The 57,671-nt window shown below is 38.6% G+C and carries 49 protein-coding genes and 3 pseudogenes (1 of these 52 running past the window's edge); 28 read left to right on the forward strand and 24 right to left on the reverse strand.

Features of this window, described 5'->3' with window-relative positions:
* Positions 1–93: 93 nt before the first annotated feature.
* Positions 94–408: pseudogene (locus tag ABIB39_RS21620) on the reverse strand (IS982 family transposase); the annotation flags it as partial.
* 142 nt (positions 409–550) lie between these two features.
* Here ABIB39_RS21620 and ABIB39_RS21625 point away from each other — a divergent pair.
* Positions 551–1,996 carry a S41 family peptidase gene (locus tag ABIB39_RS21625; RefSeq protein ID WP_354432269.1) on the forward strand — a complete coding sequence of 482 codons (1,446 nt, stop codon included), beginning with the start codon at positions 551–553 and terminating at the stop codon, positions 1,994–1,996.
* Positions 1,997–2,247: 251 nt separating this feature from the next.
* On the opposite strand, the gene ABIB39_RS21630 is transcribed toward ABIB39_RS21625, so the two are convergent.
* Entirely contained in the window at positions 2,248–2,769 is a 522-nt protein-coding gene (locus tag ABIB39_RS21630) for an IS3 family transposase (RefSeq protein ID WP_354432329.1), read from the reverse strand.
* A 46-nt stretch (positions 2,770–2,815) separates the two neighbouring features.
* Here ABIB39_RS21630 and ABIB39_RS21635 point away from each other — a divergent pair, with 46 nt between their 5' ends.
* A complete protein-coding gene (locus ABIB39_RS21635; RefSeq protein ID WP_354432270.1) occupies positions 2,816–3,598 on the forward strand; it encodes an IS982 family transposase in 783 nt (260 codons plus the stop codon).
* A gap of 407 nt (positions 3,599–4,005) precedes the next feature.
* Here ABIB39_RS21635 and ABIB39_RS21640 read toward each other — a convergent pair whose 3' ends face one another.
* Positions 4,006–4,521, reverse strand: coding sequence for a sensor histidine kinase (locus tag ABIB39_RS21640; RefSeq protein ID WP_354432271.1), 516 nt, complete (start codon positions 4,519–4,521; stop codon positions 4,006–4,008).
* A 30-nt stretch (positions 4,522–4,551) separates the two neighbouring features.
* Between ABIB39_RS21640 and ABIB39_RS21645 the strand changes: the two genes are divergently transcribed.
* Positions 4,552–4,965 (forward strand): response regulator, encoded by a 414-nt coding sequence (locus tag ABIB39_RS21645; protein WP_354432272.1) that lies wholly within the window; start codon positions 4,552–4,554, stop codon positions 4,963–4,965.
* Positions 4,962–5,876, forward strand: a complete 915-nt coding sequence (locus ABIB39_RS21650) for a sigma-54 interaction domain-containing protein (RefSeq protein WP_354432273.1) — start codon at positions 4,962–4,964, stop codon at positions 5,874–5,876. Before ABIB39_RS21645 ends, ABIB39_RS21650 begins: the two co-directional genes overlap by 4 nt.
* 92 nt (positions 5,877–5,968) lie before the next feature.
* Here the strand turns inward: ABIB39_RS21650 and ABIB39_RS21655 are convergent, their stop codons facing one another.
* On the reverse strand, positions 5,969–6,445 hold the full coding sequence (locus ABIB39_RS21655; RefSeq protein ID WP_354432274.1) for a cytochrome P460 family protein: 477 nt from the start codon (positions 6,443–6,445) through the stop codon (positions 5,969–5,971).
* 4 nt (positions 6,446–6,449) lie between these two features.
* The gene (locus tag ABIB39_RS21660; protein WP_354432275.1) at positions 6,450–7,409 is read right to left on the reverse strand and encodes a heme-binding domain-containing protein; all 960 of its coding nucleotides are present in this window, start codon (positions 7,407–7,409) and stop codon (positions 6,450–6,452) included.
* A gap of 1,149 nt (positions 7,410–8,558) precedes the next feature.
* Here ABIB39_RS21660 and ABIB39_RS21665 point away from each other — a divergent pair.
* From ABIB39_RS21665 to ABIB39_RS21685, 5 genes are all read left to right on the forward strand, one after another.
* Positions 8,559–8,879 (forward strand): hypothetical protein, encoded by a 321-nt coding sequence (locus ABIB39_RS21665; protein WP_354432276.1) that lies wholly within the window; start codon positions 8,559–8,561, stop codon positions 8,877–8,879.
* A gap of 224 nt (positions 8,880–9,103) precedes the next feature.
* Positions 9,104–9,517, forward strand: coding sequence for a nuclear transport factor 2 family protein (locus tag ABIB39_RS21670; RefSeq protein ID WP_354432277.1), 414 nt, complete (start codon positions 9,104–9,106; stop codon positions 9,515–9,517).
* A gap of 287 nt (positions 9,518–9,804) precedes the next feature.
* Positions 9,805–10,662 carry an SDR family oxidoreductase gene (locus ABIB39_RS21675; RefSeq protein WP_354432279.1) on the forward strand — a complete coding sequence of 286 codons (858 nt, stop codon included), beginning with the start codon at positions 9,805–9,807 and terminating at the stop codon, positions 10,660–10,662.
* Positions 10,663–10,728: 66 nt separating this feature from the next.
* Positions 10,729–10,869: a hypothetical protein gene (locus ABIB39_RS21680; RefSeq protein WP_354432280.1), complete on the forward strand. Its 141-nt coding sequence runs from the start codon at positions 10,729–10,731 to the stop codon at positions 10,867–10,869.
* Positions 10,870–10,881: 12 nt separating this feature from the next.
* The gene (locus ABIB39_RS21685; protein WP_354432331.1) at positions 10,882–11,310 is read left to right on the forward strand and encodes a Crp/Fnr family transcriptional regulator; all 429 of its coding nucleotides are present in this window, start codon (positions 10,882–10,884) and stop codon (positions 11,308–11,310) included.
* A gap of 438 nt (positions 11,311–11,748) precedes the next feature.
* Here ABIB39_RS21685 and ABIB39_RS21690 read toward each other — a convergent pair whose 3' ends face one another.
* Both ABIB39_RS21690 and ABIB39_RS21695 read right to left on the reverse strand, forming a co-directional pair.
* Entirely contained in the window at positions 11,749–12,750 is a 1,002-nt protein-coding gene (locus ABIB39_RS21690) for a zinc-binding alcohol dehydrogenase family protein (protein ID WP_354432282.1), read from the reverse strand.
* A gap of 313 nt (positions 12,751–13,063) precedes the next feature.
* Positions 13,064–14,020 (reverse strand): MBL fold metallo-hydrolase, encoded by a 957-nt coding sequence (locus ABIB39_RS21695; protein ID WP_354432283.1) that lies wholly within the window; start codon positions 14,018–14,020, stop codon positions 13,064–13,066.
* Positions 14,021–14,606: 586 nt separating this feature from the next.
* Between ABIB39_RS21695 and ABIB39_RS21700 the strand changes: the two genes are divergently transcribed.
* Positions 14,607–16,130, forward strand: coding sequence for an alginate export family protein (locus tag ABIB39_RS21700; protein WP_354432284.1), 1,524 nt, complete (start codon positions 14,607–14,609; stop codon positions 16,128–16,130).
* A 722-nt stretch (positions 16,131–16,852) separates the two neighbouring features.
* Here the strand turns inward: ABIB39_RS21700 and ABIB39_RS21705 are convergent.
* Positions 16,853–17,860, reverse strand: coding sequence for a SphA family protein (locus ABIB39_RS21705; protein ID WP_354432285.1), 1,008 nt, complete (start codon positions 17,858–17,860; stop codon positions 16,853–16,855).
* Between the two features lie 883 nt (positions 17,861–18,743).
* Between ABIB39_RS21705 and ABIB39_RS21710 the strand changes: the two genes are divergently transcribed.
* Positions 18,744–19,046: a cytochrome P460 family protein gene (locus ABIB39_RS21710; protein ID WP_354432286.1), complete on the forward strand. Its 303-nt coding sequence runs from the start codon at positions 18,744–18,746 to the stop codon at positions 19,044–19,046.
* A gap of 132 nt (positions 19,047–19,178) precedes the next feature.
* Here the strand turns inward: ABIB39_RS21710 and ABIB39_RS21715 are convergent, their stop codons facing one another.
* The 11 genes from ABIB39_RS21715 to ABIB39_RS21765 all read right to left on the reverse strand — a co-directional run bounded on the left by ABIB39_RS21715 (position 19,179) and on the right by ABIB39_RS21765 (position 34,417).
* Positions 19,179–20,555: a sigma-54-dependent transcriptional regulator gene (locus ABIB39_RS21715; protein WP_354432287.1), complete on the reverse strand. Its 1,377-nt coding sequence runs from the start codon at positions 20,553–20,555 to the stop codon at positions 19,179–19,181.
* Between the two features lie 93 nt (positions 20,556–20,648).
* On the reverse strand, positions 20,649–23,051 hold the full coding sequence (locus tag ABIB39_RS21720) for a tetratricopeptide repeat-containing sensor histidine kinase (RefSeq protein WP_354432288.1): 2,403 nt from the start codon (positions 23,049–23,051) through the stop codon (positions 20,649–20,651).
* Between the two features lie 20 nt (positions 23,052–23,071).
* Entirely contained in the window at positions 23,072–25,396 is a 2,325-nt protein-coding gene (locus ABIB39_RS21725; RefSeq protein WP_354432289.1) for a sensor histidine kinase, read from the reverse strand.
* Between the two features lie 32 nt (positions 25,397–25,428).
* A complete protein-coding gene (locus ABIB39_RS21730; protein ID WP_354432290.1) occupies positions 25,429–27,573 on the reverse strand; it encodes a histidine kinase dimerization/phosphoacceptor domain -containing protein in 2,145 nt (714 codons plus the stop codon).
* Between the two features lie 206 nt (positions 27,574–27,779).
* Positions 27,780–30,566, reverse strand: a complete 2,787-nt coding sequence (locus tag ABIB39_RS21735) for a sigma-54-dependent Fis family transcriptional regulator (RefSeq protein ID WP_354432291.1) — start codon at positions 30,564–30,566, stop codon at positions 27,780–27,782.
* Between the two features lie 326 nt (positions 30,567–30,892).
* Complete coding sequence (locus tag ABIB39_RS21740) at positions 30,893–31,069, reverse strand: DUF302 domain-containing protein (protein WP_354432332.1); 177 nt, start codon at positions 31,067–31,069, stop codon at positions 30,893–30,895.
* 542 nt (positions 31,070–31,611) lie between these two features.
* The gene (locus tag ABIB39_RS21745) at positions 31,612–31,806 is read right to left on the reverse strand and encodes a DUF417 family protein (protein ID WP_354432333.1); all 195 of its coding nucleotides are present in this window, start codon (positions 31,804–31,806) and stop codon (positions 31,612–31,614) included.
* Positions 31,803–32,228 (reverse strand): DUF983 domain-containing protein, encoded by a 426-nt coding sequence (locus ABIB39_RS21750; RefSeq protein ID WP_354432292.1) that lies wholly within the window; start codon positions 32,226–32,228, stop codon positions 31,803–31,805. Before ABIB39_RS21750 ends, ABIB39_RS21745 begins: the two co-directional genes overlap by 4 nt.
* A gap of 103 nt (positions 32,229–32,331) precedes the next feature.
* The gene (locus tag ABIB39_RS21755) at positions 32,332–33,291 is read right to left on the reverse strand and encodes an MBL fold metallo-hydrolase (protein WP_354432293.1); all 960 of its coding nucleotides are present in this window, start codon (positions 33,289–33,291) and stop codon (positions 32,332–32,334) included.
* A 47-nt stretch (positions 33,292–33,338) separates the two neighbouring features.
* Positions 33,339–33,767: a nuclear transport factor 2 family protein gene (locus tag ABIB39_RS21760; RefSeq protein ID WP_354432294.1), complete on the reverse strand. Its 429-nt coding sequence runs from the start codon at positions 33,765–33,767 to the stop codon at positions 33,339–33,341.
* 104 nt (positions 33,768–33,871) lie between these two features.
* Complete coding sequence (locus ABIB39_RS21765; protein ID WP_354432295.1) at positions 33,872–34,417, reverse strand: carboxymuconolactone decarboxylase family protein; 546 nt, start codon at positions 34,415–34,417, stop codon at positions 33,872–33,874.
* A 445-nt stretch (positions 34,418–34,862) separates the two neighbouring features.
* Here ABIB39_RS21765 and ABIB39_RS21770 point away from each other — a divergent pair, with 445 nt between their 5' ends.
* The 5 genes and pseudogenes from ABIB39_RS21770 to ABIB39_RS21790 all read left to right on the forward strand — a co-directional run bounded on the left by ABIB39_RS21770 (position 34,863) and on the right by ABIB39_RS21790 (position 39,928).
* A complete protein-coding gene (locus ABIB39_RS21770; RefSeq protein ID WP_354432296.1) occupies positions 34,863–35,888 on the forward strand; it encodes a class I fructose-bisphosphate aldolase in 1,026 nt (341 codons plus the stop codon).
* A gap of 53 nt (positions 35,889–35,941) precedes the next feature.
* Positions 35,942–37,117 carry a sensor histidine kinase gene (locus ABIB39_RS21775; RefSeq protein WP_354432297.1) on the forward strand — a complete coding sequence of 392 codons (1,176 nt, stop codon included), beginning with the start codon at positions 35,942–35,944 and terminating at the stop codon, positions 37,115–37,117.
* Between the two features lie 186 nt (positions 37,118–37,303).
* On the forward strand, positions 37,304–38,398 hold the full coding sequence (locus tag ABIB39_RS21780; protein ID WP_354432299.1) for an ISAs1 family transposase: 1,095 nt from the start codon (positions 37,304–37,306) through the stop codon (positions 38,396–38,398).
* The gene (locus ABIB39_RS21785) at positions 38,367–39,044 is read left to right on the forward strand and encodes an IS66 family transposase (protein ID WP_354432300.1); all 678 of its coding nucleotides are present in this window, start codon (positions 38,367–38,369) and stop codon (positions 39,042–39,044) included. The genes ABIB39_RS21780 and ABIB39_RS21785 overlap by 32 nt, the downstream gene beginning before the upstream one ends.
* A 15-nt stretch (positions 39,045–39,059) precedes the next feature.
* Positions 39,060–39,928: pseudogene (locus tag ABIB39_RS21790) on the forward strand (IS1595 family transposase).
* 97 nt (positions 39,929–40,025) lie between these two features.
* Here ABIB39_RS21790 and ABIB39_RS21795 read toward each other — a convergent pair.
* Complete coding sequence (locus ABIB39_RS21795) at positions 40,026–40,727, reverse strand: metal-dependent hydrolase (protein ID WP_354432301.1); 702 nt, start codon at positions 40,725–40,727, stop codon at positions 40,026–40,028.
* Positions 40,728–41,261: 534 nt separating this feature from the next.
* On the opposite strand from ABIB39_RS21795, the gene ABIB39_RS21800 reads away from it, so the two are divergent.
* On the forward strand, positions 41,262–41,420 hold the full coding sequence (locus ABIB39_RS21800) for an oxidoreductase (protein WP_354432334.1): 159 nt from the start codon (positions 41,262–41,264) through the stop codon (positions 41,418–41,420).
* Between the two features lie 953 nt (positions 41,421–42,373).
* On the opposite strand, the gene ABIB39_RS21805 is transcribed toward ABIB39_RS21800, so the two are convergent.
* The gene (locus tag ABIB39_RS21805; RefSeq protein WP_354432302.1) at positions 42,374–43,435 is read right to left on the reverse strand and encodes an alpha/beta hydrolase; all 1,062 of its coding nucleotides are present in this window, start codon (positions 43,433–43,435) and stop codon (positions 42,374–42,376) included.
* A 716-nt stretch (positions 43,436–44,151) separates the two neighbouring features.
* Between ABIB39_RS21805 and ABIB39_RS21810 the strand changes: the two genes are divergently transcribed.
* The gene (locus ABIB39_RS21810) at positions 44,152–44,484 is read left to right on the forward strand and encodes a putative quinol monooxygenase (protein WP_354432304.1); all 333 of its coding nucleotides are present in this window, start codon (positions 44,152–44,154) and stop codon (positions 44,482–44,484) included.
* Between the two features lie 75 nt (positions 44,485–44,559).
* Here ABIB39_RS21810 and ABIB39_RS21815 read toward each other — a convergent pair whose 3' ends face one another.
* A complete protein-coding gene (locus ABIB39_RS21815; RefSeq protein WP_354432305.1) occupies positions 44,560–44,775 on the reverse strand; it encodes a hypothetical protein in 216 nt (71 codons plus the stop codon).
* A 583-nt stretch (positions 44,776–45,358) separates the two neighbouring features.
* On the opposite strand from ABIB39_RS21815, the gene ABIB39_RS21820 reads away from it, so the two are divergent.
* The 10 genes and pseudogenes from ABIB39_RS21820 to ABIB39_RS21865 all read left to right on the forward strand — a co-directional run bounded on the left by ABIB39_RS21820 (position 45,359) and on the right by ABIB39_RS21865 (position 56,159).
* Positions 45,359–45,682, forward strand: a complete 324-nt coding sequence (locus tag ABIB39_RS21820) for an NAD(P)-binding protein (RefSeq protein ID WP_354432306.1) — start codon at positions 45,359–45,361, stop codon at positions 45,680–45,682.
* Positions 45,679–45,759, forward strand: coding sequence for a hypothetical protein (locus ABIB39_RS21825; protein ID WP_354432335.1), 81 nt, complete (start codon positions 45,679–45,681; stop codon positions 45,757–45,759). The genes ABIB39_RS21820 and ABIB39_RS21825 overlap by 4 nt, the downstream gene beginning before the upstream one ends.
* Positions 45,741–46,007 (forward strand): annotated as a pseudogene (locus ABIB39_RS21830) (GMC oxidoreductase); the annotation flags it as partial. The gene ABIB39_RS21825 and the pseudogene ABIB39_RS21830, both read left to right, overlap by 19 nt.
* Before the next feature lie 149 nt (positions 46,008–46,156).
* Complete coding sequence (locus ABIB39_RS21835; protein ID WP_354432307.1) at positions 46,157–46,543, forward strand: hypothetical protein; 387 nt, start codon at positions 46,157–46,159, stop codon at positions 46,541–46,543.
* Positions 46,544–46,673: 130 nt separating this feature from the next.
* Positions 46,674–48,047, forward strand: a complete 1,374-nt coding sequence (locus ABIB39_RS21840) for an MFS transporter (RefSeq protein ID WP_354432308.1) — start codon at positions 46,674–46,676, stop codon at positions 48,045–48,047.
* Between the two features lie 149 nt (positions 48,048–48,196).
* A complete protein-coding gene (locus ABIB39_RS21845) occupies positions 48,197–50,632 on the forward strand; it encodes a tetratricopeptide repeat-containing sensor histidine kinase (protein WP_354432309.1) in 2,436 nt (811 codons plus the stop codon).
* Between the two features lie 197 nt (positions 50,633–50,829).
* Positions 50,830–51,558 (forward strand): pirin family protein, encoded by a 729-nt coding sequence (locus tag ABIB39_RS21850; protein WP_354432310.1) that lies wholly within the window; start codon positions 50,830–50,832, stop codon positions 51,556–51,558.
* A gap of 956 nt (positions 51,559–52,514) precedes the next feature.
* Positions 52,515–55,106 (forward strand): DUF5686 and carboxypeptidase-like regulatory domain-containing protein, encoded by a 2,592-nt coding sequence (locus tag ABIB39_RS21855; protein WP_354432311.1) that lies wholly within the window; start codon positions 52,515–52,517, stop codon positions 55,104–55,106.
* A 128-nt stretch (positions 55,107–55,234) separates the two neighbouring features.
* The gene (locus ABIB39_RS21860) at positions 55,235–55,558 is read left to right on the forward strand and encodes a hypothetical protein (RefSeq protein ID WP_354432312.1); all 324 of its coding nucleotides are present in this window, start codon (positions 55,235–55,237) and stop codon (positions 55,556–55,558) included.
* A gap of 370 nt (positions 55,559–55,928) precedes the next feature.
* Entirely contained in the window at positions 55,929–56,159 is a 231-nt protein-coding gene (locus ABIB39_RS21865; protein WP_354432313.1) for a hypothetical protein, read from the forward strand.
* A 407-nt stretch (positions 56,160–56,566) separates the two neighbouring features.
* On the opposite strand, the gene ABIB39_RS21870 is transcribed toward ABIB39_RS21865, so the two are convergent.
* Both ABIB39_RS21870 and ABIB39_RS21875 read right to left on the reverse strand, forming a co-directional pair.
* Positions 56,567–57,145: a DUF417 family protein gene (locus ABIB39_RS21870; protein ID WP_354432314.1), complete on the reverse strand. Its 579-nt coding sequence runs from the start codon at positions 57,143–57,145 to the stop codon at positions 56,567–56,569.
* A gap of 58 nt (positions 57,146–57,203) precedes the next feature.
* On the reverse strand, positions 57,204–57,671 hold the 3' portion of the coding sequence (locus tag ABIB39_RS21875; RefSeq protein WP_354432315.1) for a helix-turn-helix domain-containing protein. It continues 405 nt past the right edge of the window; the window shows 468 of its 873 coding nt (coding positions 406–873); the start codon falls outside the window, past its right edge — the gene reads right to left on this strand; the stop codon is at positions 57,204–57,206.

Genomic DNA, 57,671 nt, shown 5'->3' on the forward strand with positions numbered 1-57,671 from the left:
AGTATTGCTGCTCTCCAATATCTAAATTTCTTAAATAATAAACCCCTTAACCTGATCAAACATGCTCTTGCAGTTTAAACCGCACAACGGGTTAATAAAATAGTCTTCAAATTCCAAAAATGAAGATGCTAAAGTGGTTCTAATTTTTTCTGAAAATGGAAACAATTTTCTACGCCTTTTATTAAATTGGCTTCTCTCAACTAGATTAGAAATGGTAGTGTTACCTAACTGTTTAAATAGATCATTTTCACTATCAATAGACATATACTCAGCAGTTAAACTTAATGCAACCACTTCAATGTCAGACATTTTAGGCTTTCGACCGACTTTAGATACATCATTAAAAACAATATTCAAAGAACTTAAAACTTCTAAAACTCTAAAATAATTTTTTGCTATATTTGACATGGATATTGTTTGTTTTGCGACTTCAAGATACTGAATTTCAGTATCTTGAGCAATATCTAAATCATTTTTTTTTACCTTAATCAATTTCACCCAACGGGTTATATTTATCTGATTTTTTTAAATTTGCAATAGCAAACCGAATATGAAAAAAACCACTCTTCTCCTTACCTTCTGCGCTTTCTGTCTACTATTTTGTTCGAAAACTGTCATTGCGCAGCAAACCTGCGACTGCATCGCAAATCTGGATACCACGATCAAAAAAACAGAATTGAACTATGTTGGCTATCCTGACTTGATCAAAAAGAAGTTAATACCAAAATATCAGAAGCTGGTCAAAAAATTGAGAACAGAGGCTGCAAAGCAAACTGATCCGCAAAGGTGCTTTCCCTTATTGAATGCCTATGTTGGTTTCTTCAATGACAAGCATTTTGACATAGAATACAGCATCACCGACACCAATAGGTTTGTGTACACCCCTATCCGGGAAGATGCTTTTAAAAATGATTTTTCCGCCAAAAAGAGAGACTCGATCGAGGGCATCTGGGTCAATCCAGACACTACACTGAGATTGGCTATCCAGAAGATTAGCCCTATGCGGTACCAGGCTGTGATTTTGGAGAGTAAGGACACCAAACTTAAGCCTGGTTTGGTATATTATACTTTTACTAAAAATAAAAACGGTTTTATATTTGACCGGTATGATTGGATGACTCCGGATTTCCCGGTCAGGCAGCACGGAGGTCTTTTATTTGTCTGGAATTTTGAAGTCTGGGGAAGAGTCTATCCATTGGCTATGACTACTCATGAAAGGTCTGAATTTTTGACCTGGCGCAACTACAATTATGGGCTGGATTTCAAAAAGCTGGATGAAGATAATGTCATTCTTTCTATCGGGTCATTTAACCGCGATGATAAAATCAAGCAAATCATACAGAAAAATGACTCCCTGATCAGGTCAGCAAAACACCTGATTGTGGATCTGAGAGGTAATGGCGGCGGAAATTCCGGCTGGACGCATCTACTTCCATATTTTTATACCCAGCCAATAGTGCAGGGTGATACCTACTTAAGATTGACTCCGCAAAACATCAATGCCAACCTGCCGGGTATCAAATCGATGTATGAGAAGCCCAATCCAGATCCAAGATGGTCCCGCTCGAATACTCCTGAGGTACTTGCCAGGTTTAAAAAGGCTTATGAAGAAATACCCCTGTCGAAAGCGCAGTTCTATGCTATGCCATCTACCCGTATATATACCGACTCCATCCTCAAAAAACCTGAAAAGGTCGCCCTAATTTTTGATGACCTGGGCGGAAGCTCGACCGAATATTTCTTTTACATCTCCATGCAGAGCAGTAAAACCAGAAGGTATGGCGAGCGCACGCTGGGCATGATGGACTACATGGGAGTATCTCAACAAACAAAATTGCCCTTTGCAGACTATTATCTTTTGATTCCTGATCGCAAGGCTACCTGGACGGATAAGGATCCTAAAAATGTCTCGGGTTTCGTACCGGAGCATGACCTAAGGCACCTGCCGAGACACCAATGGATCGAATACATAAAGACTGATTTAGGCAAAAACTGATGCGCTATTTAAAAAACTATCGCAGGCAGAGCTTCTGAAAAGCCTCCCGAACCATTGGCTACGTGTCCCGTCCTGAAATTACTTGTCGTTTTTGGGTGATAATACTGGAATTAATTTACATCTTCTTTCTGGTAATCCTATTTTTTCTTTACACCCCGTTTCTGTTAATCCTGTTTTTACTTTACCTACGTCCCATTTGCATTGTTGGATTACCTAGCAACAGTACACGGGGTTGTCAGAAAGACTTTATTTCAAATGTGTACGGGTTCTTCCTCCTTTCTTTTTTTTCGATAAGGGTAATGCTTCCAACGTTTGCTAATTTCGCCTGACATGTCATGGGCCTGATCTGGCGTGAAATAATCTAGACTTGCATGAGGTCGTTTTTCATTGTAATGCCGAACGGTCACAGCGATGCTTTTCTTTGCCTCTTTGTGATTTTGGTAAATCCTTTTTGGAAAGAACTCATTTTTGATGATCCCATTTATACGTTCAGCCAGTGCATTTTCATATGGACTTCCGCTTTGAGTCATACTGATCGCAATTCCGTCGTCGTTTAACATTGCCGTATAATTCTGGGAGCAATATTGTATTCCACGGTCCGAATGATGGATAAGAATAAATGGTGACTTTCTCTTTCTACTCTCAATGGCCATCTCCAAAGCTGCTATACATCCGATAGCCTCCAGACTCGGATGAAGGGCGTAACCGACGATCTTTCTGGAGTAGGCATCGGTAATTAAGCTTAGATAACTGAAGCCTTCCAATGTTCTTATATAAGTAACCCTTTGTGCGGTTTAAAAAAGATCAAATAAGTTGTGCATGATACTGAAATTCAGTATCTTAAGAGAGTATCTGACGCTTTCTTATATGCACAACTTAAAGACTAATTTCGACAAGTTTTTGTTTATTACCAAATCGGTACTTGCAGATCATCTGCGCCCGGATGGCAATTTCGGACCTTACAGACATCCACCAAAGTTCTCTGATATTGAGATTGTTAGCTTATCTTTAACCGCCGAAGCCTTAGGCATAGACTCCGAAAACCTGCTGTTTTATAAGTTAAAAAAAGAATACATGGCTGAGTTTCCCGCACTCACACACCGGTGCAATTATAACCGCAGAAGAAAGCGGCTCAACGGATATATCAGTCTGGTTTCTGATAAAATAGCAAAGAAAATAAACCCTCAGGAACAACAGTATATCATCGATTCCATACCATTGCCTGTTTGTCAAAATGCTCGCACCTATAGAACGACGATTTGCAGGGATGACCCGAAAGTGCTGCCGGCCAAAGGTTACCACGCTTCACATAAACTGCATTATTTTGGATTTAAGATGCAGCTCATCATCACCAGACAAGGCATTCCTATTTCAGCCGGTTTAACCGCTGCCAATGTGCACGATGTTCATTATCTGGGTATGTTAGGTGATGTACAACTGCATGGTTGCGAGCTAATTGCCGATAAAGGATACTTGTCCCTACCTTATCAGACCTCTTTATTTGAAACTGATAAAATCAGATTGATCACACCGTTACGGGTCAATATGAAAAACAGGGTCAACCAATGGACACCGGGGTACCGCCATATGAGAAAACGGTAGAGACCATCTTCTCACAATTATGTGACCAGTTTATGTTCAAGAGGAATTATGCTAAATCTCTGAATGGCCTGCTTACAAGAGCCTGTTCTAAAATTAGCAGCATTGCCGTGCTTCAATATCTTAACTTTACAAACAACAAACCGCTTAATCTGATCAAACATGCCCTTGCTTTTTAAACCGCACAACGGGTTTTTTTAATTCCATTGTTTATATATTAACGATTGTTGAAAGATGTTAGCTAATTGTACGTGGTCGAAAGATTTCGATTTTATTTCTGCCCGATCAATTAATAGTTTAGTGTCAATTACGTATGATGGTAAAAAAATAATCTATTCATATTAGTCTTATAAATAATCACCAACAGTATGGTCAAGTTACCATTCCATCTTATCTTTTCACAAGCGGCTTCAATGATTAAAAACTAATGGCAGCGTGAAGTAAAAAGTGGAACCGCTATTTCCCCCACTTTCCACCCAAATACGGCCATTATGTTCGTCGATGATTTGTTTACATAGATATAAACCAATGCCGTACCCAGGTATAGCGTTCTCCAGCACATTTTCAATTCGATAATATTTGTCAAAAACTTTAGTGAGTTCGCCATCTCGTAATCCTATGCCATTATCTTTCACAGAAATCTGTACTTGATCTTCTATGTTTTTGCAGGTTATTATGATTCGATCTTTTTTTGCCGAGTATTTGATCGCGTTGGTTAGCAAATTTTCTATTACCTGTCCGATCCGGTCCCTATCTGCATATAAAAGAATTTCTGAAGCATGTCGAAACACCAGTTGATAATCTGGATGGATGAACTGAACTTCCTGGATTACCTCGGATAACAGATCAATGAAGTTAAATTTACAAACAGTTATTTTTAACCTGCCTGTATCTAAAATTACACCTTTAATAAAATAATCCAACATTTTAATAGCCAGTTTATCGAAGCTAATAACATGCAGGGCATTCTGGAGAGTGCCGGTTACAAGGTGACAGGCATCGCCAGGTCTGTCCCTATTGCTTTAAAAGCGATAGAAAAGGAAAAACCTGACATGGTAATGCTGGATATCCAATTATATGGGAATTTAACAGGTATTGATTTAGCAGGAAAGCTAAGCGAAATGAATATAGCTTTTGTATACCTGTCGGCTAACTCAAACAAACCGATATTGGAGGCTGCAAAGGCCACAAAGCCCTATGGCTTCCTGGTAAAGCCTTTTCGGGCGAAAGATGTGCTTGTAATGCTGGATGTAGCTTGGTACCTGCATCAGCATTCTCAGGACGAAGCCAAGATCAAAAGTAGAGCTATTAAAAACGGTGCTCTTCCTTCGGGAGAATTAAATAAGATCGTAGTGCGAACAAAGCTATGATCGATATTTTAAATAACGTGAGGAACGTTAGTCAGTTTGACACATCGGTATTGATTTTAGGTGAAAGCGGGACAGGAAAGGAATTGATAGCACAGGCAATACATCAGTTGTCTGATAGGAAATCCAAACCTTTAGTGGTTGTTAATTGCGGTGCCCTGCCGGCTAACCTAATAGAATCTGAACTTTTTGGGCACGAAAAAGGTGCCTTTACCGGCGCACTTAACAGCAGGATCGGAAAGTTTGAACAAGCCGACGGAGGAACAATCTTTTTGGATGAAATTGGCGAATTACCGCTTGATCTTCAGGTTAAATTTTTGCGTGTTCTTCAGGAAAAAGAAATTGAACGTATTGGCGGAAAATCTAAAAAGGTTGATGTCAGGGTGATTGCAGCTACTAACCGCAACCTGGAGGACGAAATAGCGGGTGGCCGCTTCCGGCTCGATCTGTATTACAGACTTAATATCTTTCCTATTCTTTTACCTCCGTTGCGCGAACGACGTTCAGACATTGTATTGCTCGCCGAATACTTCCTCAAGAAATACGCGGACAAACAGGGGAAAACCATTACCGGATTTTCAGATGAGGTCATTCAAATTATGCTCCGGTATAGCTGGCTCGGAAACGTAAGAGAGTTGGAAAATATGATGGAAAGAAGCGTGCTTTTGTCGATGGGAGGGCTGATTATTTCCTTAATGCTTCCGAAGGATAAAGGTAAACCGATCATAGATGATGAAGAGACTAAAGTTAAAACCATGGAAGAAAATGAACGTGATCATATTTTGTGCATTCTGGAGAAGTGCGAATGGAAAGTTTATGGCGAAGGCGGAGCCGCAAGCCTTTTGAATATTAATGTATCCACACTAAATTCCAGGATGAAAAAACTGGGTATAGATAAAAAGCACTATTTATAACCGAAAATTAACTGCAAATGCCAATGGTGAGTGTCCACTCACTTCAATTATGAGTTCTGTGTTTACCAGCCAGTAAAAAATTAAGGCCCTTCCTAAGGCAAAACAGAGGGTTTTTGACTTAAAATATAGCTCGTGCGGATGTCTGATTCTTGTGTGGTCTCGTTTACAACAAGATCTTTTCCTTCATAGAGTGCATAAGAGATCTTACCGTTTTTTTTATCGCCAGTTACCATTTCAACCGTTTGAAGTTCGCCGGGGATATTATTGCCAAACCAATAAGGGTTACCCTGTTCTTTCCAGATTACCAGTGCTAATACCTGGCCATCGGGAAACTGTTGCTTTCCGGCTTTAGCTAATATTACAGCCTGATCGTTCCCGTAAAGGATTGACATGGTATGTTTTCGCTTATTGATACTGAAATTTATAACTTTCAAGCCCTGGCTGGAAAAATGGAAATCCGGGGGAAGAGAAGCCTTAGAATTTGTAGCGGCCACACTAATAGGCGATTCCGAGCAGCCAACTGAAAATAACGCTGCAGCAGCGACAATCCAATATGTTCTAATTTTCATAGGTTTAATATTTTACGGGTATGGTAAAGACAAAATCGTTTTCTTTCATAGGGCGGTGACAGTTGATGCATTCAGATGCGAACAGCGAAGTTTTACCATAAGGAATCAATTTTAATGTTTTAAACCTGGCAAAGCCCCACCCTTCAGTCGACTTATATTGTCTGCTGTTTTTTATCATCATATCGAGCTGAACGAAGGCGCCAGTACGCGTATTCCCATTATCGTCGGAGATCTGCGTCCATAAAGCCTTTGCGATCCGGGTTCCGTCCGGCCACGGCCGCATATGGTTTTCTTTCATAGCCTGCACAGCCACTGCATTTCCAAAGATTACACGCATAGTCCCGTTTTCAAAACGCTCACTGCTACTCAGTGGCTGCCAGTTTTTATAATCAGGGTCATAACGTATGCCATTAAGCGATACGGGTACAATTAGTTCTTTTTGGTCACTTGACAACCATGCTTTATATTGCACATCTTCCGCGTTGATTTTAGCAGTATCTGCCGGTTTGTAATCTATAATGGTACTTAAGTAATTTTTTAGGGTTAGCAGATCGGCATCTGAAATTTTTGCCGATGGGTGTATAAATTTATAGTCCGGTCGGGGCATAGCACCGAGTGCAACATGGTTAACTGATTCCCATAATTTGGTCTTTTGCTCAGCCGGCGTTAATTTATTCCATTCTGAAAAGTTAAGACGGGCGCGGCCCTCATTTATATGTCGCGCTACCTGCCAATAAACAGGCACTATCTGATCTGCCCATCCCAATTTCGATTCATTCGAGTGGCAGTCGTAGCAGGCCCTTCTTAATATAGCCTTTACATTATCAGGCGCCTTAATGTCCCCAGTCACCGCTTGCTTTCTTATTTCAGGACGTAAAAACTGAAGAGCTACGAAAAGAATTAATAAGATGAATCCGACTTTTTTTAGCCCTTGCCGGTTGATGATATTGAAAAATTTGCTCATGGAATTATTTATTATTGCTCACTAATTTTAAGTTAAACGGCTTAACGCCTTTTTTTCCGGCTAAAGCTTCTGTTGTATAATGATCCTCGCCACCGGATTGGAATTTCCCTCATACCTGTAAATACACGTGAATTAGCTTATTACCTGGGCAATTCCTCAACTGAATCGAATATGGTTTCCCACTTTTTAGTTTGTTTTGCTGATTAGGGTATCTACAGGCTATTTAGCAGCAAGATTCTTTTCATTCTCTAACATTAAATACAATGCCATAAGTTAAGTGATTGTAAATCAGGAATTAAAATTAAGGTAGTTGAATTGTTAAAGGCGGTAATACGTTAATATTTTTAAGGTAGTGAAATATCAATAATGTCGGCCATTCAAAGCATAATTGTAAAGCTTAGTGAGACCACTCAAAAAGTTCAGGATGATTACATAATCTCGTCGATTTTAAGATCATGTTTTACGATGTTTATAGATGGTCATTGATTATCTATACAAGGTATAGAGCAATTCAAGAAAATACAGATAAATGGAGAATAACCTGGGTATACCGCTGAAATTGACCTATCGTTAATGTATTTGATCAAGTTTTTAAACCAAAAATTAGAACTCGCGGAAAGGTGTTGCGTCCTGGCAACAGCCTAACTTTTTTTATCACAGTTATTTACCTGGTCTTCGCAGGATAGTCCAATTACTTTTGTTTCACGTGTGCCTTCTATAATTAATACGTTTTACCTGTAACCTTATTCGGGTTTTACCATTCATATCGCGTGCCTATTGTATAGGAGCCTGTAAAAAAAATACTTATAAACATTTCTTCTATTTGAACCTCATGGTATTCCATTGATTAACGAGGTTACAATGAACTTGTTTTTTTGAGCAGTAAGTCGTATTTCGATTGTTCATCATGAACTTTAATGGGAACAGGTGTATAAGTTGTTAAAATGCCGCATCGACAACAGGCATTTGTTATTGACATTTCGATAGTGTGATTTACTATTAGCGATGCAAAGCCAGATAAATCATTTAAGAAAAACATAAATATCTCATTAACAATTAAATATATATTGGCATGTTTTTTTATTAGTACTCAAGGTTAGCGCTGCTGTGGTTTCCGAATCACTAATTATGACAAATAAAGCTTATAAGATGAAAAACTCAAAAACCAGGGCAGACGTGATTATCGGTTTGCAGAAAAGGGGGTATGATTTTGATTTTGCCCTTAACAGCGAATTTCTCCGCTGCGTTCAGGATGACGAACTAATCAGTCCTGACGATTTTGAAGTTGCCGAGACGTATTTATTTGAAAGTAAAGAAAAACCAGGGATGCCTTTTGTAACTTATGCAATTGATTCAATGCAAAACGGGATCAAGGGCATATTGATGACCTCATATAGTGCTTTCACGCGGGGGCTTTCTATCCATCTGTGGTCAAAACTGGCGAAAAAAACTAAGGTATGCATAATCTGATTCCAATACAATGAAGAAATAAAGCATATTAGTCGGCTCTATTTAAGATAGCTGTGCAGGGACCTGAAACTTATAGGATTTATAATACTAAGCAAAATATCAAAAAGCATTTAGGCCAGCAACGGTTTGCCTCGCAGGGAAACAATATGAAGTCACAGATAAAGCTGGTAAAGCCAATATTTTCCTTTACCCCGAACAATAATTATTAACTTATAATCACTATTATGGAAATTAGAAAACCAGTACCGCCGTTTACACTGGAAACGGCAATTGAAAAGGTTCAGCTTGCAGAAAATGCCTGGAACAGCAAAGATCCGGAGAAGGTGTCATTGGGTTACACCATAGATACTGAATGGAGGAATCGCTCAGAATTCATAAACGGGCGTGAAAATGTGATAAAATTTTTAGCCGGAAAATGGCAGCGAGAACTTGATTACAAGTTAAAAAAAGAGCTTTGGGCTTTTACAGGTAACAAGATAGCAGTGCGTTTTGAGTATGAGTTCCACGATGTTCAAGGAAATTGGTTTCGTGCATATGGAAATGAGAACTGGGAATTTAATGATGTAGGTTTGATGCAAAGAAGGTTTGCTTGTATCAATGACCTAGCAATAAAAGAAGAAGACCGCCATATATTTTAAATAAAAAGTGAGAAACACTGCTTGACGCTCTTTAAGGGTTTCGTCCGTAAGTTTTAAGATGTGCGGTTTAAAGATTCAGTTGATAGCAAAAGCAAACCGATGAATATGATCTAGTTAATGCAGCATTATCATGTCTTGAAATTCTAATAATCTACTGTTGATTTCGATATCTTAATAATGTCGAGCACCCATGGGAACAATTGACAAATATCAAGGATTTTCATATCATTTATCAACGTAAAGTTTGTGCCCATGATCTAATTTTGAATAATTAAAAAATAACAACAATGTCAAAAACAATTTTTATTACAGGAACAAGCACGGGGTTTGGCAAATTAACTGCTATCACCCTAGCAAATGCAGGCCATACTGTTATTGCAGGAATGCGAGGAACAAATGGCAAAAATCAAGCTATAGCTCAGGAATTGTCTGCCCTGCCTAACATAGAAGTGGTGGAGGTGGATATTACAGATGACGAATCAGTACAAACGGCATTTAAATATGCTTTTACCAAATATAGTCATATCGACGTACTGGTAAATAATGCCGCTGTTGCGGGATATGGTGTCTTAGAAGCTTATTCGATCAATCAGATTAAGCAAATGTTTGAAGTCAATTTTTTCGGAACTCTGCGTACCATTTTTGCAGTATTACCAGGAATGCGTACCGCTAAGAACGGATTGATCATTAATATAACATCAGGAGCCAGTGGTCATACCTTGCCCTTTATGATTCCGTACCTGGCTTCAAAATTTGGGGTAGAAAGTATTACCGAAGGCTTACAAGATGAACTTGCACAATACAATATTGAAAATGTAAGTATCCAGCCAGGTGTGTATCCTACTGAAATGAACACCGGCGCTAAAACAGGTGTAAATGCAGATAGAACAGATGTTATAGCTGAGTATGGCGAAATCGCGGTTCAAAAGTTCGAAGCTATGGGTTCATCACTATTCAGCAAAATGGCGGAATTTAAAATGGATCCGCAAACTATTGCGGATGGTATTTTGAAACTTATCGAAATGGAGAAAGGAAGCCGCCCGCTTCGTTACCCGCTTGACGCTGTTGCACAAGGCACCGATCAGGAATTTATAGATGCCCGTGCAGCTATCAAAACAAAATGGCTGAATAAATATAGCGCCTAATTCAGAGGTGAAATATGACTTGTATGAAGCAAATATTCCTTTAAAAAAAGGGATATTTTCTTCGTTATGTTTGAGGAATTTCAACGATATATTAGCGAAAAGGCAAACCTTACTGCTGCCGATTACGAAAAAATCAAGTCGGTTGCCATCATTAAAAAGGTTCGTAAAAGACAGTACCTGCTGCAAGAGGGGGATGTCTGGAAATAGAACGCTTTTGTAATTAAAGGGCTCGTGCGTTTTTATAGTCTTGACGAAAACGGCCGGGAAAGTATTATAAGTTTTGCAAAAGAGAACTGGTGGACCGGTGATCGCGCCAGCCTGCTGACAGGCGAACCATCCAAAAATAACATTGATGCTATTGAAGACTCTGAATTACTGCTGATCAGCAAAACTAATTTCGACAGGCTATGCCGAGAAATCCCAGTATTCAACGATATGGTAAATGCCATTCTCAACAAAAGTTTCATTACCAGCCAAAACAGGATCCACACAGCAATCGCGTTCACTGCCGAACAAAAATACCTGGATTTTGTAAATCTATACCCTGATTTGTCTGTACGGATACCCCAAAGTATGATAGCTTCTTATTTGGGTATTACGCCCGAAACGCTTAGTCGTGTGCGAAAAGAAACCGTAAAGAAATACTAAAGTATGAGAGAGTATGTAATATTGAAAAGTACCAATTTATAACCTGCCTTTTGTAGCTAAATTGGTAGTTGATGAGGAGCCTTTTAAAATTTCCTAAATAATTTTTATTTTTTGGCTATAGTAATTAATCACTTGATCCTTTAGTTCATATCTGCCGATTTTTATGCTAAATGCCTGTTCAATAGCCGGATACCTCTCTACTTTAACTCCTTTCGGTAATGCCTGTCGGATTAGCTTTGCTCAGCTTAATTTACGCGTGTAATGGCCAAATGGCCTCCCGTATTATTCCTAATTAGACATCAGGTGACTACCTAAATACAAAGCATTACAATCCTACTTATCTTAATAACATAACCATCAACCAGTGCTAATTGTGCTAAGCACGGTTCCAATTTGCTACTGGTTTTACAAAGTGCCAATTTGCCTGCATTTTATTTTTCACCCGATATTTTCTATAACTATCTTTCCAATATTTTGGCCGGTTTCTATGAGTGTATGTGCTCGTTTAATTGTTTCAACAGAAAGACCAGAGAGCCTTGTCTTTACTATCGTTTTTATCCTCCCCAAATCTATTAATTTACTTAATTGTGATAGAAATTTAGATTGCATTTCTGGGTAATATTCTTCTAAGATTCTGGTAAATATCATTTGCCAATGAATTGAGATCGCCTTCGTTGACGGATTTATTTGGCACAATGCCTCAGGGCTTTCAATCATTGACAAGTGGCCATGTGGTCTTAAAACATTTAGTATCCAAGTCATATGACCTGTAGTATGACTAGTGGAAAAAATTTGGTCGATACTGGTGAGACCGATTTCACTCAATTGGTGCTGTACATCTCCAAAGTGATCAACTACATAATCTGCTCCCAATTCTTTCACCCAAGCGATAGATTTTTCATCAGACGCAGTTGCGATTATAGTGAAGTCGGTCATAGCTTTTAGATATTGAATGGCCATTGAACCGGTTCCTCCAGCTCCCCCTATGATAAGGATATTCTTAACATTACTATATGGTTCAAAATTTGTATCTAAAATCGCCCCTAATGCGGTTAGCGCTGTAAGCGGAATAGCAGCAGCCTCATAAAATGTCAAGGATATGGGCTTATGGGCTACAACTCTATAGTCAACTGCAACGAATTCCGCGTAATTTCCATCTCTTAACACATCTCCAACGCCGTAAACTTCGTCTCCTATTTCAAAGCCTTCCGTTTGACTACCTACTTTTGAAACTACACCCGAGAATTCCCAGCCTAAAATAATATGTCCTCCTTCGAAAGTGCTTTTTGAACTCCTTATCTTTGTATCACCGGGATTCACGGAAAATGCCATTACTTTGACTAAAAGATCTTTATTTCTCATCGTAGGATTGGGAACTTCTGTAAGTTTTATTGCGAACTCGGCTAATGAATTAGCTTGTTGATATGTCAGGGCTTTCATTTGATTTTTTTTAATGTTATTAACACACGTTATTCAATTTAAATTAAACAGTTGGCTGCCCGCTTGCAATTTGGGAAACTTGCTTAATTATCTCCGGACAATTGGGGCACTATTATTCGCTTTCCTTAAATCAGTTAGTTAGATATTATGGGAGCCTGTCGGAGTTAATATTAAAAAGTGCTAAGAATTCGATTTTTATAGTCAAAATTTTTTAAATTTCAACCATTGAATTGCAGACGGCTGTAAGTTATCTATATATCCCATTCTGCCGTATTTTCTCTTTTTTTAATTTAGGTCCTACAGGCTCTAACAATTACACACCTTTATAAACCAGTCGGGTAAAGAAATTACCATCGATAACAAATCCGCCGAATTTGGCATCGTAAGCGGCCGTTGGTTTTGCAGCTATAACTTCGGCAAGGGATTTACCTTGTTTCTTTAATGCACCAATCTTCGAATGTATGGTATATAGCATTTCATGGAATTCGATCAATTGCTGCTTATTCCCGATTGGTCCATGCCCAGGGATCACTATAGTTTCATTAGTTACTCTGTCTATGTTCATCTGTGCTGCCTTTATCATACCCGTGATGTTGCCTCCCGTGGAGTAATCAATAAACGGGTAATATCCATTCCAAAAGGTATCTGCTACATGCAAAATATTGGCATTTGGAAAAAAGATGCTACTATCGCCATCAGTATGTGCATGAGGATAAGTCTTGATATGGATCTTTTCCCCATTAAAATGGTGGGTATGTTCCGTTTTGAAAAGCACTGTTGGAAGCCCTTCTTTTGGCATCGGCTCGAAGGTATAACCCCAATCTTCCACCCTGGTAGTCACAGACATATGTTTACGCGTAACATCCTGCGCTATAATGGTAGCCCCTGCCCCCTGAAGCCACGTATTACCACTTACATGGTCAAAATGCCAGTGGCTATTGATAAGATATTTTATTGGATCGGCACTAATTGAATTTAATGCTGCCAGTACATTTGGTTTAGAAACACCTATTCCCGCATCAACTAATAGTTTTCCCTCCTTACCGTGAAGAACTGCTATATTTCCGCCTGAACCATCTAGAACGCTTATATTCCCCCGAAGTTTAGTGATATTGATTTTTGCCGTTTTCGCGGCATTGACAATTGTAATAACCGGACTTTGTGCCTGTGCAAATATCAATTTTGGAAACACGAATAGCCCGGCTGTCAATAGCCCAGCCGAACCGATAAAACTACGGCGGCTGATTTCATTTAATTGTTGATTGTTCATGATGTTCTTTTTTATGTTGTGACAAATTATCGTTTGATGATTTCTTATAGGAGAAGAACATGCCAAGCGTTAATATGCTGTATATCAACAAGTAAAAATTTATAATTGAATTTGAGCCTAGCGGGATTTAGTTGAATGATGAACCGGCAATGAAATACCGATAAAAATGAGTTATGGCTGGAAAGTAACGAAATACTGCAATAAACTGTCGGAATTATAGAACGCCAGTCCAGACAAAAAACTACCTAACTAACTTTAACGATATTTAATTAATGCCTGTGCTATTACCGATATAACGCTAATTACAAATATATGAAATTTTAATAAATGCTTAATTATCAGTAAAATAACTAATTGGCATTAGCATTGAATAAACAGGGAGACCGCAACAAGGATGGGGTTGAATGGGGCGATTCTACAATAATCAAAATACAGATATTGCAATCCAATTTGAACTTCAAACTTTGCAGGTGAAATATTTTAAATAATACTGCCTGCTCCGGCTTGATCCCTTACTACTTCAGTTGCCCGGGCAGCAGTTTGCAAACGCTCATTATTGATTAAGTTTCAGATTAAAAATATAGCGATGTCAAAATTTCAGTTTATTACAAGATACGTGCTATCCACGCTTTTAGGATTGCTTTGTTTGACGTGTTCAGCGCAGCTTACCCTAAGTGGTCAAATCAGGACACGAGGAGAGTTGAGAGATGGCTATGGAACACTTGCCAAAAAGGGTAGCGACGGTGCAGCCTTAATTTCACAAAGAACCCGGTTGATCTTCGACTTTAAAAGTAATCAATTGGTTTTCCATACCAGCGTACAGGATGTAAGGATATGGGGCCAGGATGCGTCAACGATAAGCAGCTCCGACGGGAGCAAGTTGGCTGTGCACGAGGCATGGGCGGAAATCATCTTAGCAAACACGCGGGACACCTCATTTAAAAAGTCTTTATTTGATTATTTTGCGATCAAGGTCGGAAGACAAGAATTGGTTTACGACGATGAACGCCTTTTGGGTAGCTTGGATTGGACGCAATTAGCCCGCAGACATGATGCTATTGTATTAAAGGCCGTTGAAAAAGGGTGGCAATTCGATATCGGCGCTGCATTCAACCAAAATACCGACGCCATTAACTACAATGGAACCTATTACACACCGGCAAATGTTCCCGCGACTGTAAAGGACAGCAAAGGATATTTGACCAATACGCCATCCGGATTTATCCCATTGATAAATAAATCAGGTAATAGTGATAAAAACGGAAGCCCAGCCTTTACAAATCCACCGGGAACTAACGCATTGAACCAGGAGTATAAAGCGCTGCAATATTTACACATATCCGGAAAAATTGGTCAAACAAAAATATCCGGGCTCGTTCTAATAGATCAGTTTGGTAAGTATGTATTGGACTCTATTAGGGATATTTCCGGAAAAGATACAGGCTTTGTGTATGGCAAACACTTTAACCAACCCGGCATAAATGTCCGTTACACTACCGGATTTCAGGTTACCCAAGTATTCGGGCAAAATAATGATTGGTCGGCAAACGGCTCATATTATTACCAGGGAGGCCGTGATCGCGACGGGAATAGTTTGATCGGCTACATGTTAAGTGTAAAGCTGACTTACAATCCAAACGAATTAAGTTACTTAATCGGGTGGGATTACAGCTCTGGTAACAATGCTTTTTCCAATTCAAAAACTGATCACAGGTTTGATCCGCTTTACGGCACTCCTCATAAATTCCACGGCTATATGGATTATTTTTATTCCGTTAGCGGTTCTCCTGCCGGGGGTCTTAGTAATCCCTATTTAAATATCAAATACACCTCGCCTAATCACAAGTTCACCACCGAATTTGCTAACCATTACTTTTTCCTGGCCAATGATCAAAAGAATATTAATAACCGACCCATATCAAAATATTTAGGCACCGAATTTGACCTCTCAACGGGATACAAGCTTAATAAAGTTACCAACGTTGACATCGGATTTTCCTATATGGCAGCTACAGGGAGTATGGAATATGCCAAAAATATAAACCCGGGAACATCGCGGCTAAATTCAATCTGGGCGTATCTCCAACTCAATATCAGGCCTACTTTTTGATAGTGGCCAAGTTTGTAAAACTATTACACTTATTGGACGATGACAAGATAACAGGTAAAGAACCGGCCATCAACAACGAGGGCCCCTATGTCGCCGTTTTGATTGAAGACGGCAAACATTAAGGATATGTGCGCTAATAAATTTCCAAATAGTGAACTAACGCTGCCTGAATTCTTAACTTCTTAACGCAATTAACTGGCTAAAAGTTATTTACAACGTGGCACTTTAATTGAATCGTCGTTCATCAAAGTGCAAGCAGCAGCAATAGGTGATGAGATTTCTTGAAAAATTGTGCGAAAGCGCTAAAAAACCTTATCCTTGGAAAGTAAGAGTTTGGAGTATTCAGGCGCTATGGAATAGTGATTTTGTTTTGCAAACTGCTGATCTGATATTGCTCTCAAAGCTGCCTATACTTCTTTTGCGTAAGCCTTTACAGGCAGGTTAATACCGTCAAATTTATTTCAGCTTCTCCAATTTCCTGTTTGAAAGCATACCCGGATGTCGCGATGGTCCTGCGTTCTTATTTTTCTTCCGTTTCAGTTATTAATTGGAACAAAACCGCAATCCGGGTTCGGATATTTAGATAAAGGTGAATTGCCGAAGTTTAAGAGCAAACTCATCTTCGTTTCTGATAAAAAATCCTTTAAGATTACACTCCATCGATAGTATTGTTTAATCGTCGAGCTGATATTGCTTTTATTAATTATGCACAAACCCCACAATCAATGCAAGGGGATCGCTAAAATAATGGTAGGTCGGTATCCCTGTGCTCGATTAGTAGCCTCAGTCTCGAAAAAGACCTTTCCTTCAATCGACAATCCCGAACTATTCGAAAAATTAATTCCCGGTCCAAGCGCAGCTAATTTTTCTTTGGTATTGGTAACATTATATTTTTCCAAATAATAGCGCCTGTTTCCATTAAAAGCATCCTGATTCAACTGGGTTAGATAATATCCGGTAATTTCGGCGCGTAGGAGTTTTGAAATCGGATACGATATCGCATAGTTGCCGTTATAAAAAGCACCGGGCTTGATCTCACTTCCTAAAATACAGGAATTATAATTAAATTGGTTATGTACACTTACTGTCAGCCATCTACTTACACTGTAAGTAAAGGTGTGATACAATGAATATACGTATAAATGAGAAGATGAATTAATGTTGTACTGTTTACCAAACGAACCTGTAGGTAAAGTCAAATCGAATTCGAGGCGATGCGAAAATGGCTTGCCGAGGAACAGCTTGTTTTTCCATAATAAAGCGGGGCCAACTGTTAAATCCCCAAATGGACCAGAGTTAATCGATGGTGAAGGGCCATCCCTGTTAATCGCGGATATTTTGACTATTGGAAGAATCAAGGTGAAAGCTAAATTCCCGCCGATAATTCTGGTATTTGACTGGAGTATTATCTGGTGCAACGACAGCAGAACATTTATTTTCATATTAGTACGTTGGGCGTTGCCAAATTCATTATTTACTTGCCACAATTGGTATATTTGAGTGTAGTTTACATAAACTAAGCCAGGCGGTCCCGCAACGCCGTCCAAAACACCGGTAAACCCTAAATTTGTAGCAGGCAACGCCGGATCCTGACCAAGACACTTAGTAATTGTTAAAACATTCAAAATTATCACTAACATCAATATCTTTTCCAATAAAGTCGTAGCGCAGCAATAGTTTTCGCTTGACGAAACAGAATTCAAGGGAGAAGGTGATTTTTTAAAAGTCATTAGGATGGTTGTATGTAACTTGTTAGTATATGCAAATAGAAAGGCTAAACTTATATTTTACGGCAGCATAAAAAGCTTGATAGTCATATTATAATACCATGGGAAACGTTTTTCATTTGGCCCTTTTTTGGCACTAATCAGTTCAAACTAGAGATTAAAACCCAGGCATTTGATGCATTTTAGAGGCGATTAGCGCAATATCTTTTTTATCTACTGTTATTTTCCTGCGTTATAATGAACCTTTACAAATAACTTCCATTGTTTGAGAAGAAGCTGTGATAACCCATAAAATAAAATCAGGTTTTCGCGATCGCGTTTAGATAATACACATCATATGCTTCACCTCATTTTTTATCGCGTTATACGTCATGACATCTAGCTGGTCCGTAAGTTGCAGCTTTGCCTGTGGTTTTTAATTTAATTTGATTTTAAGCTAAGAAATGAAAATAGAGAAAATGTAATTAAACTGATTCCAAGTATTTTTTTGACGATTTAATTTACTTGTGTTTAGAATATTAAAATGCTATTTGATAGGGCGCCATAAAGCAAATGCTATCGACTCCACAAATAGCACTAAACCCCATTTTTGCAATTTAACATCAGCTTAGAATATTGAGCGATTGATTTTTATCCAATCATTGAATTTATTGGGTTTTGAGGTGGCAATGATATAAATAATGCTCATTGAGCAGAACGCCATGATAAAATGTGTTGACAAATATAACGCTTCCATGTTTTTTAGTTTAGCAGAGTTGAATAAGTGTAATTAACCTTATAATTTCTTCAGACAATTTCACTAAACCAATGCCAGTTATTAATTAGCTTATTATTATGAGAAGATTATGATTTACAGAAAGAAATTTAATTGCGTTATTTCGTCAGTTTGGATACACAAAAACATACCATGTCCACTCTGTATGGAAATGATTCTGCGATCATATTAGCTAAAACAGGAAAGCAGAGTATGCCCTCCGATCAGATATTAGCTTTAGTTACCTGGAAGCAACAGGCTAATCCTTATTGGTTCGGAAATAATATTCCCGGTGAACTTCAAATGGTAGAAATGGTAACCGGGGATAAAAAAAGTGGCAAAATCAACTACTCACTTTTTGAAGGTAAAGATCTTGTTTTAAATAAAAATACGCAGGGATCAGCCTGGATATTCCGCTCCATAGTATACCAGTGATTCCGACGCAAAAGGGACAAGTGATTCCGCTGCAAAGGGGACAAGTCAATAGATAAAAGGTTGCTAAAAGATGAACCGGAAAGGATATTTTCCCCATCGTCCAGCGTGTAAAGTTGGGAAACATTAACTTTGTTATAAGTAGCGCTTTTTATCTATACCCAGTTTTTTCATTCTGGAATTAAGTGTTGATACATTGATATTCAAAACTTCAGCGGCACCGCCTTCGCCATAAACTTTCCATTCGCATTTTTCCAATATGGACAAAATATGGTCACGTTCATTTTCTTCCATCGTTTTGACTTTATCTTCTTCGATATCAATAATAGGCTTTCCTTTATCCTTAGGCAACACCAAAGTATTAATTATCGCGCCCATAGACAACAACACACTTCTCTCCATCATATTCTCCAGCTCTCTTACGTTACCGGGCCAGCTGTACTGGCGCATAATTTGAATTACTTCGTCAGAAAAACCAGTGATAGATCTTTCCTGTTTGTCCGCATATTTTTTTAGGAAGTAATCGGCGAGCAGTAAAATGTCAGAACGTCTTTCCCGTAATGGCGGTAAGAGTATCGGAAAAATATTGAGCCTGTAATAGAGATCGAGCCGGAAACGGCCCGCTGCAATTTCGTCATCGAGGTTGCGGTTAGTAGCTGCAATAACCCTGACGTCAACCTTTTTTGATTTCCCCCCGATTCTCTCAATTTCTTTTTCCTGTAGAACACGTAAAAACTTAACCTGAAGATCTAAGGGTAGTTCACCAATCTCATCCAAAAAAATGGTACCGCCATCCGCTTGTTCAAACTTACCTATTCTGCTGTTGAGGGCCCCGGTAAAAGAACCCTTTTCGTGACCGAACAGTTCAGATTCTATTAAGTTAGCAGGTAAAGCGCCGCAATTAACAACTACTAAAGGCTTAAATTTTCGGTTAGATAATTGATGTATCCCCTGTGCTATCAGTTCCTTACCTGTTCCGCTTTCACCTAATATCAACACCGAGGTATCGTACTGGCTTACGCACCTCACGTTATTTAAAATATCAATCATAGCTTTGCTATCACCAACGATCTTTTTTAAGTCCCCAGAAGCGTTTCCACCGCTTTTATTAGCTGTGTTGGTGATTTTGGTTTCATCTTGTGAATGCTGATGCAGATACCAAGCCACATCAAGCATCACCAGCACATCTTTTGCCCTAAAAGGCTTTACAAGAAAACCATATGGTTTTGTGGCCTTAGCTGCTTCCAATATCGGTTTGTTTGAATTAGCTGACAAATAAACAAATGCGATATTCATTTCGCTTAGTTTTCCAGCCAGATCGATTCCCGTTAAATTTCCGTATAATTGGATATCCAGCATCACTAGGTCAGGTTTTTCCTTTTCTATCGCTTTTAAAGCAATTGGGACAGATCTGGCGATTCCTGTTACCTTATAACCGGCACGTTCCAGAATTCCCTGCATATTGTTAGCTTCGATAAACTGGTCTTCTACTATAAGTATTTTGGTTCTCACAATCGGTTATTACAAGTGGTTTAATTATTTATTGGCCGGAAATGAATATCAATAAATTTAGCGTTTTTTACTTTGGTTTAGTGTTTCTTTCCTTTAAATATCGCCCGAAATGGCCTGTAATTCCTGCTCTGCATTCAGCGGGTCAAAGTTAAATATGATAGTTATCTTTGTACCCTTAATATTTTCAAATTTGATATGAGCGTTAATATCTTCACTGAGCCCATTCATTAACTTCAGTCCCAACGATTCCAAAGGCATATTCGCGATAGCCGGATCTATTCCTCTGCCATTATCTGCTATGATTAACGTGATTTCCTGGTTGGTTTGAAACATGGATATCGATATTACCCCTGTAAAACCGGGCGCAAATGCATATTTTATGGAATTGGTAACGGCTTCGTTTACAATCAAAGCCAAAGGAATTGCCTGTGATACGCCGAGTAAAATCGGTTCAACCTGCAAGTGAAAATGGACATTTCGTTGAGTGCCAAAACTATCATTCAGGTATTGGATGAATTCCGGCAGATACAGCGACATATCAATGGTTTTGATATCGTCCGATTGATAAAGTTTTTGATGTATCAGTGACATGGCATATATACGGTGTTGGCTATTTTCTATCGCTTTCAGTGCATCATTTTCGAGGTAAGCTGCTTGTGACTCCAGTAAACAAATTACGGTATGTAAATTGTTTTTGACGCGGTGATGTACTTCTTTCAATAACCATTCCTTTTCAGTTAATAGATGGTCTTTATGAGTTATTGCCTTTTCAAGTCCCGCATTGATCATTTTGATCTCTTCTTGCTTTTGCTGTAATAGCCTGTTACTCCGTTGTTTTAAACGATATCTATTATAAATTACAGCTAATAGCAAAAGAAGCATTCCGGAACCGGCAATGATATAGTTTTTGGTATTTTCAATTTGCAATAATTTAACTTCTTGTAATTTCTGCTTACCTTCAAGTATCTTAATGTCACGTTTTTTACGTTCTGTTTCGTATGATATGTCCAGTTCTTCAATTTGCCTGCTTTTTATAGCTGTGAACGTAGAATCTTTAAATTTTTGAGTTTTTTGCAGTTGCTTCATTGCGGCGAAGTAATTCCTGGATGCTGAATCAAGTTTAAATCTTATTTCGTATTCAAATAATAATTTGCCAACTTCTTGATTTGCTGGCCAAGATTTAAGTGATTTAGTTAAATATTTTTCACCAGTATGGAATTGTCCGTTTGTAAGATAGAAGCGGCAAGTTTGTACATCGGTGGGATTATCAGTTGGAATTTCGCCGTTTGCTATCTGAATTTCAGAAAATTTGATCATTTTTAATATATATCCCTTAGCGACATCGTTTCGGCCCAAGGCAATATAGCATTTAGCTAATGCTGATGCAAGATTCTTCTTTTCACCGGAAATTTCCGTAGGATGTCTCCTTTCTATATCTAAAACATAGTTCAGCGCACCCGTAGGATTTTTTTCTCTAATGAAGCAATCAACTATTAACGGGGTGGTCTTAAACATCAAATCCCATTTTTTAAACGATATAGAGACATCCATCACCTTTTCTAACCATTGCCGTGCTTTGTCGTTTCTGTTTAATCTTATATAAATAAGGGAAAGGTTATTATAGAACATATAGACATTTCCTGGTTCTTTTGTTAAAATATCAGTAATTCCTAATAAAGAATTTTGAATTGCTTTCTCATAATTTCCTTGAAAATAAAAAGCGTTGCTTAGAAGATAGTTAAGATACCATGTCCTTGGGAATTTATTTTTTCTGTACTCAGGTAACAAATTATTTAATTCTATTATTGCCAATCCATAGTTTTCCTGTTTTATATGAAGCGAAACTATGGCCGTTTGTACCGTTAACAATGCAACAGGGTCCGACATTTTCGAGGCCATAAATTGCATCTTTTGAAGTATATTGCTTTTCCATTCTAAATCATTTATGCTGGTAAATGAGACGTTATATTTCAATTCGTCGAGTCCGAATAGTTTTTGTTCAGGATCTTCAACCTGCCGTAAATGTCTCTCTGCACTATTGATCAGCGCCTTTTTCTGAATTAACGTTGTATCTAAATTGGGGCTAAAAGATTTCGAAAGCTCAAGTTCTGCCAGCAACAGATGGAAATTATCTTTAGTGAATTTCAGATTATTTATGGCTTCCTTAAAATGCACGTATGGGTTTACACCTATCTCTTTATTGAAAAAGCCAGCTAACAATTGTAAATATCCGTTAACCTGCAATGATTTTATTGTAGCATTTAATTTGGACGCTTCGTGCATATACATAGTTGCGCTATCTAAATCAGATTTAAAGTCTCCCGGTTTGAAAATATTAAATTCCGCAAGTCGCAAGAGTTGATTTGCGTATGCCTCACTTGTTTGAGTTACTTTAACAGATTTTATTAAAGAATCTGCCTCACGCCTTGATATTATTTGGCCATGGACACAAGAAATCCCACAAAGCAGAATTAGCATTGAAGTTAATATTTTCATAAATCTTCGTTTTTTATTGATCATGATATATTATCCAAATAGATATTTTTATGCATTGTTACTGAAAGATTATCTCCGTCATTTAACCGATCCACATTAAATGTAATGGTAATCCGTGTGCCCTTTTCATTTTCAAATTTAATATGCGCATTAATATCTTCGCTAAGACCGTTCATTAATTTTAATCCTAATGATTCCAAGGGCATATTAACAATTGCGGGATTTATTCCCATGCCATTATCTGATATAATAAGAGTGATTTCCTGATCTATTTGTTCCATCGCGATTGTAATCACGCCGATAAAATCAGGTTTAAAAGCATACTTGATAGAATTGGTAACAGCTTCATTAACTATTAACGCCAGAGGAATTGCCTGTGATACCCCAAGTTGTATTTCCCCGATCTCTAAATGAAAGCGAACCTGATGCTGGGTGCCAAAACTTTCGTTCAGATACTGGATGAATTCAGGTAAATACAAAGACATATCAATGGTTTTGATATCGTCCGACTGGTAAAGTTTCTGATGGATAAGTGACATGGCGTATATGCGGTGCTGGCTGCTCTCTATGGCTTTCAAAGCATCATTTTCCAGGTAGACTGCCTGCGACTCCAGTAAACAAATGACTGTATGGAGGTTGTTTTTTACTCGGTGGTGCACTTCCTTTAAAAACCATTCTTTTTCATTAAGCAGGTGATGAAGCAATTCATTTTTTTTATTAATTTCCATATTACTTTGCTTGATAATGAGATTGCTTTTATGTTTCTGCCGGAATTGGCGGTAGAGTAGGCAAATTGTAATCAGCAAAAAGAAAACGCCACCAAAAGTGATATCCTTGATTAAATTGGCATTTTGCAAATCACTTTTCTGAATATCCTCCTTTTGATTGAGCAGGCGAATCGCCTGATCTTTAACTTTTAGCTGAGATTCTCTTTTTTCAGATTGGTATTGAGCCTCGATTTGCTTTATCTGCTTACTCTTTTTTTCATTAAACAAAGAATCGCTGATCTTTCTGTACTTTAACAAATTATTCATTGCCCCTTTATAATTACCTTCAGCTGAGTCCAATTTAAACGAAATCTGAAAATGCTCTTTGGCCACGTGAGGTTCCCGCATGTTGGTTACCAGCTTATAATTTAATTTTTCATATTTATGGGCGAGATTAAATTGTCTGGTATGGATGTAATAAAGTATGAAATCATGATAGATGTTATTCAAGGAATTCGCATCCAGCAAGTTAAATTTATCCTGCTGTTTCAAAATATAGTTAACATAAATACCGGCGTACGTGGCTCGACCGCTATTCGCATAAATGTGAATATAGGATAGCGGGACAGCAAAGATTTGACTCCCATCAATTGGTTTAGGAATTCTCTGCTCGACATAATGTACTAATTGTAACGCTTTTTCATATTCATTGAAGTGGACATAACAATCAACCGTGTTCATCAGGAGCAGCAGTACGGTGTTTAAGTCGCCGTTACGCCTGGCAATCTCCATAGCCTTCAAATAGTACGGAAAACTCTTTCGTCCCTCGCTGAGAACATTATAGATTAGACCTATAGAATTGTTGATCTGGCAAAACTGCATTGTGGTATCTTTTGTATTTTCTGCCACCTTTAAAGCGTGCAACATATTTTCTAATGAAAGTTGATAATTACCACGCGTGTAATTAATCTCTCCAAATAATGTATATACGCCCTGCAGCTTCTGGTAGTGAATGGATTGATACCTACTTAATGAGAGCTTAATAGTTTGCATTGCCTTTTCGTCATCATTTATGTTAAGATAGAGTTCAGCTAAATTCTTTAGTATAAATGCTCTGAAGTCAATATGGGGTGAGTTTTTAGCTGCATTTTGTGCTAATTCAAGTAAATGAATTTTTGACTTTGCCTGCTCGGTTGTCTGTATAGGACAGTATTGCGCAAGCTCAAAATACGCCATTGCGGTATGGTACCGATCATTAGTGCCCTTTAAAGCGGAAATAGCTTTCTCAGCAGCTTTTTTTCCCGCTACCACTTTTCCTACTTCCCGGTCAAGATTTGAGGTCACCAGATTAAGATAACCAACAAAAGCAAATGACTTTAATTTGGCTATGATCGGTCCGGCGATATGAATAAAATATCTTGCACTGTCCATATCCGCTTTTGAGTTTCGCGGTTTTAAAATATAGAACAACGCCAACCTTAAGGCAATATCCGCTTTGGCTGAATCATTGCCCGAGTTAGCTATCGATTCTTTCCACTGGTTTGCCTGCCTTTGTGAAATATTTTTAGTGACATCTTGCGCGTATATAAAAAAATGGCAAAAAACAATCACAGTTGTTGTACATACTATTTTTTTCATATTTCAAGGTTTTTTTATAGCCAAAGTGAACTTCAAATTTTAATATTTTCAGGGGTTCTATCCGCCATACTCAGATCGCTAATAAATGAGACGGAGACCTTAGTACCATTGTTATTTTCTATCTGAGTAAATGCATCCAAATCTTCGCTAAGCCCATTGATCAGAACTAAACCTAATGACCCTGATCGAGAACGAGTTACTGCAACATCTATACCCACGCCGTTATCACTTATAACAAGGGTAACCTTATCCCCTGATCGATTAATCGTTACTTTAATAGCCGACCCGGACTCTTTTTGCCTGAAAGCATGCTGCATAGAATTTGTAAGCACTTCATTGATGATCAGCGCAAGTGGGATAGCTTGCATGACACCTACCCTAATTGGATCAATATCTATATGAAACTGTATCGACAGATGTACACCATAACTATCTTTTAGATACCTAATAAGTTCCGGGACGAATCCGGAGATATCAACGGTTTTTAAGTTCTCATCGCTGTAGATTTTTTGATGGATCAATGACATGGCATAGATACGATGCTGGCTTTTTTCTATAGCTCTGAGCGCATCGTTTTTAAGGAAAAAAGCCTGTGATTCTAACAACGAAACAACAGTATGCAGGTTGTTTTTTACCCGGTGGTGAATTTCAGTAAGCAGCCATTCTTTCTGTGTTAAGAGATTATCATTTTCAGCAAGGAGGCCTGATTTCTCGACAGCGAGGGTTTGATTGGCCAGCCTGGTTTCACTATAATGCTTCTTCAAAATCCTGTTCATTCTCTGCTTAACGCGATAGCGATCAATCAGAATTATTAATAAGAAAAAGAGCACAATAGCAAAACCCAATGCCCATTTTCTCGAATAGACCTCATGTTTCAATTGGGTTTCGCGCAGGGTTCCCTGCGCTTGCAACAGTTTGATTGCATTTTCCCTTTGTGTCGTTTCATAGAAGCTGGTAATCTTTTTTAAATCCCTTTGCTGACTTTCCATCAACAAAGAGTCCGCGAGTTTGTTGTGAAGTAATAAGTGCTTTACGCCTATTTTATAATTTTGCTCCAGAGTATCCAACTTAAACCAAACCTTATAATTAAAGTCTTTTGCTGCTGGATTTTTTAAAAGGGTCAAAACAGATTCATTCCTTTTTAAATAAAACGATGCACTTGCATATTGCTTTGAAGCGATGGAATACTTTATGAGAGCCGAATAAATGTAACTTTTATAGGTGTTATTGGTCTGTGGAAGATTTACAACATTAATTAAGAGTTTAAGAAATTTATCGGTTTGTGAAAAATCTTTTAAACCGCTGTAAATGTTTAAATACATCAACGCAACGGCAAAATCAGCAGACGGATCTTTGATCTGAAGGTAGCCTTTCGGAATAGTTTTAACATAGGCTAAAGCTTCCTTTGTTTCACCCAGGCTTAGGTAGCTTTCAGCTACATTAAAAACCAAACTAATGATAGTAGACCTGTCATTAGTTCTTTCAGCTAACAGTATAGCATTTTTAAAGTACCTGATGGCTTTCCGATAATCTTTAAGACGCATATAAGTCATCCCAAGACCATTGTTAATCTGGCACAAGATTGCCGTATCTTGTTCAGCCAATGCTGTTTTTAATGCCCGCAAATGATAGTTAACGGCTTGTAAAAAATCGGACTGTTGAAAATATATACCACCGATCAACTCAAAAACACCCTGTAATCGACTGTAATCGATAGCTTGATATGTGGCCAAGGACAATTTCGCTTCAATCAGGGCTTTGTCGCTTTCCCCATTAATGTTATGTAAATCCGCCAGCATTTTTAAAGCAAATGCTTTTAACTCTAAATTCCTTGAACTGCTGAAAAGGTTAACTGATAATCCTATATAATGTAACTTAAATTTCATTTCTGCTGGTACAGAATAATTGTAATATTGGGCGATTTCATAATAGGCTAATCCGAGATTATGTTCATCCTTGATACCTGATAAAGTCAGTATGGCATTTTCAATTGTCTGTTTTCCTGCTTTCCTCTGATTTTTTTCTCTTAATAAATAGCCCTGTGTTAGCAGAATCCGCCCAGTGCAAGTCTTGTATGGATTTGCCGAATTTAAACGAAAGGCGAGATCTATATACGTTTTCGCACTGTCGAGGTCGGCTGTATCTTCGCCTGTTTTTAAAATATTATATTCTGCCAACCTGATCAGTGTGTTAATTTTCAACGAGTCCGGTTGTTTTTTTTCTAACTGTCTTATCAAGTATGTGGCATCCTTTTTACTTAAATTATGAGTAATGTCCTGCGCATGGCATGTGCACATTATAAAAAATAATATGATTGTGTAGTAATTCTTCATTGCAACTAATTGCGAATAGATAAGGTCATCGTTTCGTTTCAAGCTATTGATTATACCAGGTGTTCTTTTTTAATTCCCAGTCTTTTGATCTTGGAATTCAAGGTGCTCGCCGGAATACCAAGAATTTCAGCAGCTCCAAACCGACCCGAAATCCTGCCCTGGCAATGTTTCAGGATCTTCAGGATATGATCACATTCATTTTCATCAATAGTTTTCAACGGAAACTGTCCGTCACCTGTTGTAGTTGTGAGGTTTTGCTTGTTGTTTGGTAGATGGATTTGTTTGAGTGCATCTCCAGTGGTCAATAAAATGCTACGTTCAATTAAATGTTCAAGTTCCCTGATATTTCCAGGCCAATTATATAGCATCATCTCTTTGAGCGCCTTGTTGCCCAGGGTTGTGATTTGCCGTCCAACTTTTTTGGAATATCGATGTATGAAATGAGTTGCCAATATTGGAATATCCTCTTTACGCTCTCTAAGTGCTGACGAGTATATTGGGAAAATGTTCAAACGGTAGAAGAGATCCGTTCTAAAACGCCCTTGGTCAATTTCTTTTTCAAGGTCCCGATTAGTGGCTGCAATAATCCTGACATCCACTTTTATCGTATTCCTTCCGCCCACACGCTCAATTTCTTTTTCCTGTAATGCCCTTAAAAGTTTAACCTGCAGTTCAAGCGGCATTTCACCGATTTCGTCTAAAAATAAAGTGCCGTTATGGGCGAGTTCAAACTTGCCAATCCGCCGCTCAGTGGCACCGGTAAAGCTCCCCCTTTCATGTCCAAATAATTCACTTTCAATGAGATTAGCTGGTAAGGCGGCACAATTCACCTTTACCATCAATTTATTTTTTCGTGGTGAATTATTGTGGATAGCCCTTGCGATGAGTTCCTTTCCTGTTCCCGTCTCACCTAATATCAATACGGTGGAATCCGTAGGCGCAACTTGCGTAATTAGCCGATAAGTTTTTTGAACAGCGAGGCTTTCGCCTACTATCTCCGCATAGTTCTGCGTAATTTCCATTTCCTCTTTTAAGTAGATGGTTTCTTCTTCCAATTGTCTCTTATATCTTTCTATCTCAATCAATTGTTCGCTAACCCGGTCATTTGCCAAGATATTGGCAACAGCGATCGCAATTTGGGAGCAAATGCTCTTTAAAAGTATTTCCTGAGCTTTGATTTTAGTAAAATCCTGATGTTTAAAGCTCATCACGGCGATATTTTCAGAACCCAACTTAATTGAAATGCCGATGAATGCTTTATTTGTTTCTTCCTTTTCGGGAATCAGGTATGCGGGTATTAGTAATGAATCTGTTCTTTCATGCATTTTAAAAAGGATCGGCCCGTCTTCACCCAGCACTTTATCCAGAAAACCCTCATCAATAAAAGTCCACGTATCAAGAAATGTTAAAAACGCCTGGTTGCTAATGAATAGTCCTTCGGGATCGAATAAAACAGGTTTATGCTTGATTTTTTCCGGGTCAAGCGCGTGTATTATATAATTGTCTATACCGAAAAGCTCCTGAAGTTGAGCTTTCAAGATTTGGGAAAGAACTACGCTATCTCTAACTGATGCGATAGCATTACTAAACTCTAACAATCTGCCTTTTTCCTCTTCCCGGTTTTTGATCTCCTGATTCGCGATGATGTTTGCAACTGCTATGCAAAGTTGGTTAGAAAGGCTTTGTATAAGCTTAAGTTTTTGTGAAGGGATGATTTCCTTATCCTCAAAATATAGGAGCCAAAAACCGAAAACTTCTTCACCTTTAGTAAAACGGGTCATGACAAGCAGTTTTTGACCGCTTTCATAATTAATCTTGGCGTATATGGGTAAATCCTGAGACGTAGCCATCGCCTCCAAATCTATTACAAGCGGTAAATCTGTTATCAGGGCCTGACCCAATATCGGATCATTTAAGGAATATTTTCCATTCTTCGCGTTTTGATAGCCAGGATGGTTTATTGATCTGGCATCTTCATCCAACATAAAAGCGCTTACAGTTTCGGTGTTCTCGCTTCGCACAGCAATAAGGGTATGACTGCAGCCCAGAAGTTGCTTGAGTTCCTGCTTGATCACGTTTGCAAGTTCATCTGTAAATCTTACAGAAGCAATCGCCGTATTTACTGACAATAGTAGTTCTGATTCATTTTTTCTCTGTACAATTTCTTCGATGAGCATTATATTTGAGAAAGCAACGGACAATTGCGCACAAACGGCTCTTAATAGTTTTATTCTTAAAGATTCAAATAATTGTCGGTCAAGGTAAAAGAAGAGATATCCCAAAACATCTCCGTTGGCTTTTAACTCAATTCCTGAAAAATTTTCAACGCCAAAAGCACTCCAAAGCTTAAAAAAAGTGATGATAGGATACTGCTTAATAGTTTCCGTTAGATCAAAAATTTGCGGAAATCCTGAGGAACCCATTTTCTCAAACAAAGCCACAGGTAGTTCATTTGGTGCAATAAAAGTGCCTTCCACATTACACCCGTTATTTTGGTCCGATAAAGGGGAAGAAACAAAGGTGTTAAAGGCTCCTATACCATCTCCGTTTAAAGCGATAGCAAAGCCTGATACGTCGAATAAACTTTTTAGTTTTATACGCAATAAAATAAAGAGTTCTTCTTTATTTCTAGCAGCAGCTATCTCGTTGCTCAGATCTAACAATATTCCCTTTTCTTCCTCGTCGGACTGGATATTTTCTGAAGCCAGGTGATCCTCAACGGATGTACGAAATTGTTTCACAAGTTCCTCGATGCTCATGAGATTATCGACCACTACTCCTGAAAGCATTCTGCTTTTCCCGGACATTAAATGAATAGCTTTGTCAGTGTTGGGCATATAAGGCATTTAAGTTGTAAAATCAATCAAAAGGTATATGATTTGCTAATCTTTTGTCAAACCACCTTATTATTTGATTGCAATGTAAATGCCATTATATATATGACTGATTATAAGATATTTATGATAAGAATACTATGTGTAATTGTTGAAATATCGCTAAAATAACAAGTCATTATTGATATGTAAACAATTCTTGATTAATCTGCAGGATTGGTAAGTAAGTTCTTGTTTTTCAAAAGAATAGGTGAGGTGACAAAAGGTGAATTTTACAGGTTTCTTATTGGTAATATGGGTTTGCTAATTGTGGTCTAACGCAACTTTTATTAGGGGTTCCATTTTAATGAGGAGGCCAGTACCATAGATAAGTGATAGTGTTCTACTAAACACTCTGTTTCACTAAACGCCACCCATACCTTACGGTAATTGCCTTCCCAAATACGGATTTTGAGTGGAAGGTTAAGTGCTTTCAAAGGATTCGCAGATATTAATTTGGCCCCGATAACAGGTTTGCCGGATTATCACAACTTTGACCTTTGTCATACTTGTTCTCATTAAAGTCAAATAAAAAAATAACCCTGGTGTAGATATATTTTTTAAAAATCTTCTTCGGGTTACAACATAGTTTTTGTCCCTCATTTTTATCAAAGCTCAAGATCTTTGATTTTCTATCTAAATAGATTGTTGCAGATTCACTCATGTTAATAATAGCGCTACCCAGGATTACAATATCCTTTGATACCGATCATCCACGTGCTGATGAACAGGGGAATCCCCAATCATGATAGCTCAGGAGGGGTACCCAGGCTTCTGGTGTAGTTATCAGAAAGACAGAGTTCTTGCCGTCAATAATCACCATAAGCAAGCTGGCGATTATACTGGAATGGGCAGTAACTTATAGCACGCAACCAAAATTGCCATCTATATTAAAAACACACCTAATGCATCAGAAAACAGATAAGTATTGTTATACTCCTGCACGAGTGGTTTGTCTTTATCGATTCTCCTTCCTTATTAATATGCTTTTTAGAATCGGTCTGGCTTCTTAAAAAAACGACATGAAAGGGGTATTGGCCAGAAATGGCACGATGCAGTTAGCTTCGTAAGTAAAAAACTTCAAGTCTCCAATCCATAAAAATACGATAACAATACCAAACCGGAGGGCTTTTTGCCAATCTAATCGAGACCGGCAATAAATTTTAAAACTGGATATTTCATTGTCTTGTATTAATTGATTTATTGGATCTGTTGCTTATTCGGAATCTGTGTATCAGCGCTTAATTCAGGCTGATATCTTAAACCCGGCGTAAGCCAGTAAAGAAGAATGATCCTTGAATACCTGAAATTGAATGGTGAAAGAACTATAGTTAGTGTCAAAATAACGACGACGTATAGCCATGGGTTTTGACTGCCGGTGAGAATGTTAATCGCAACGGCACATGTGACCATTTCCGCAACATTCATAGCGTAACTTATCAGCATGGATACATAAAAATAACCCGGTTCAATTTCATAGGTCAAATTACAATGGGAACATTTTTTAAGCATCACCTGTCCGTGAAAACTATACATTGTATTGGCAAACATATCACCTCTCCGGCACCTTGGGCATTTGGCATTTGCTAAAGCCAGCCATACCGGCCATATTTTCACTTTCTCCATATCAATGCGTTCTTAAATTTTAGCTGAAACATTTCCTTTCTGACACTTATTTTCTCGAACAGGATTATTGCATCCTATTCGAGAATTCATCAGCGATAAATGGTTAGATTCCTTTAAAGACCAGCTTGGTAAAAAAATCGCCTTTGATCACAAAACCACCCCATTTTTGATCGTAGGCAGCTGTTGGTTTGGCGGCTATAACGTCACTTAATGTTCTTCCATCTTTTTTTAATTTTGCGACCTTATCCCGGACATTCACAAGCATTTCGTGGAAAGCTATTAATTTCGTTCGATTGCCAATTTCTCCATGGCCGGGAATAATTATGGTATGATTTGTCGTTTTTGCTACGTTGAGTGCTGCCGCGGCAATCATGCCATCAATACTGCCACCGGTTGAGTAATCGATCATTGGATAGTAGCTGTTCCAAAAGGTATCTGCCACATGCAAAATATCCGCATTTGGAAAATAGATCGATGAATCACAGTCGGTGTGGGCTGGCTTGTAGGTTTTAACAAATATTTTCTCGCCGTTAAACTGGTGAGTATGCTCCGTTTTAAAAAGCAAAGTCGGTAACGCCTCACGCGGTAAAGGTTTAAAGGTATATTTCCAGTCCTCCTGATGAATGCTTTTTGTTAGGTGGTCACGGGTAATATCCTGTGCAATGATTTTAGCACCATCCTGATGCATCCATTCGTTGCCACTGGTATGGTCAAAATGCCAGTGGCTATTAATCAGAACTTTAATTGGCTGATGGCTGATCGAATTAAGCGCAGCGACCACGTGCGGTTTAGAAACACTGAAGCCTGCGTCTACCAACAGTTTGCCTTCGGGGCCGTTCAACACGGCGATATTTCCCCCGGAGCCTTCCAACATAAAGATATTGCCCCTAAGCTTAGTCACATTAATCTTAGCCGTAGCTGCAGCTTTGATAATCGTTTCCACAGGACCGGTTCCTGCGCTTTGACTGAATAATATTTTCGGCGCAATAATAGCGCCGGCGGTAAAAATTCCTGCCGTCTTTAGAAATCTGCGGCGGGTATATGCGTTTTGATTTATATTCATAATTTGGATTTTTAAACACAATGTAAAAAAGTATGAGTGGAAGCTTATCAGTTAGCCCATTCAGCGAAATAAGAATGCATTCCCGGGACATCTGAAAAGAAAGTGTTGATCTCCGAAATTTTTCCGTCCCGTATGGTATTGACTGTGGCAATCTGCTCATCAGCGTTTTTATCTCCGGTAGCGGCATGGGTAAAGATCGCCAAGGCAACGCAGTTCAGGCTTTGCCTGATATGATCAAATTCAAAACTAAGTTTTGTTACAAATTGCCTTGCTTTGCTGATCACTTCGTCATGGCCCGTCAATTTATCGGCAAGGTCGTTTTCACCGCTTATTGACCACGTACAGTCTTCTGTAATAATCGATTTTAGCAGATCCCAGTTTTGATCTCTAAAAGCAAGTATGAATTGGTTGCCCAGTTTTTGCTTATCCTCGTCACTAGTGATGGTCGAATAAGTGTTTTCTTTAATTACGCTCATATTAATACTGATAAAAATAAATTTAGGATACAGCATCCCTTAAAAACTGCGATGAATTTTACACGGCGATGCTGTTCCCTTAATCAATTACTTGGAGTTTTGTATCAATCCTGGTCCAATGCAACAGCCTCCGGGAAATCCAGGGGTATAGCGGTGAGGGCATATACATAATTAGTAAATACCTTCGCGGTTATTAATCCGATGAGTTCTATGAGGGCTGCTTCATTATAGCCTGCAGTATAAAAATCTTCGAGTAACTGTAGGTCAGCCTCTCCTTTATTTTCGGTAATGCTTTTTGCAAGCTGAACAGCGGTATTTAATTTATAATCAGTAGTGTGGCCTTTTCTAATATCGATGGTTTCTTCCTGGGTAAACCCTTTTCCTTTAGCAAGCATGGTATGTGCAGCAAGGCAGTATTTGCAATTATTCACTTCGGAAACAACCAGATTTATGGCCTCCTTGTCCTTTGCTGAAAATACGCCCCCGGCCATCGCTGCTTCAAATTGGAGGTAACCTTTAAGGGTTCCTGGTGAATAACCCATGGTCGCATATAAGTTGGGCAGTATTCCTAATTGTTTGCTAATCTGATCAAACAACGTTTGCGAGTCCGGGCTTACTTCATCCCGAGTGGGCACTTTAATCGTTTTCATATTGTAATTTATTTTGTGAATTTATAATATACTGTATGAAGTTAAATTCATGCCACTATTTAAATAATTGATAATCAATATATTGAAATAATTTGAGATCCTTTTTATATGCGATATTTCGCAATTTTAAATTGAAAATTGAAATATCAACTCTTAGAATTGGTTTTGGAACAGGAAATTCTGATGTTCTAGGCTATATTTGGGATTCAATTAGTTAACCACTTAATAGCGAATTAGACTTTAGCGTAATTGTAATTCACGCTTTTAAAAGGTAAGACGCGTAAAAAAAATCTTGATGTTATTTCATTTAGTGGTGGGAAATTCATGATATCTCGCCATCGCCTGATGGTATATCCTAATACAAAAAGCTGAATATCAATATTCTAACAAGTGGCATATTTTTTACTTCACAGTAGATATCATATTACATCAAATATGTAGACCCATGGACATTCAGGCATTACAGAAAACAATTAATCATTGGCTTTCAGGCGATAAGGGGATACTAGCTATGGATGAAAGCACGGCCTCCTGCAATAAAAGGTTTGAAGCGTTGGGCATACCTCAGACGACGGAAATGCGGCGGCGATACCGCGAACTCATCGTAACAGCTGCTGGTTTGGGTGAATACATCAGTGGAGCAATCCTATTCGATGAAACGATTCATCAGCAGGCTAACGACGGTATTTTATTCACCGAACATTTAAAGAATAACGGAATTATTCCCGGCATTAAGGTTGACCTCGGCACGATGGCCTTAGCTGGCTTTCCTGAAGAGAAAATAACTGAAGGACTGGATGGTCTCAGTGGCAGATTATCATCTTATTATGATAAAGGTGCCCGCTTTGCCAAATGGCGGGCTGTATTCGCCATTGAGGGCAACCTGCCCTCTGGCGGCTATCTTTATGCAAACTGTCATTTACTTGCCCGTTATGCAGCTGTATGCCAGGAAGTCGGCTTAGTGCCTATAGTTGAGCCGGAAGTGTTGGTTTCAGGTACGCATAGCCTTGATATTTGTGAAAACATAACTAAGCGGACTTTAGATTTTCTTTTCGGGGAAATGTTGAAACAAAGGGTGAAATTGGATGCCATACTTTTAAAACCCAACATGATCACAGCCGGAATAGACCACCAGAACCAACCTGGAATATTAGCGGTGGCTGAGGCAACCGTACTTTGTCTGTTGGAAACAATTCCAGCTTACGTACCAGGAATAGCATTTTTATCGGGTGGACAATCGGCTCAACTAGCTTCAGCGCGGCTTAACGAGATGCATATCCGATTCAAAAATTCAATGCCTTGGAAATTAACCTATTCATTTTCGAGGGCCCTGCAGCAACCTGCTTTAGGTTGTTGGAGAGGTGCTGATGAAAATATACAGCAGGCACAAAAAAAACTGGTTAAAAGAGCAGCTTTGAATTCTGCTGCCAACCGAGGCGTTTACCACGTCAGCATGGAAAATGATGATTAGCACAGATTAGCGGTTTAAAGCAAATTTCACCTTTATCCAAATTTTAAAATCAGATGAATTCAGTTACACAAAATTTAAGTATTCCGGACAGTTTCAAAGTTATTGAGGAAAAAACCCTCAGGAATAATCGCGCGTATTACGGAATTGATAAGGGGGTTACTCTCACTCAAAGAGCAGCAAAAACGGAAAATGCACTTGAATCCGCAGGTATTGGTACCTGGAGTTTTGATCTTATAAATAATGTGTTAAAAATCTGCGAGCGCTGTAAAAAAGTTATAGGCATTCAGACTAAAAATATTGTGTCTAGAAACTCCTTGTTTAGTCTGATATCAAAAGAACAACTCCCTATACTATTGAACGCTTTCAAGAGTGTTAAGGAAAAAGGAATTCCGGTTGATATGCAATTACCGATAAATTTTATATTAAGTAAAACTAAACAGCAAAAATGGGTACGTATCACAGCCATCATCGCTAAGGCACCTTGCGGTAGCCTGACGATAATTTATGGCACTATTTCGGAGATTAGGACCAGCAGTAATATTGGTGTAAATTGGGAAGACCTTATGGCCATCGTAAGCCATGAGATGAAGTCACCGTTATCATCGATCAAACTATATGTTCAGCTAAGCAGGGCAAATGCCGTAAAGGAACATAATCAAGATATGGTGAAGTTTTTGACCAGTGCAGATCAAATGGTGGATAAAGCCACCAATATGCTGAATTATTTTATCACCGGGCCAATTTTGGATACAGGGAGATTGAAACTAACTGTATTTGAATTTAACGTTACTGACCTGATATCAGAAGTTGTTAAAGAAGTTCAGTTTATTCATCCTGCACACCGGCTTGTCTTCCAATCTGATCCTGAAATTCTGTTACACGCAGACCGCGACCGGATTGGTCAAGTGGTAGAGAATCTGCTGACTAACGCTATTAAATACTCACCTAATAAACGTCCAATTATCATAGAATGTATAAAAACAGAAAATCAGCTAACCATTTCAGTTAAAGATCAAGGAATAGGTCTTCCCGCTGGTGAATTTACCAATGTTTTTGATAAATATTATCGCGTTGAAAATGCGCTTGAGAAGAAAGTAACAGGGTCAGGCATCGGCTTATATCTGTGTAAACAAATTATCGATGAACATCATGGCAACATTTGGGTAAGAAGTGAGGAAAATAATGGCTCAACTTTTTACTTCAACTTACCATTATTTGCTGATCATTGAGTAGCAACGTTACAAACATTAAAGAAGCGAAAGCATTTGGCACACAAGTGATATACGAAACTTATAGTAAACGACAACCACCATTAGATCTTTCAGACAGGGCAAACGCATCTAAAATATGTTGGTAAGTTGAGAAAAAGATTTAAGTAAAGGAACAGGAAAAGCTTTTTTCGCAAGAAAAACGCCATGAGCAGTCCGATAAGTCATTTTTCAAGCTTGACCGATCCTCGGGTGGACCGGACGAGGGAGCACCTTTTAGAAGATATTATCTTCATTACCATAGCAGCCGTTATCTGCGGTTGTGAGAACTGGAACGATATTGAATCTTACGGGCATTCGAAACAGGCGTGGTTGTCCGGTTTTTTATCGCTTCCGGCTGGTATCCCATCGCATGACACCTTCAACCGGGTATTTGCCGCCTTAGACCCTTTGGAGTTTGAAACCTGTTTTTTGGAGTGGGTAAAAAGTGTAGCTAAACTTACTGATGGGGAAATCATCAGCATAGATGGCAAAACTATTCGTGGTTCACGGGGCAAAGGCCCAAAATCAGCCATCCACATGGTAAGCGCCTGGGCGGGAACAAATACCATGGTGTTAGGACAAGTCAAAACAGCAGAGAAATCCAACGAGATCACCGCCATTCCTAAACTACTGAATGTATTGGAGTTAAAGGAGTGCATAGTAACTATTGATGCAATGGGTTGCCAAACAGCTATAATCAAACAAATTAAAGAGGCAGGGGCGGACTACGTTATTGCCGTTAAAGGCAATCAGGGGCAACTGGAACAGGATGTAGCAGACACCCTGCGCTTTTGCAGCCCGGTATCACAGTACAAAGATGTAGATTCCGGGCATGGCCGCATAGAAACCCGCATCTGTTCGGTATATACAGATCTCTCCCATGTTCAGCAGCCTGAACGCTGGCCCGGAGTAAAAGCTATCGTCTGTGTGGAAGCCACCCGTTACCTCAAAGCCTCACAAAAAGAACAAAAAGAAAAGCGGTATTATATCACAAGTATGGGGGCCGGTGCGGAAAAGATCGCCGGGGCGGTGCGCTCCCATTGGGGAATTGAAAACTCCCTGCATTGGATACTTGATGTAGCTTTCAATGAAGATAGTAGCAGAAAACGAACCGGAAATGTAGCCGAAAACTTCTCCATCATCTGTAGAATTGCACTCAATCTGATTAAAAATGATACCACTAAAAAGAGAAGCGTCAAAGGAAAACGACTTATCGCCGGATGGGATAATGACTATCTACTTAATATCCTCGAAAATTAGATGCGTTTGGTTCTGGACGTGGCAAAATGAACGGTTAACTTTTATTATACAGTCACAAAGCAGGGGGCATAAAACCATTGCCGAAACATTTCCTGATAGTTTACCCGGTGCGGTACTGGTTCATGACGCCTGGGCTGCACATTTTCGATGTCCTGCTTTAGGCCACCAGATCTGCCTGGTACATTTGTTCAGGGACTTAAATTATATTGAGCAGGTGCACGGGAGCAGCTGGGCAGGGCCTTTAAAAACGGTGCTTAAAGACGCCATAATATTAAGCAAACAGGCGGATTATGATGGCTTATCTGACAGTCCGGAAAGAAACGTGTTAGAACAATCACTTTTAAATTTGCTCGCGCAACTGTTGCCTGATAAAGATAAACTGGCAATCAGGCTCCAAAAAAAACTCAATAAAATCCCTCAGGATGCACTTCGCTTTTTACACTATAATCATGTTCCTGCTGATAATAACGGTTCAGAAAGAGCCATCAGGACCATTAAAGTCAAACAAAAAGTATCCGGAGGTTTTAGGTCTATCGATGGTGCTGATGCTTTTGCTGCTATCCGATCTGTTATTGATACTACTATTAAATCTGCTCAAAAAGTCTTTCAGGCAATCACTTTAATCGCTAACTTTAGTCCTGAATAGTTACGATTTAAGAGCCTGTCGTTATTTGAATTTCAAACGAGGTTTCCCTATAAGGGTAGTTGTGTCAAGTATTTAGCTGAGGTGAAATGGGGCAATGAATATATTTGTAAGAAGTGTGGCCATATGCATTATTATAAGGGCAACAGCGTAGAAGATAGACAATGTACGCGTTGCAGATATGTAGAATCAGCTTCGGCAGGGACTCTTTTCACGGATGTAAGTTCTCCGTTTTAAAGGCATTTTATATTGTTTATTATGTATCAACCACCAAAAATGGGATCAGTAGTACCGAACTTAGCAGAAAGCTAGGCCTAAGGCAAAAGACCTGTTGGTTATTTAAACAGAAAGTCATGAAGGCGATGACAAGTAGCGGGGATTTTCCCATGGAAGGAAAAGTAGATGTGGATGAGACGTATGTAGGCGGCCAGGATGACCAGATTATGGGCCGTAAAAAAGGCAGCAAGAAAATTGTAGTGGTTTCAATAGAAAAGAAAGGCAAAGGGGTATCCAGAATGTATGCCAAAGTAGTTGCCGCTGCCAGTAAAGAAAACCTGAAAGGGTTTATGAAAGGTCATATCAAACCGGAAGCATCTGTGCGTACAGACCAATGGGCGGGCTATAAGGGACTGGAGGACGAGTTTCCCAACATTGTCCGGGAGAAGTCAGAAAAGAAAGGGAAAAACTTCAAGGACCTACATCGATGCATAATGATGTTCAAAGCTTGGTTGAGAGATGTCCATCATTCAGTGAGACATCTCCAATCATATTTGGACGAATACACCTACCGCTTCAACAGACATCAGATGAAAGTGGGCATTTTTGAAAATCTTATCGAAAGAATGGTCAAAAACGAACCCCATACCTATAAAATGATTATCAGTTAAACGCCTATTTCAATTCGATTATTTGCTCTAAGTATTTTACTGGATTCTAATACATACTCAAGAGATTCTGTGATATATAGAGAAATAGTCATCGTTTCTAAAGACTTTCGTTTCCAGTTTTTATGTCGGTCACCGAACCAATTTTCAATAACTGAAGATTTATATCCTTTATTTGAAATGCGGATACCGCCTCGTCTTTATTGATTTCAATAAATTTGAAAGTATCGTAGTGGACCCCGATAACTTTCTTTACGTTGATCATACTTGCAGCCTCTGCTGCGTCCTCGAAACCCATAGTAAGATCATCGCCAATCGGAAGTATCGCGAAATCAAGTTCTGCCCATTTTGGGATTAGCTGCATATCCAGGGTCAGCGCCGTATCACCGCTGTAGTAAAAATTGCCTTGAGCGCTTCTAAAAATAAAACCACTGGCTACGCCGCCGTTTTCGCCGGTCGTAAAGCTACTGGAGTGAACGGCAGTCACGCATTTTACTGTACCGAAATCGAATTGCCACTTGCCACCCGGATTCAATGGTTGCGTATTGTTCACCCCGTTTTTAATACACCAGCTGACGATCTCGAAATTGGAAACTACTAAGGCTTTAGTTCTTGTTGCGATATTTAATAGATCATCTATATGATCGAAATGGGCGTGAGATATAAAAATATAATCGGCCGGTATTTCATCAATTTTAATGTTGCCGGCCAATGGATTGCCCTTTATAAACGGATCAAAAAGAATGTGTTTACCATTAATTTCAGCTGAAAAACAAGAATGACCGTAGTAAGTGATTTTCATAAAAATGAGTAATTTAATATATGTTAATACAGACTTATCTCCACTCAATTCAGATGCCAATTTATAACGTGTTGACTATGAGGTTTATGTAATAGAATCTTGATATTTAGGCTATTGAAATATCACTAATTATTGAAATTTCAGGTATAGATACCCGTATAAACTGTCTGGCTCAAAATCATTAAGAGGGTTTTTGTCGAAATTTCAGCAGCATAATACCGCCGATGACCTGAAAGCGTTCGCCAAACGGCATTCCTTATCAGAATGTTCGATTATTATTCCCGGAGTGTACCTGATACGGGATTGATTTTGTTTGAAAGCACAGCAATAAACCGATCATCCTCAAAGCATTTTAGGGATATCCGATTTTTACGGAAAAGGATTAAATGGCTGGAAATGTGTTATTAACGCGGTTCACAAAAAAAGGAGTTATGGGATCACAGCTATGGCATGTTGGAATAGCCAAACCTGACCCTTTATGATGGCTGCCTCCCGATTATTTTGAGGGACTTAATACAATGAACCCTCGGTAGTATACAAGCCGTTATTGCAGCTTTCGCGGATGCTGCATTGCATGCTAAAAATATCGGTATTGATTTTGTGGAGATACATGGAGGACATGGATACCTCATTGATCAATTATTTGGGAACGCACCAACTGTAGAAGAGTTGAATATCGTGGTGAAACTCTAAAGGAAAGAACCATGTTTGCGGTAGAAGTGATAAAAGTTATTCGGAAATTAGTAGGAGAAAATTTTGTCACCCTCATAAGATTGTCCCACGTGGAAATTAGAGGATTATGAGGCCAGGCTTGTATAAACGCCCATAGATATGGAATCGTGATTACTTCATTTATCGGAAGCCGGCGACGATATTTTCGACTGTTCGCTGAGGAGATATTGGGAGCCGGAGTTTAAAGGTTCGTATTTGAGCTTAGCCGGCTGGGCAAAAAAAATAACAGGTAAACCAACTATTACCGTAGGTTCGGTAGGATTATCCGGCGTTTTTTTACAATAGTTTATGAATGATGCCGGATCAAAATAAGATGATCTAAATGATTTAATAAGGAGATTTGAAAGGGGTGAATTTGACCTCGTGGCTGTTGGTCGTTCATTACTCCAAGTTCCCGATTGGATAAGAAAAAGTTAAAAAAGGAAAATTCTACGAATTACAGAATTTTGAAAAAATAGTCTTAAAGTATTATCTTGAAAAGTTTTACACTTGTAGGAGGATATTATTAGGCCCTTTAACGGTCAGATTGTGACGATAAATTAGTAAGGTTCTAAGTGCAGTGTTTAAAGCAGGGAGCAGTAGATGCACCAAATTAACAATAAAGGTCTTATGTATGCTCTGGGAATATAAACATCGGAAATCTTTTTAAAAGCGGGCGCATAATTAATTGCGTGCGCTTTCATAATGGAAACCACCCCTTTGCCAAATATTCATGTAATTTTCTAAATACTTCATCCCTCTAACTCAGAAAAAACATTGAAGTGGCTCGCTCAAAAACAGATTCTTCAGAGCCATTTTTGAAAGCTCTAAAGGATCTGTTAAGGACTTCAAAAGAAAAAATTTAATAGGACGTTTTAAAATAACTCCGCTGTTGAAAAAAAAAGGAATATTTTTATAACTTGAACAAAGAGTTGTTATTTTAAATATTTATTGAGTTCCGCGGCTGCCTGAACAAACAAGGATTTTGTTTGAGGAATGTTAGCCAGCCCGTTAAGTAATCCGAAATCATGAATAACCCCATTATAACGTACCGTCGTTACTTTAACTCCTGCCTGCTCTAGTTTACGGCCATACGCCTCCCCTTCATCTCGCAATATGTCATTTTCTGCTACTTGTATAAGCGCAGGTGGTAAACCTGTTAATTGTTCGACAGTAGCCTGCAAAGGTGATGCGTGGATGTCAATCCTTTTCTCTGTATCAGGGATGTACATATCATACATCCATTTCATTGTGGGGGTTGTCAGGAAGCGCTGGTCTCCATACATTTTATAGGATTCCGTCTCAAAATTGGCATCAACAATAGGCCAGAACATTATTTGTAATTTGATTTTTGGTCCGTTCTGTTCCTTCGCCAATATCGTGGTAACGGCGGTCATGTTTCCACCAACACTATTTCCTACTATGGCGAGATTTTCACCATTTACGTTAATTTCTTTACCATGCTCAGCAACCCATTTAACCGCCGAATATACCTCATTGATTTGAGTTGGATATTTTGCCTCGGGCGTCCTAGTGTAGTTGACAAATACACCAACACATCCTGATAAAACCACTAAATCTCTAACCATGCGCTCGTGGGTAGGGAAATCACCTAAAACCCAGCCGCCGCCATGAATAAATACAAAAACCGGCAGCAGGCCCTTTTTTCCTTTTGGTCTCACAATATTAAGTTTAGTAGTATGCCCGTCGCTGTTAATGGTCTTTTCAGAAACCTCTATCCCAGATAAATCAACCGGAAAAGCTTTTTGTCCGTTTACAAGAACTTTTCGTGCATCTTCAGCTGTCATGGTCTCCAGTCCGGGGCCTCCATTATTTAATAGCTTCAGGAATGATCGTACGGCAGGGCTTAAATGAGGATCTGTTGAATAATCTGCCACTTGGCCATGAACAGGATCGGTGAAAGCCATAGTAAGAATAATGGCACCTGATACCATTAATGATTTTTTGGAATTGTTGTTTTTAATATTTGTTTTCATTTCATTTGAATTTTGATTCCAACCTTCTTGATTGATGGTACATTCTATTCAAACGTAATGCCAATGACTTAATATGTTAGTAATTAAATGTTTATGACATTTATGCTTTTTTCTTAATTGATGATATATGGCAATAATAAAAGAATTAATTAAATATCACCAAAACTGAAGAGGCTTAACTTTTCAGATGCGCTTAATTATGAAGTTTTAATATGCATCTCTTCCAAATTATAACCAAGATATTTAAAAAAGCATGTATTACCAAAAACAACAACTAACCTTATCTAGTACAGCTTTCGATAAATTTACTTTACCCTCCAAAATGATTGGACATAGTGCGCTTAGAAACTCATGATATATCATTAATTTAAAGTCTTATGGGGTTATATCACAATTACAAAATAAGTGACGTATGACTTAAATATTTAATAATCAATTATTTAATTTATGGTTTAATTTTGTAAGATTTACTCACAAAAGGCAATTATAGCCAGCAACTTCAGCTCAAAAAAAATAGAAAAAGCACAACAATAAAAAGCGCATTTGCATGTTAGGTTAGGCTAGTAGATCGACGCTGAATTTTTGCTGTAAGTCTAAGGGGAGGCGCGTTTTATGATGATCAGCAACGATTTGACTAAAATGGAATGGATTGCCAAAATAATTTTTATGAATAAACAACCCAAAACAATAAGTAAAAACCACTAAAAAAGTAGAAAATGGAACCACTCGTATTATTAATCAAGTTTACCGCTAACGCCGGTAACAAAAAAGAATTTAAAAGGCTTCTGATGGAACTGTTTGAAGCCATCAGTAAAGAACCGACATTTGTAAATGCGATTTTGCATGAAGGGGTGCAGCAACCTGATGAGATACTTGTCTATGAGACGTGGAATGAAACCTTGGAAAACTTCCTAAAGGTTCAAATGGTAAAGCCATATCGAGCCCTATATGAAAAAGCACTGACAGCATTAAATGTCACAAGAGAATTATCTGTATATACCCCTTTCGCAAGCTGGGTTGCTGAGGTACCTAATAGGAAATTATTGTAAAATAGTTTTCAATAATTTAGTATAAGAATCATATGGTTGTAACTTAGCTCCTCACCATGATAATTTATCACCACTTCAGTATTGTTGCATACCTTTGTCTGCATTCGCAATTTTGCTGGCAGACAAAGGCTTAGTGCCATTTCTAATCACTTCGATATAATAATATATTGAAACAAACCCTCCTACTCCTCGTATGGCACCGATAACGCGATGGCCATCCGCCGCCAGCATAATTGCACTTAATTTACCAAAACCTGTACTGGTGCCTGTTATTAAAATTGCTTTTGACATCAATTTTAAATTTGATGAATAGAACGAAATTTCAAAGCATGTGCCAAATTATTATATTATTGAAATCAATTAATTGAATTAAATATTAGGAATGTTTGTAAAGCGAGATATAGCTATTCTTAAAAATATATTGCCGATAGGGTAATAACAAATTTAACGATGTCACTATTGTTTTACATGTCAGTTGTTTTGTATTAGGTTTTTATATACGTCCAATACCGTTCCAAAATTATTTTCAAAATCACTGCTTCTAATAAATACGCTACCCTACCATTTACTCTCAACGGCATAATTTTTTTTTCTATCTGTTGATAAGCCAATTCGTTTTTAAGTCAATTAGCCAATCCAATTTCTTTACGTAAAGAGATTGGATTGCGTCATTTATTACCAAGTCGTTTCATGTAATTCTTGATATTTAGACAGCCCGTCGCTAATCAACAGCTGGAAAATATATTTAAATAAGCTAAAGATATATAACTAACTGTTGATCAATTGATTGGCTACTGGCATCATTTTAAATCACTTTAACTACACACTATTCCATACGGGTTGGGATTCGTTTAGTCTATTAATTTGAAATCTTATGAAAGAATTTAGTAATCAAATCAATGAAGTTAAAGCCGATTATCAAAAGAAAACATTAGAATATGACTATGTCATAGTTGGTGCAGGATCTGCTGGCTGCGTAATTGCGAAACGGCTTGCGGAAAGCACGGACGCAAGTATTCTTCTGCTGGAAGCAGGAGAAGATGATAACGGATCAGACCGGATTCAAAATCCGCTTCGCTGGCTTGAAAACATTGGATCCAAGCAGGACTACCTATATCATTATCAGCCGGCACCAGCGATTAATAACATGGTTATTTATGTACCCAGGGGGGAATTCTTGGTGGATCTGGGAGCATAAATGCCATGGTTTGGGCACGGGGAAATAAAACTGATTATGACGACGGGATGCTTGTTCAACATATTTCCATCCGGTAGGCACTTGTGCGATGGGGATTGGACCGCAATCTGTCGTCGATAATCGACTTATGGTTCGAGGGGTAAAGGGCCTTATGATAGCCGAAGCCTCTATTATACCGCAAATACCTACTAAAGTTGGTAAGTTCCATACGCTGTTTAAGATAGCCGAAGCCTCTATTATACCGCAAATACCTACGGCAAATACGAATGCAACTACAATAATGATCGCCGAGTTCGCCTCAGAAATACTTCTTGGTTTGCGATAGATTATTAATGGGCAAACGTCAGACGACATATCACATTGCCATACATAAGTACGCTGTAAGGACAATAATCCTGGCAGCAAACTGGTCAGCCAATAGCTTTATAGAATTTTCGTTTTTGGAAATTGTTGAATTTAAATATTAATTTCATCATGAAAGTAGCATATTTCTTTATTTCTCCTCAAGCCGGATTATTACGGCTTGTAGAGATTATATTACCGGAACTTGAGAATGACCAACATCCAATCGAAGTCGTTGCCATGTGTTTTTTTGACGAGAATGAGATCGCCCTCGACCTTGGTAATGACATTGGAAAGCGATTGAACGTTCTCGCCAAAAATCAAGGAATTCTGCTATTGAAAAGCGTGAAGACGATAATGAATCACCTACAGATCGCAAGTGTTCATAAGACAGTCACAAGGCGAAATCCGAGCGAATGCGTAGTTGTTACTTTACAAGACGGCAATGAGACCGGATGTTTCCCGGATTTTTACACCGCGGCTTACAAGAACCTTCCAGATAGAATTATTTCGCTCTAAATAATTCGATAGCAATGCCTGCCGTTAAAGACATTGTCAGAATCAATGCCGCTATACAGAATTTACAAGATTTTTTGTGACTTTATGGCCACCTGATGAATGTTGAACATTGTTTATTTTTGTACCTTGAATGAACACCGAATCGCAAATAAAACAAGTCTCTTTTGTACAGATAGTGACAATCACCAGTTTGGCTTTTGTGGTGGCACAATTGGATGTATCTATTGTTAATCTGGCCTTACCTCAAATATCCCAGAGCTACCATTCCGGGATAAGTACACTTCAGTGGGTGGTAGATGCCTACACACTTGCATTTGCTGTAATGATGTTGTCTGCAGGTAATTTGACCGACAGGCTCGGCGCATTACCAATTTTTCGATCAGGCCTGTTAATTTTTGGTATTGCATCTGCCGGATGCGGCTTAGCAACGAGTAGTTTAGCCTTGATCATATTCCGAATCGTGCAAGGTATCGGTGCTGCAACAATGATTCCCAGTTCATTATCAATATTGAATCAGGCATTTTCCCATGAACAGGAATCCAGAACGCGTGCTGTAGGCTTATGGACAGCAGCCGGCAGCGCCGCGTTGGCAGCAGGACCGCTCATAGGAGGCTTGCTCATCCATTTCAGTAATTGGCGCTATATATTTTTTGTTAATGTACCCATTTGCCTCGTTGGTTTGCTGCTAAGTTTTCGTCTCTCAACCTATCAAGTGGTTAAGACTCGAAAAAAATTCGACGCTTTTGGCCAGGTCACCTGGATGATTTCGGTTACCTTATTCATCGCATCCATAATTGAGTGGCATAATTATGGATTTAAGAATATTAAGATATATGGCGCTTTGATATTAAGCGCTATCTTGTTTAGCTTCTTTCTGCGTATCGAAAACAGATCGTTAAATCCGATGCTGCCCTTGGGCTTGTTCAAGTCGTCCCGTTTTAATACCCTCCTTATTGTTGGGGCTGTATTGAATGGTACGTATTACGGCAGCGTTTTCGTACTTGGTCTATACTTACAAACCGTTTTGCAATACCCCTCAATAATGGCAGGATTGGCGTTTCTTCCCTTAACTTTTGGTTTCGTAATCTCTAACCTGATCAGTGGTAAGATCATTAATCGATTTGGAGTAAGGAACTCAATTCTGGTTGGCCTCACTATTTTTGCCCTTGGTTTCGCAGGACTTTTCGCTGCGGGGGCTAATACTTCTTATCAAGTTTTATTCCTGCCTTTCCTGATAATGCCCATTGGAATGGGGCTGGCTGTTCCGGCAATGACCAATGGCATTTTAAATAGTGTGGACAAATCCCTATCCGGTACGGCCTCAGCTGTTTTAAACACCGTCAGGCAAACAGGAGGGGCAATTGGAGTTGCTACTTTTGGCGCTTTCGCTGCCGGCGGTAAATTTTCTATACTTAGCGCGATCCCGCTCAGCGCGGCAATAGCTATCGCTTTAATTATTATGGCAACCGGATTGACCATTAAATACGTTATCACACACAAATAGACTGCACCGATGGTTTCTTAGAGAATCATATAAATTAAATTATTCTCTTTAATCTGAAATTAATTTTAAATTAGTTCGTGCAATCGCTCGACGATACCAATCGTACAAACTGTCTTTTTTTATTTCTGATTTTCCTAACAGATGAAATAATGCTAAAAAAAATCCTTTCGCTGTTCTGTATGATCGTATTTTTTTTCAGTTCAGCCACTGTGCAAGGCCAGACAGAAAAATTAAATCCAGAACAAAATCAGCTGCTACTTCAATTGAGTTTAAACTATTACACCGTCGTAAAGGAGGGAAGGATAGATCAGGATAGTAGCTTGCTTATAGTGTGCCGCAAGAATAGATTGAGCCGCTGGCCTGTCATTACTGAGAATTTCGGTAAATATACGTCTCTAGCTAAAGATAAATGGATTGATAAACAACAACCAGGGGGCATTACGAACAAATTAGGTTCCCTGATGGGAATGAGCTATTTAAAACAATTGGTTTTGGTAGGTGCTTACTATGCCTTTCAGCCCGGTTACCATCAAAAAGACCGGGATAATGCAACATATTATCTTTCTAAAGCAAAACAGGAAAGTGAAACCAATCATTCGATGTTTTGGCTCAATCAAACTCTTTGTCTGTTAGGAAAAAATCACTTTAAAGCAAATCGGATTAAAGAGGGAATTGACTGTTTTCAGACCGTTATTCGTAATTGTCAAAAAGCGGGTGATAAAGAAATGGAGGCAAAATCTTGGGATTACCAGGGTACCTATTGTCCACCGACAGCTGCTACTATCATGTTGAAGATCAATAGTATAAACAAAGCTAATGATCTTTATCAGCAGATAAATCAGCCTGCCAAGCAAATCAATGCACTGATGAACTTGGCTTACCTGAACTTCCTGATGAACGATATTAAAGGATCAGAGGCTAAAGCAAGTAAAGCCCTTCGATTGCAGAATGAACTAAATTTTCCCTATCTGCATTACACCTATGATCTGCTTTCACTGATTTCCTCACAAAAAACTAAAGTCGAAAGGGGACTGGATTTTGAATTAAAAGCTGTGAAATCGGCTTTGGCAACTAAAGACAGTTTAGGTTTGGTTTACTTTTATGCCAGGATCGGTCACACAATTTATGGAAGTGATAAAACCTATTTTTCTTTCTCCGATTATTGGTTAAAAAAAGCGGCGATATTGTTCCTTGATAACCGTGACCCGGACATCTATCTGACAATTTATAACCTGACTGCTAATCAACTTGAATCCGGGAAACCTAATGGATCATCAGCGCTTTTGGAAAATGCGCTCAAAAACATTCCTGCTGTTGAACTCATCGAGAAGCAATTTGCTTTTTTAGCCAAGGCAACTAACTATGAAAGCTTAAAGAACTATCGGGAGGCGGAAAAATATTATTTGTTGGTATACAAGATGATGAATGAGGGGCAGTTGGTCACCAAAGATTTGCGCGCTTCCTATTATAAATATATTATAGGAAGGTTTTATTTCAAAGCCTCCCGATACGATAAATCAAAGCGATTCTTAGAGGAGTATTTAGCAAGTGCAGGGCCTAAAACGGATAATCTGATTGTAGCGGCTGACGTTCAAACCTATCTTTATAAAATCGATTCATTGCAGGGGCATTTTGAATCTGCTGCAAACCATCTGCAGCAATATATAACCTTCGACAAGCAATTAACAGATTCAAATGATAACAAAAATATTGCGGGTATGAAAATTCAGCTGGAGATTACTCAAAAAGAAAGAGATCTTCAAGTATTGAAAGCGAAAAATACCCTTCAAAGCCAGCAAGCCAACGCAACACGAAATTTTATTTACGTGGGTATAGCAGTTGCACTTTTGATCATTGGAATGTTATATGGCCGTTATTTCGTAAATAAAAAGCAAAAGCAGGAGATGGATAAAAAAAATTGTCTTTTGCAAAGTGTTATCAGCGAAAAAGACGAATTGTTGGTTTCAAAAGAGTGGCTGTTAAAAGAGGTTCATCACCGGGTAAAAAACAATCTTCACACCGTCATTTGCTTGCTGGAGTCCCAGGCACAATATCTTCAAAATGATGCATTGATGGCAATCGAAAACAGCCAACATCGTATATACTCGATGTCTTTAATTCATCAGAAGCTTTATCAGTCTGAAGATATTAAGACCGTTGATATGTCACTGTACCTTCCCGAGTTTGTGAGTTATTTGACTGAAAGCTTTGGGACTGGTAACCGAATTCGTTTTGATTTGGATATTCAGCCTATTAAGTTAGGTGTATCTTACGCCGTTCCATTATCGCTGATCGTCAACGAGGCTGTAACCAATTCAATCAAATATGCATTTCCCGGAAACAGAAACGGACAAATAAAGATCCAAATTCACGAGGTTGAAAATGAAATTATGCTGATGATTGCTGATAATGGCATCGGGATTAATATGCATGAAATAAATGCCTCCCCAGCATCCCTTGGCCTAAAATTATTACGGGGGTTGTCTGAAGATATTAAAGCTGACTTCAGTCTTGTAAACGATAATGGAACTGTTATTAATATTAAGTTTAAAGTGGAACAAATGATGTACGATCATATAACCTAAACGCGAAATTTTTATTAGGTTTCCGCGATCTGCGATTGGACGGTAAGGATTTTAGCCGACAGAAAGATAATTCCTAAAAGGTAACTTTGAATAAACACCGCCGTCAACGATTGATCTAAATCAATTTCCTTTTTATTATAAATCAATTTTATTGAATAGAATAACTGAGATATTTGTATTAATAAAATATCACAAATATGAAATCCCTATTATTTAAAGCCGCCAAACGCGGTATTTTAGGAAATGATAAATTCAGGATACAGTCCGTTTTTAGCAACAGGCGACAAGGTACGGGAAGGCCGGACGGGTTTGGGCCACTTATTGTTTTCAATGATGATATCGTAAGCCCGGAAGGTTTCCTGGGCATGCATCGTCATGAGAACATAGAGGTCATCACCATATTATTAGAGGGAGGTGAATTTCAGGAAGACAATCAAGGTACTAAAACGACTTTGCTGGCAGACAATGTACAACTGATCAGTAGTGGAAGCGGAGTTATGCATTCCAGCGGTAACCCATCTAAATCGTCGAATGCAAGGAACCTGCAGATCTGGTTCGAGCCAAAGGTTATTGATTCAAATCCGGAAGTGCAGTTAAAGACAAATGGTATTTCCGAAAAAACCGGCGTTTGGGAACTTCAAATATCACCGGACGGAAGACAGGATTCGCTTATAATCAAGCAGGATGCCTGGCTATCAAAGGGGCGTTTTTTATCGGGAACGGCCCCGTTTTATCAATTGTATGCGCCCGGCAATGGTGTGATGATTTATGTTGTTGATGGAAAAATTAAAATTGGACGAGATGAATTGGACAGTAATGACACCTTATTTCTTTACCAGCCTGAGAATTTCAAAATTGATGTCATTGAAAACGCACACATCCAGGTTATCGAGACTTTCGCGCAGGTGCCAAATCAACCATATTAATCTTTTCCGGAAATTGATTAATATTGAATGACTTTAAACAAGTTTGGATTTTCCCATATTTAAATTAGTTATTCAAAGAGGCTGTTAAAAATGGACAGCCTCTTTTTCACGGAATTTAAATCAAAGTTAAATCTGCATTTCTATTCAAACAGATCCCTAAAAATAGCCACTTATCTTGATGTAGGCTGATGATGGATATAGGCAGTATTGAGATACTTCTCCTCCAATTTTTAAAATCTACCGGCTGATGTTCAACGGTAATAGGTAAATTGAAAAGTAAAAAATCCGCCAGATCCTATTTTCCTAACGAATTGCTAATTGGAAAGATGATTTCAGTTTACTTAATATCAATCCAGATGCAATTTTCTCCCTGCACGGCCCTGTCAACTGAATTCGTTAGTTTAAAACTCCAAATGGCATATTAAACTTTATCTAAAGGGAATGTCATATCCATGTTTTTAAGGTAATTTACTGATCATCCACGTAACCCCACCCCGGGATTTAGCATCGAAATGAGATAAACTTAATGCCAATTTGAATTTAGCAATTAGGTTTGGCAACTATCATCCAGCTTTTATTAAAGGGCTACTGGAGCAGTCATTGTCATTTGTGGCAGTGATACTTCTTGGGTAATATAAAAATAACCAGCAAGGTTGTAAAGCCTTTTTGTTTCAACTGCTCTATTTGTCAAGCTTTTAAATTCCTTGGCTGTATTGCTGTTGATATTCCGATAATCGATTTTTTTTTGCGATATAAAGCTAGTTGGGATTAAGATTAATATTCATTAAAATTCAGAAAATGAACATGTTATAAGTTGGTATAAACTTAGTATGCTGAATAGCAGTGCGAAAAAATTACCGGGAACGATGTAGCTATCAGGTGATATTTCATTAAAAGTTGCCTGAAACCATACAACGCCCGTCATATTTAATTAAAAAATATTAAAAGGAAAGTAAATGAATTCACTTAACACGCTGAAAATTTTTATCCGGGTCTTGATACTCATCATCCCGTCAGCCACCTGTATTTTTCCTTTGGATGCTTTAGCGCAGCACACAATTGCCGTAAAAGGGATAGTGACTGATGCCAAAACACATCAGGCCATGCCTGCCGTAACTGTACGTTTTATAGGTGCAACAGGAGCTACAAGTACGGATAACAACGGCAGATTTTCCCTGACGAGTGACGGCTCATCAAAACAACTAAGTTTTTCATTCATAGGTTATCGCACGGCGACCATCATCGTTACAAAAGATACGTTGAAATTTCAGAATGTGTCTTTGGTGGAAGATAATCTACTACTGAACGAGGTGAAAGTCATAGCCGCAAAAAAAGTCCGTTATAGAAATAAGAACAATCTCGCAGTGGATCTTATTCGACAGGTTATTGCGCACAAAAATCTCAACAGGATCGAAAATTACCGTTATGCGGAATACCATCAGTATGAAAAGATGATCTTCGCTTTGAGTAACCTATCCGAACGATTTAAAAATAAATCATTATTCAGGAAATATCAGTTTCTGTTTCAGACCCAAGACTCTACGGAAATTGGCGGAAAGAATCTTTTGCCTGTATATATGGAAGAGAAAATATCACACAATTTCTTCCGCAGTAAACCTTTTGCCAGGAAACAATTCATTGAAGCGAATAAGCAGGTTAAATATGATGAGAATTTTATAGATAACCAGGGGCTCAGCAGTTGGTTCAACCGCATGTACCAGGACATCAATATCTATGACAATAATGTTTCTATGCTGGGTAATCAATTACTCAGCCCGATAGCAGATAGTGCACCAACATTCTACAAGTTTTTTATTACAGATACTTTAAAAGATGTCAGGCCAAACTTGATAGAATTAAGTTTCACTCCGCGGACAACAACGGATCTACTATTTGAAGGCCGAATTTATATAACCTTAGATGGTAATTATGCTGTTGAAAAAGCTTTTTTAACGGTCAATAAAAATATCAATCTAAACTTCGTCAGGAAAATGCAGGCCACGCTTACCTTCGAGAAAGCAGCGGACAATAAATATCACCTGAACCAAAGTGACTTGAAAATGGAGTTCGCCCTCAACAAAAACAAAGGGGGAGGGATATTAGGCGAACGGTTAGTCATATTACGGGATTTTATCATCAACACACCGCGGCCTCCTGTGACTTATCAGGGTGCTTCCGAGATTACCATAGCAGATGCCACCCAAAAAAATGATGAGTATTGGAATTCAAATCGTCCGGATAGTCTGAAGGCATCTGAAGCAAATATTTACAAGAATATCGACAGCTTACAAACCATACCATCTTTTCGCAGAACAATGGATATTGCTACGCTTATCCTGGCCGGGTATAAGAGTTTCGGCCCCTTTGAGGTCGGTCCGGTAAACACTTTTTATAATTTCAACCCCATAGAAGGTTTTCGCCTCAGGCTTGGAGGAAGGACAACCACCGCCTTAAGCAAGCGGTGGTATGGCGAGACCTACGGCGCTTATGGTTTTCGCGATCATAAATTCAAATACTTTTTTAGTGGAACTTATTCTCTAAACAATAAATCAGTTTACGCTTACCCGCAGAGCTATGTCAGGGCTAGTTTCCAGCATGATACTAAAATTCCAGGGCAGGAATTGCAGTTCGTTCAGGAAGATAATTTTTTTCTTTCCTTTAAAAGGGGATTTAATGATATTCTTACTTACAATAATGTATTCCGGCTGGAATATGTCCAGGAGTTTCTGAATCACTTTTCCTACAAACTTGGTATCAAGAGATGGCATCAGCACGCAGCAGGCCCGGAAGTCGGTGGCGCACTTTACTTTACCAATAGTGCTACCGGAACCACTAATATTATAAGCGCTGTCAAAGATCTTGAAGCTTCAGTGGAGGTCCGATATGCTCCCCATGAAAAATTCTATCAGGGTAAATTATACCGTACGCCAATACCGGATAGATTCCCGGTTTACACGCTGAGATTCCAGCAGGGCATTAAAGGCGCCTTGGGAGGACATTACAGGTATGAATCCTTTACAGGTAATGTTACTAAACGTTTTTATTTATCTCAATTAGGCTACGCCGACGTAAGCACTGAAGGCGGCCTAATTGCAGGCAAAATTCCCTTTCCGCTTTTAGATATCCATCATGCAAATCAAAGTTACGCTTTGCAACTGCAGTCCTATAACCTGATGAATTTTCAGGAATTTGTGAGCGATCACTACGCAGCCATTAACATCGACCAAAACTTTAATGGTTTTATTTTTAATAAAGTTCCGTTTCTGAAAAAATTGAAATTAAGAGAATCGATCTCCTATAAAGTTTTGTGGGGTGGAATAAGGAGGCAGAATGACCCCGCCAGCGATCCGCAATTATTGCGCTTTCCTGAAAGAAATGGGGTTCCATTCACTTATGCGCTTGCATCAGGACCTTACCAGGAGGGGAGTATAGGTGTAGGTAATATCTTTAAAATTTTACGGCTGGATTATGTAAGGCGTTTTTCTTATCTGGACCATCCGAATATTGCAAGGAGCGGCATTAGAGCTTTGGTCTTACTTCAGTTTTGAAATCTTTACGGGCGCTTTGAGGATCAACCGCAAGTAAAAAACCCGAGTAATTGATCAGTGAAGCAAATATTTTTGGATAACAGCGCCTCTGTCTTCTGTACTAATTTTTAAAATCATAAACATAAGATATGAAAGGATTTATCAATTTAACCGTGCATAGCGTTGCGGATTATGGGCTGAACCTGGTAACAGCGGCAGCACCTTGGTTATTTGACTTTAGTGATTCCGGGAGTGCCACTCTATTTATACCGTTGTTTATTGGCGTTGAACAATTGAACATGGTCATTTTTACCAATTATAAATTCGGCTTGTGGAAGGTTTTTCCGGTTCAATTACATCTTATATTCGACTTCATCTGTGGCTTCATATTGTTTAGTGCAGCTTACTTATTCGATTCAAAGGAGAAACCTATTGGACAACGATTATCCTGGGTTTTGCAAATATGTTTTTAGCTATATTTACTGTCAACTCACCATTTTTGGACTATAAGATCGATATTTTGGAAACTGGATCTAAGCCGTATTTCTAATAAAATTGCTAATTAGATGTTAATTATAATATTCTGCTGTTGTAAAAATTAACTAGTGTTTAAAGGAGTTTAAATTTTGATGCCACATTAACTATTCGTGTGGTAGGAAGGTTTCAAGCATGGCATTGTCGCTGTATGATACAGATGTGCGGATCTTAAATACAGCATAGTATTGTCTTTAAAGGCATATAATGGGGAACAATACATCAACAATGAATTATAGAGTAATTTGGGCGATTTCTTATATGAGCTCGAACGCTGCATTTTTAATTTATACAAAGACCATTAAGTAAATGATAATCAGTAAAACAGCTTTTAATAATAAAGTTAAGACATGGCTAACCGCGCAGATTAAAAAAAGCGTAGTCAAAGAAGTAACAGAATGCTATGACCTGGTCGGTGATGAACAACAAGGCAAATGGAATATTTTCCGAATTTGTAAGAAACAATTAAACGCCGTGCGGTCTAAAATCGTTCTTAGTTATGTAAAAGTTTTAGAATTAGTGATGATTATCTATAAATAATAGCAAAATGCGTCGGCAATCGTGAGGCCTGGTCATTATCCGCACATCAGTTAAAAACTTATTTTTTATTTTTTGTAAACCTCGGAATGTATGTACTTAGAAAGTGCAACTAATAGTTTGGAAAGCTATGGGCACTCACCTTGGCGTTTATGCCATTAGAAACGAACTACGGGGAAGCATTGGCAATTTCAAATCATTAAAAAGATAAAGCCACAACCCTGCTGTAGCTTTATCTCAAACAAACAATCAACTTAAACCTCGGGTTTTAAAAAACGAGTGAAACCTTTTTGTACTGTTTTATAGCGTGCTGGCAATTCGTTCGACAAATAAATTTAAAAACCTTGCAGAATCATTGGTTTTGCGCGCACGCAGTTTAAAAGATCTACCAGGCATTTAACACCTAAGGCTTAGGCAGTACGTTCATTTTTCTTCTTACTTAGGTATAACCTCGCCGATTCGCTCATGGTGATAATTGCTCCACCCAAAATGACAATATCTTTTATCACCAGACGACCGCGGCCGGAAAGATAAGGAAAACCCCACTGGGCATCATTTAAGTGCGGTACCCAACTTTCCGGTGTTGTTATTAAGAAGGAGAGCGTCCCTATAGTCAGAATTAAGATCAATATGCTGCTTATCATGCTTGCAAACGGTGCCAGGCGATATATAGCCACCAGCAGACCCAATACGATTAATAACAATCCCAAACCCCTGGAAAAAATATAGGTATTGTTATTAACGTGCCATTCATGATTTGCCTTAACAAATTCACCTTCTTTATTAATATGCTTTTTATATTCAGCGGGATGTTGATAAAAAAAAGACATGAACGGACTGTTTGCCACAAAGGGGACGATTCCATCTGCTTCATAGCTAAAGAATTTCAGGCCGCCGATCCAAAGAAATACGATCACAATACCAAAACGAATCGCTTTTTTACCCAATTTATCAAAACTGGCAATCACGGTTATTATTGAATTTTTCATGCTGTTTTTTTAGGTAAATGTACAGCAATCCATGGCCTGCGAACATGGACATAAACGGTTAAGGCTTGGACAAATCAGCTATGATGGAGATCCCGGTTTTGTCCCTAAAAGACTGGGGGGATACCTTTGTGACCTTTTTGAAAAATCTGCTAAAATAGAATTCATCCTTAAATTTCAAATGATACGCGATTTCTTTTATGCTTTTTCTAGTTAAATGGAGTTCTTTCTTTGCTTCAAGGACCAGACGCTCCTGAATGAGTTGCGATGGAGTTTTACTAAAATAGTGAACACTACGCCTCCTGAAATTATCTGTTGACATTGCCAGCAGACCGGCATAGTCCGATGGCTTATGCAAATCAAGATAATGCTGGTCCAACAATCGTGTAAAACGCTGCATTTGCTCGTCAATTTGAATTTTATCATCTAAATTATCGATCGCTTTCAATTTGATATTACTAGACTTAGCCAAAAAGAGCTGTAAGTAGGAGCGTAGGACAATTTCTGAAGGTGACTGCTGGTTGGCCTC

Source organism: Mucilaginibacter sp. UYP27, assembly GCF_040547175.1.
Lineage (GTDB): Bacteria > Bacteroidota > Bacteroidia > Sphingobacteriales > Sphingobacteriaceae > Mucilaginibacter.

Coding starts and splice junctions, on each gene's coding strand:
- ABIB39_RS21625 (WP_354432269.1), top strand. CDS start 551: ATGAAAAAAACCACTCTTCTCCTTACCTTCTGCGCTTTCTGTCTACTA.
- ABIB39_RS21635 (WP_354432270.1), top strand. CDS start 2,816: ATGATACTGAAATTCAGTATCTTAAGAGAGTATCTGACGCTTTCTTAT.
- ABIB39_RS21640 (WP_354432271.1), bottom strand. CDS start 4,521: ATGTTGGATTATTTTATTAAAGGTGTAATTTTAGATACAGGCAGGTTA.
- ABIB39_RS21645 (WP_354432272.1), top strand. CDS start 4,552: ATGCAGGGCATTCTGGAGAGTGCCGGTTACAAGGTGACAGGCATCGCC.
- ABIB39_RS21650 (WP_354432273.1), top strand. CDS start 4,962: ATGATCGATATTTTAAATAACGTGAGGAACGTTAGTCAGTTTGACACA.
- ABIB39_RS21655 (WP_354432274.1), bottom strand. CDS start 6,445: ATGAAAATTAGAACATATTGGATTGTCGCTGCTGCAGCGTTATTTTCA.
- ABIB39_RS21660 (WP_354432275.1), bottom strand. CDS start 7,409: ATGAGCAAATTTTTCAATATCATCAACCGGCAAGGGCTAAAAAAAGTC.
- ABIB39_RS21665 (WP_354432276.1), top strand. CDS start 8,559: ATGAAAAACTCAAAAACCAGGGCAGACGTGATTATCGGTTTGCAGAAA.
- ABIB39_RS21670 (WP_354432277.1), top strand. CDS start 9,104: ATGGAAATTAGAAAACCAGTACCGCCGTTTACACTGGAAACGGCAATT.
- ABIB39_RS21675 (WP_354432279.1), top strand. CDS start 9,805: ATGTCAAAAACAATTTTTATTACAGGAACAAGCACGGGGTTTGGCAAA.
- ABIB39_RS21680 (WP_354432280.1), top strand. CDS start 10,729: ATGTTTGAGGAATTTCAACGATATATTAGCGAAAAGGCAAACCTTACT.
- ABIB39_RS21690 (WP_354432282.1), bottom strand. CDS start 12,750: ATGAAAGCCCTGACATATCAACAAGCTAATTCATTAGCCGAGTTCGCA.
- ABIB39_RS21695 (WP_354432283.1), bottom strand. CDS start 14,020: ATGAACAATCAACAATTAAATGAAATCAGCCGCCGTAGTTTTATCGGT.
- ABIB39_RS21700 (WP_354432284.1), top strand. CDS start 14,607: ATGTCAAAATTTCAGTTTATTACAAGATACGTGCTATCCACGCTTTTA.
- ABIB39_RS21705 (WP_354432285.1), bottom strand. CDS start 17,860: ATGACTTTTAAAAAATCACCTTCTCCCTTGAATTCTGTTTCGTCAAGC.
- ABIB39_RS21720 (WP_354432288.1), bottom strand. CDS start 23,051: ATGAAAATATTAACTTCAATGCTAATTCTGCTTTGTGGGATTTCTTGT.
- ABIB39_RS21725 (WP_354432289.1), bottom strand. CDS start 25,396: ATGAAAAAAATAGTATGTACAACAACTGTGATTGTTTTTTGCCATTTT.
- ABIB39_RS21735 (WP_354432291.1), bottom strand. CDS start 30,566: ATGCCCAACACTGACAAAGCTATTCATTTAATGTCCGGGAAAAGCAGA.
- ABIB39_RS21750 (WP_354432292.1), bottom strand. CDS start 32,228: ATGGAGAAAGTGAAAATATGGCCGGTATGGCTGGCTTTAGCAAATGCC.
- ABIB39_RS21755 (WP_354432293.1), bottom strand. CDS start 33,291: ATGAATATAAATCAAAACGCATATACCCGCCGCAGATTTCTAAAGACG.
- ABIB39_RS21760 (WP_354432294.1), bottom strand. CDS start 33,767: ATGAGCGTAATTAAAGAAAACACTTATTCGACCATCACTAGTGACGAG.
- ABIB39_RS21765 (WP_354432295.1), bottom strand. CDS start 34,417: ATGAAAACGATTAAAGTGCCCACTCGGGATGAAGTAAGCCCGGACTCG.
- ABIB39_RS21770 (WP_354432296.1), top strand. CDS start 34,863: ATGGACATTCAGGCATTACAGAAAACAATTAATCATTGGCTTTCAGGC.
- ABIB39_RS21775 (WP_354432297.1), top strand. CDS start 35,942: ATGAATTCAGTTACACAAAATTTAAGTATTCCGGACAGTTTCAAAGTT.
- ABIB39_RS21780 (WP_354432299.1), top strand. CDS start 37,304: ATGAGCAGTCCGATAAGTCATTTTTCAAGCTTGACCGATCCTCGGGTG.
- ABIB39_RS21785 (WP_354432300.1), top strand. CDS start 38,367: ATGACTATCTACTTAATATCCTCGAAAATTAGATGCGTTTGGTTCTGG.
- ABIB39_RS21795 (WP_354432301.1), bottom strand. CDS start 40,727: ATGAAAATCACTTACTACGGTCATTCTTGTTTTTCAGCTGAAATTAAT.
- ABIB39_RS21805 (WP_354432302.1), bottom strand. CDS start 43,435: ATGAAAACAAATATTAAAAACAACAATTCCAAAAAATCATTAATGGTA.
- ABIB39_RS21810 (WP_354432304.1), top strand. CDS start 44,152: ATGGAACCACTCGTATTATTAATCAAGTTTACCGCTAACGCCGGTAAC.
- ABIB39_RS21815 (WP_354432305.1), bottom strand. CDS start 44,775: ATGTCAAAAGCAATTTTAATAACAGGCACCAGTACAGGTTTTGGTAAA.
- ABIB39_RS21820 (WP_354432306.1), top strand. CDS start 45,359: ATGAAAGAATTTAGTAATCAAATCAATGAAGTTAAAGCCGATTATCAA.
- ABIB39_RS21835 (WP_354432307.1), top strand. CDS start 46,157: ATGAAAGTAGCATATTTCTTTATTTCTCCTCAAGCCGGATTATTACGG.
- ABIB39_RS21840 (WP_354432308.1), top strand. CDS start 46,674: ATGAACACCGAATCGCAAATAAAACAAGTCTCTTTTGTACAGATAGTG.
- ABIB39_RS21845 (WP_354432309.1), top strand. CDS start 48,197: ATGCTAAAAAAAATCCTTTCGCTGTTCTGTATGATCGTATTTTTTTTC.
- ABIB39_RS21850 (WP_354432310.1), top strand. CDS start 50,830: ATGAAATCCCTATTATTTAAAGCCGCCAAACGCGGTATTTTAGGAAAT.
- ABIB39_RS21855 (WP_354432311.1), top strand. CDS start 52,515: ATGAATTCACTTAACACGCTGAAAATTTTTATCCGGGTCTTGATACTC.
- ABIB39_RS21860 (WP_354432312.1), top strand. CDS start 55,235: ATGAAAGGATTTATCAATTTAACCGTGCATAGCGTTGCGGATTATGGG.
- ABIB39_RS21865 (WP_354432313.1), top strand. CDS start 55,929: ATGATAATCAGTAAAACAGCTTTTAATAATAAAGTTAAGACATGGCTA.
- ABIB39_RS21870 (WP_354432314.1), bottom strand. CDS start 57,145: ATGAAAAATTCAATAATAACCGTGATTGCCAGTTTTGATAAATTGGGT.